At 34.7% G+C, this 57,671-nt stretch carries 45 protein-coding genes, 4 tRNA genes and 3 pseudogenes (2 of these 52 only partly in view); 25 read left to right on the plus strand and 27 right to left on the minus strand.

Translation table 11 applies throughout. The annotated features are described in order from the left end of the window. The 3 genes from mnmG to ACE38P_RS04260 all read right to left on the minus strand — a co-directional run. On the minus strand, nucleotides 1–977 hold the beginning of the coding sequence (mnmG, locus tag ACE38P_RS04250) for a tRNA uridine-5-carboxymethylaminomethyl(34) synthesis enzyme MnmG (protein ID WP_374699568.1). Its footprint begins 1,072 nt before the window's first position; only the first 977 of its 2,049 coding nucleotides appear in the window; it begins with the start codon at nucleotides 975–977; its stop codon lies beyond the left edge, outside the window. An 89-nt stretch (nucleotides 978–1,066) separates the two neighbouring features. Further along, complete coding sequence (locus ACE38P_RS04255; protein ID WP_264375806.1) at nucleotides 1,067–1,627, minus strand: hypothetical protein; 561 nt, start codon at nucleotides 1,625–1,627, stop codon at nucleotides 1,067–1,069. 147 nt (nucleotides 1,628–1,774) lie between these two features. Beyond that, a tRNA-His gene (locus tag ACE38P_RS04260) sits at nucleotides 1,775–1,850 on the minus strand. Nucleotides 1,851–1,994: 144 nt separating this feature from the next. Here ACE38P_RS04260 and murJ point away from each other — a divergent pair. After that, the gene (gene murJ, locus ACE38P_RS04265) at nucleotides 1,995–3,491 is read left to right on the plus strand and encodes a murein biosynthesis integral membrane protein MurJ (protein ID WP_374699569.1); all 1,497 of its coding nucleotides are present in this window, start codon (nucleotides 1,995–1,997) and stop codon (nucleotides 3,489–3,491) included. Between the two features lie 396 nt (nucleotides 3,492–3,887). Then, nucleotides 3,888–6,368 (plus strand): AsmA-like C-terminal region-containing protein, encoded by a 2,481-nt coding sequence (locus ACE38P_RS04270; protein WP_374699570.1) that lies wholly within the window; start codon nucleotides 3,888–3,890, stop codon nucleotides 6,366–6,368. 69 nt (nucleotides 6,369–6,437) lie between these two features. Here the strand turns inward: ACE38P_RS04270 and ACE38P_RS04275 are convergent, their stop codons facing one another. Both ACE38P_RS04275 and ACE38P_RS04280 read right to left on the minus strand, forming a co-directional pair. Next, a complete protein-coding gene (locus ACE38P_RS04275; RefSeq protein ID WP_064085664.1) occupies nucleotides 6,438–6,887 on the minus strand; it encodes an ankyrin repeat domain-containing protein in 450 nt (149 codons plus the stop codon). A gap of 53 nt (nucleotides 6,888–6,940) precedes the next feature. Continuing rightward, nucleotides 6,941–8,125 carry a phage portal protein gene (locus ACE38P_RS04280; protein WP_374699571.1) on the minus strand — a complete coding sequence of 395 codons (1,185 nt, stop codon included), beginning with the start codon at nucleotides 8,123–8,125 and terminating at the stop codon, nucleotides 6,941–6,943. A 273-nt stretch (nucleotides 8,126–8,398) separates the two neighbouring features. On the opposite strand from ACE38P_RS04280, the gene lipB reads away from it, so the two are divergent. Then, entirely contained in the window at nucleotides 8,399–9,046 is a 648-nt protein-coding gene (gene lipB / locus ACE38P_RS04285; protein WP_374699572.1) for a lipoyl(octanoyl) transferase LipB, read from the plus strand. Next, nucleotides 9,046–10,005, plus strand: coding sequence for an LD-carboxypeptidase (locus ACE38P_RS04290; RefSeq protein ID WP_374699573.1), 960 nt, complete (start codon nucleotides 9,046–9,048; stop codon nucleotides 10,003–10,005). Before lipB ends, ACE38P_RS04290 begins: the two co-directional genes overlap by 1 nt. Nucleotides 10,006–10,204: 199 nt before the next feature. On the opposite strand, the gene ACE38P_RS04295 is transcribed toward ACE38P_RS04290, so the two are convergent. Next, the gene (locus tag ACE38P_RS04295) at nucleotides 10,205–11,248 is read right to left on the minus strand and encodes an ankyrin repeat domain-containing protein (RefSeq protein ID WP_374699574.1); all 1,044 of its coding nucleotides are present in this window, start codon (nucleotides 11,246–11,248) and stop codon (nucleotides 10,205–10,207) included. A gap of 200 nt (nucleotides 11,249–11,448) precedes the next feature. On the opposite strand from ACE38P_RS04295, the gene dnaE reads away from it, so the two are divergent. The 6 genes from dnaE (at nucleotide 11,449) to ACE38P_RS04325 (ending at nucleotide 18,027) form a co-directional block, all read left to right on the plus strand. After that, nucleotides 11,449–14,769: a DNA polymerase III subunit alpha gene (gene dnaE, locus ACE38P_RS04300; protein ID WP_374699575.1), complete on the plus strand. Its 3,321-nt coding sequence runs from the start codon at nucleotides 11,449–11,451 to the stop codon at nucleotides 14,767–14,769. Nucleotides 14,770–14,817: 48 nt separating this feature from the next. Beyond that, a complete protein-coding gene (gene rpsF, locus ACE38P_RS04305) occupies nucleotides 14,818–15,591 on the plus strand; it encodes a 30S ribosomal protein S6 (RefSeq protein WP_264376165.1) in 774 nt (257 codons plus the stop codon). Further along, nucleotides 15,591–15,869: a 30S ribosomal protein S18 gene (gene rpsR, locus ACE38P_RS04310; RefSeq protein ID WP_010402759.1), complete on the plus strand. Its 279-nt coding sequence runs from the start codon at nucleotides 15,591–15,593 to the stop codon at nucleotides 15,867–15,869. The genes rpsF and rpsR overlap by 1 nt, the downstream gene beginning before the upstream one ends. Nucleotides 15,870–15,872: 3 nt before the next feature. Then, nucleotides 15,873–16,427 (plus strand): 50S ribosomal protein L9, encoded by a 555-nt coding sequence (gene rplI / locus ACE38P_RS04315; RefSeq protein WP_010402757.1) that lies wholly within the window; start codon nucleotides 15,873–15,875, stop codon nucleotides 16,425–16,427. 236 nt (nucleotides 16,428–16,663) lie between these two features. Then, nucleotides 16,664–17,956: an adenylosuccinate lyase gene (gene purB / locus ACE38P_RS04320; RefSeq protein ID WP_010402755.1), complete on the plus strand. Its 1,293-nt coding sequence runs from the start codon at nucleotides 16,664–16,666 to the stop codon at nucleotides 17,954–17,956. Further along, nucleotides 17,956–18,027: transfer RNA gene (locus ACE38P_RS04325), tRNA-Met, on the plus strand. Before purB ends, ACE38P_RS04325 begins: the two co-directional genes overlap by 1 nt. A gap of 554 nt (nucleotides 18,028–18,581) precedes the next feature. On the opposite strand, the gene ACE38P_RS04335 is transcribed toward ACE38P_RS04325, so the two are convergent. Further along, on the minus strand, nucleotides 18,582–19,847 hold the full coding sequence (locus tag ACE38P_RS04335) for an iron-containing alcohol dehydrogenase (RefSeq protein ID WP_374699576.1): 1,266 nt from the start codon (nucleotides 19,845–19,847) through the stop codon (nucleotides 18,582–18,584). A 42-nt stretch (nucleotides 19,848–19,889) separates the two neighbouring features. Here ACE38P_RS04335 and dapE point away from each other — a divergent pair, with 42 nt between their 5' ends. Then, nucleotides 19,890–21,086, plus strand: coding sequence for a succinyl-diaminopimelate desuccinylase (gene dapE, locus ACE38P_RS04340; protein WP_264376163.1), 1,197 nt, complete (start codon nucleotides 19,890–19,892; stop codon nucleotides 21,084–21,086). A 440-nt stretch (nucleotides 21,087–21,526) separates the two neighbouring features. After that, entirely contained in the window at nucleotides 21,527–21,817 is a 291-nt protein-coding gene (locus tag ACE38P_RS04345; protein WP_007301973.1) for a hypothetical protein, read from the plus strand. On the opposite strand, the gene ACE38P_RS04350 is transcribed toward ACE38P_RS04345, so the two are convergent. The 3 genes from ACE38P_RS04350 to cutA form a co-directional block, all read right to left on the minus strand. Then, the gene (locus ACE38P_RS04350) at nucleotides 21,814–22,359 is read right to left on the minus strand and encodes a hypothetical protein (RefSeq protein WP_064085672.1); all 546 of its coding nucleotides are present in this window, start codon (nucleotides 22,357–22,359) and stop codon (nucleotides 21,814–21,816) included. The genes ACE38P_RS04345 and ACE38P_RS04350 overlap by 4 nt on opposite strands. A 21-nt stretch (nucleotides 22,360–22,380) precedes the next feature. Then, nucleotides 22,381–22,452 (minus strand) — tRNA-Gln (locus tag ACE38P_RS04355). Continuing rightward, nucleotides 22,443–22,778: a divalent-cation tolerance protein CutA gene (cutA, locus tag ACE38P_RS04360; protein WP_374699577.1), complete on the minus strand. Its 336-nt coding sequence runs from the start codon at nucleotides 22,776–22,778 to the stop codon at nucleotides 22,443–22,445. Before cutA ends, ACE38P_RS04355 begins: the two co-directional genes overlap by 10 nt. A gap of 261 nt (nucleotides 22,779–23,039) precedes the next feature. Here cutA and ACE38P_RS04365 point away from each other — a divergent pair, with 261 nt between their 5' ends. Both ACE38P_RS04365 and ACE38P_RS04370 read left to right on the plus strand, forming a co-directional pair. Continuing rightward, a complete protein-coding gene (locus ACE38P_RS04365; RefSeq protein WP_264376162.1) occupies nucleotides 23,040–23,285 on the plus strand; it encodes a transposase in 246 nt (81 codons plus the stop codon). A gap of 74 nt (nucleotides 23,286–23,359) precedes the next feature. After that, nucleotides 23,360–24,081 (plus strand): annotated as a pseudogene (locus tag ACE38P_RS04370) (IS630 family transposase); the annotation flags it as partial. A gap of 8 nt (nucleotides 24,082–24,089) precedes the next feature. Here ACE38P_RS04370 and ACE38P_RS04375 read toward each other — a convergent pair. Then, entirely contained in the window at nucleotides 24,090–25,547 is a 1,458-nt protein-coding gene (locus ACE38P_RS04375; RefSeq protein WP_374699293.1) for an IS4 family transposase, read from the minus strand. Between the two features lie 61 nt (nucleotides 25,548–25,608). Between ACE38P_RS04375 and ACE38P_RS04380 the strand changes: the two are divergent. Continuing rightward, a pseudogene (locus ACE38P_RS04380) lies at nucleotides 25,609–25,716 on the plus strand (IS630 family transposase); the annotation flags it as partial. Between the two features lie 327 nt (nucleotides 25,717–26,043). Here ACE38P_RS04380 and petA read toward each other — a convergent pair. The 6 genes from petA to ACE38P_RS04410 form a co-directional block, all read right to left on the minus strand. Then, complete coding sequence (gene petA / locus ACE38P_RS04385) at nucleotides 26,044–26,643, minus strand: ubiquinol-cytochrome c reductase iron-sulfur subunit (RefSeq protein ID WP_006014178.1); 600 nt, start codon at nucleotides 26,641–26,643, stop codon at nucleotides 26,044–26,046. A 94-nt stretch (nucleotides 26,644–26,737) separates the two neighbouring features. Beyond that, nucleotides 26,738–29,440, minus strand: a complete 2,703-nt coding sequence (gyrA, locus tag ACE38P_RS04390; protein ID WP_010403949.1) for a DNA topoisomerase (ATP-hydrolyzing) subunit A — start codon at nucleotides 29,438–29,440, stop codon at nucleotides 26,738–26,740. Between the two features lie 51 nt (nucleotides 29,441–29,491). Beyond that, nucleotides 29,492–29,564 (minus strand) — tRNA-Val (locus ACE38P_RS04395). Nucleotides 29,565–29,628: 64 nt separating this feature from the next. Beyond that, nucleotides 29,629–30,495 (minus strand): tetratricopeptide repeat protein, encoded by an 867-nt coding sequence (locus ACE38P_RS04400; protein WP_064085957.1) that lies wholly within the window; start codon nucleotides 30,493–30,495, stop codon nucleotides 29,629–29,631. A gap of 68 nt (nucleotides 30,496–30,563) precedes the next feature. After that, complete coding sequence (locus tag ACE38P_RS04405) at nucleotides 30,564–30,962, minus strand: DUF1284 domain-containing protein (protein ID WP_374699578.1); 399 nt, start codon at nucleotides 30,960–30,962, stop codon at nucleotides 30,564–30,566. Then, on the minus strand, nucleotides 30,959–31,486 hold the full coding sequence (locus ACE38P_RS04410; protein WP_353281399.1) for a biotin transporter BioY: 528 nt from the start codon (nucleotides 31,484–31,486) through the stop codon (nucleotides 30,959–30,961). Before ACE38P_RS04410 ends, ACE38P_RS04405 begins: the two co-directional genes overlap by 4 nt. Nucleotides 31,487–31,571: 85 nt before the next feature. On the opposite strand from ACE38P_RS04410, the gene ACE38P_RS04415 reads away from it, so the two are divergent. Together ACE38P_RS04415 and ACE38P_RS04420 are read left to right on the plus strand one after the other, a co-directional pair. After that, nucleotides 31,572–32,162, plus strand: a complete 591-nt coding sequence (locus ACE38P_RS04415; RefSeq protein ID WP_010403959.1) for a nitroreductase family protein — start codon at nucleotides 31,572–31,574, stop codon at nucleotides 32,160–32,162. A gap of 116 nt (nucleotides 32,163–32,278) precedes the next feature. Further along, a pseudogene (locus ACE38P_RS04420) lies at nucleotides 32,279–32,999 on the plus strand (IS630 family transposase); the annotation flags it as partial. An 8-nt stretch (nucleotides 33,000–33,007) separates the two neighbouring features. Here the strand turns inward: ACE38P_RS04420 and ACE38P_RS04425 are convergent. After that, the gene (locus tag ACE38P_RS04425) at nucleotides 33,008–33,868 is read right to left on the minus strand and encodes an IS4 family transposase (RefSeq protein WP_374699579.1); all 861 of its coding nucleotides are present in this window, start codon (nucleotides 33,866–33,868) and stop codon (nucleotides 33,008–33,010) included. 47 nt (nucleotides 33,869–33,915) lie between these two features. Here ACE38P_RS04425 and ACE38P_RS04430 point away from each other — a divergent pair, with 47 nt between their 5' ends. The 6 genes from ACE38P_RS04430 to ACE38P_RS04455 all read left to right on the plus strand — a co-directional run bounded on the left by ACE38P_RS04430 (nucleotide 33,916) and on the right by ACE38P_RS04455 (nucleotide 40,337). Beyond that, complete coding sequence (locus ACE38P_RS04430; RefSeq protein WP_374699293.1) at nucleotides 33,916–35,373, plus strand: IS4 family transposase; 1,458 nt, start codon at nucleotides 33,916–33,918, stop codon at nucleotides 35,371–35,373. A 668-nt stretch (nucleotides 35,374–36,041) separates the two neighbouring features. Further along, a complete protein-coding gene (locus ACE38P_RS04435) occupies nucleotides 36,042–36,665 on the plus strand; it encodes an ankyrin repeat domain-containing protein (RefSeq protein WP_374699580.1) in 624 nt (207 codons plus the stop codon). A gap of 114 nt (nucleotides 36,666–36,779) precedes the next feature. After that, entirely contained in the window at nucleotides 36,780–38,105 is a 1,326-nt protein-coding gene (locus tag ACE38P_RS04440) for a hypothetical protein (RefSeq protein WP_374699581.1), read from the plus strand. A 97-nt stretch (nucleotides 38,106–38,202) separates the two neighbouring features. Then, nucleotides 38,203–38,703, plus strand: a complete 501-nt coding sequence (nuoE, locus tag ACE38P_RS04445; RefSeq protein ID WP_064085503.1) for an NADH-quinone oxidoreductase subunit NuoE — start codon at nucleotides 38,203–38,205, stop codon at nucleotides 38,701–38,703. Further along, entirely contained in the window at nucleotides 38,704–39,915 is a 1,212-nt protein-coding gene (tgt, locus tag ACE38P_RS04450; RefSeq protein WP_254229541.1) for a tRNA guanosine(34) transglycosylase Tgt, read from the plus strand. It begins immediately after the preceding gene. A gap of 104 nt (nucleotides 39,916–40,019) precedes the next feature. Next, nucleotides 40,020–40,337: a hypothetical protein gene (locus ACE38P_RS04455; RefSeq protein WP_010402415.1), complete on the plus strand. Its 318-nt coding sequence runs from the start codon at nucleotides 40,020–40,022 to the stop codon at nucleotides 40,335–40,337. Here the strand turns inward: ACE38P_RS04455 and ACE38P_RS04460 are convergent. After that, on the minus strand, nucleotides 40,334–41,608 hold the full coding sequence (locus ACE38P_RS04460) for a M16 family metallopeptidase (RefSeq protein WP_010402417.1): 1,275 nt from the start codon (nucleotides 41,606–41,608) through the stop codon (nucleotides 40,334–40,336). The two genes, ACE38P_RS04455 and ACE38P_RS04460, sit on opposite strands and share 4 nt — an antisense overlap. Nucleotide 41,609: 1 nt before the next feature. Beyond that, nucleotides 41,610–42,218, minus strand: a complete 609-nt coding sequence (locus ACE38P_RS04465) for a superoxide dismutase (RefSeq protein WP_007302021.1) — start codon at nucleotides 42,216–42,218, stop codon at nucleotides 41,610–41,612. 135 nt (nucleotides 42,219–42,353) lie between these two features. On the opposite strand from ACE38P_RS04465, the gene ACE38P_RS04470 reads away from it, so the two are divergent. Then, complete coding sequence (locus ACE38P_RS04470) at nucleotides 42,354–42,884, plus strand: hypothetical protein (RefSeq protein WP_374699582.1); 531 nt, start codon at nucleotides 42,354–42,356, stop codon at nucleotides 42,882–42,884. Nucleotides 42,885–43,188: 304 nt separating this feature from the next. Then, nucleotides 43,189–44,571 (plus strand): IS66 family transposase, encoded by a 1,383-nt coding sequence (gene tnpC, locus ACE38P_RS04475; protein ID WP_374699286.1) that lies wholly within the window; start codon nucleotides 43,189–43,191, stop codon nucleotides 44,569–44,571. Nucleotides 44,572–44,859: 288 nt separating this feature from the next. Here the strand turns inward: tnpC and ACE38P_RS04480 are convergent, their stop codons facing one another. The 7 genes from ACE38P_RS04480 to ACE38P_RS04510 form a co-directional block, all read right to left on the minus strand. Continuing rightward, on the minus strand, nucleotides 44,860–45,006 hold the full coding sequence (locus tag ACE38P_RS04480) for a hypothetical protein (RefSeq protein WP_164819305.1): 147 nt from the start codon (nucleotides 45,004–45,006) through the stop codon (nucleotides 44,860–44,862). Between the two features lie 87 nt (nucleotides 45,007–45,093). Further along, nucleotides 45,094–45,642 (minus strand): 16S rRNA (guanine(966)-N(2))-methyltransferase RsmD, encoded by a 549-nt coding sequence (gene rsmD, locus ACE38P_RS04485; RefSeq protein WP_264375818.1) that lies wholly within the window; start codon nucleotides 45,640–45,642, stop codon nucleotides 45,094–45,096. 104 nt (nucleotides 45,643–45,746) lie between these two features. After that, complete coding sequence (locus ACE38P_RS04490; RefSeq protein ID WP_019236666.1) at nucleotides 45,747–46,376, minus strand: hypothetical protein; 630 nt, start codon at nucleotides 46,374–46,376, stop codon at nucleotides 45,747–45,749. After that, on the minus strand, nucleotides 46,360–50,043 hold the full coding sequence (locus ACE38P_RS04495) for a type IV secretion system protein (protein ID WP_374699583.1): 3,684 nt from the start codon (nucleotides 50,041–50,043) through the stop codon (nucleotides 46,360–46,362). The genes ACE38P_RS04490 and ACE38P_RS04495 overlap by 17 nt, the downstream gene beginning before the upstream one ends. Before the next feature lie 81 nt (nucleotides 50,044–50,124). Further along, complete coding sequence (locus ACE38P_RS04500) at nucleotides 50,125–53,031, minus strand: type IV secretion system protein (RefSeq protein WP_374699584.1); 2,907 nt, start codon at nucleotides 53,029–53,031, stop codon at nucleotides 50,125–50,127. After that, complete coding sequence (locus ACE38P_RS04505; protein ID WP_374699585.1) at nucleotides 53,028–55,532, minus strand: type IV secretion system protein; 2,505 nt, start codon at nucleotides 55,530–55,532, stop codon at nucleotides 53,028–53,030. Before ACE38P_RS04505 ends, ACE38P_RS04500 begins: the two co-directional genes overlap by 4 nt. 17 nt (nucleotides 55,533–55,549) lie before the next feature. Next, nucleotides 55,550–57,671, minus strand: partial view of a type IV secretion system protein gene (locus ACE38P_RS04510; RefSeq protein WP_374699586.1) — the 3' portion only. It continues 443 nt past the right edge of the window; the window shows 2,122 of its 2,565 coding nt (coding positions 444–2,565); its start codon lies off the right edge, out of view — the gene reads right to left on this strand; its stop codon occupies nucleotides 55,550–55,552.

The raw sequence follows: 57,671 nt of genomic DNA on the forward strand, positions 1-57,671 counted from the left end.
TTTATCATTTCATACTGCACTTCGATGGGCAATGAATTTGAAATTCCATTTGGATATATAGTGTTATCATCAATCCCTTCTGGTTCTAGAAATATTTGGTGATTATTTTTTTCTGCAAATTTTTTAACTTTAGTTTCAATTGATGGGCAGTATCTTGGTGCAATAACGTTATCTAAATATGAAGAAGCTGATCTGTGAAGATTCTCTCGAATTACTTTGTGTGTATGTTCATTAGTATGAGTAATAAAACATGAAACCTGAGGCTGGTTAATTTTCTCTGTAAGATAAGAAAATGGTGTAGGTGGATTGTCACCCACTTGTTCTTGTAATACCGACCAGTTTATAGTGCCACGATCAAGCCTCGGTGGAGTTCCGGTACGTAATCTGCCCAGTTTAAAATCATACTTCTTTAGCGTATTTGCAAGCTCTATTGCAGGTTTATCTCCCATTCTTCCAGAAGGAGTTGTTTGCTCTCCTATATGAATCACACCACGTAAAAAAGTCCCTGTAGTCAAAACAACTCTGCTTGTCAGTATACGTTCACCTGAGTCTGTTATTACAGCTTTTATATAAGATTCTCCATTGCTATCACTTTCGATAAGAAAATCGTCAACTGACTCTTCTTTTACTGTCAAGTTGTTATAATTTAGAATAATTTCCTGTATTGCTTTTTTGTATAATTTTCGGTCTGCCTGTGCACGTGGGCCCCATACCGCTGCGCCTCTGCTGCCATTTAAAACGACCGAGTGTATGCTTGCTCGGTCGATAGCTCTCCCCATTATTCCATCAAGGGCGTCTACTTCTCTAACTACAACACCCTTTGCAACTCCTCCAATTGCTGGATTACAAGACATCTCTCCTATAGTTGAAATTTTGTGAGTTATAAGTAGTGTGTTTGCACCAAGGCGAGCTGCAGCTGTAGCTGCTTCACACCCGGCATGACCGCCACCTACTACCACTACATCGTACTTATGCATTTTCTTGAGTAATTCCTACTCTATAATATTCCAACTATCAGTGATTGATGTCAAATTTTACAGATTACAACATTGCACACTAACTTAGCTCAAACTGCCGTCTCTCTCGCAGAAAAAACTTTTTCAACTTTGGGAAAGATGATACTTTTATTAACTTCTTCTTCCGGAAAGGTAATACATTCATCTACTTCTTCTTCCTGAGATATTTTGACATATGTAGAATCTGTAATCGAAATTGCACTTACTGCAGATTTAATTGCTGTTTCATCTACACAATGCACTATAGCTACAGTTGCAAAAAGCCCTAAAATCGGTGCTATCAGCCCTATCATTCCACTTATTAATGTAAATCCTATTTTTGGATTAGGAAAAATAGCAGCTATGCTTCCAGCAAGTGTAACTCCAATTGCAGCGCTTGTAGATATCATCAAACTCAAAAAATTTGCTACTTTTCCATGATCCTCCTCAATAGGATCTCTTTTGCAAAACTTATATAGCAAACATCCTACGTGAAAAATCGCAATCAATGCTGGAGCTATACAACCAGCAATTCCACCTATGGCTAAAGGTGATGAAGTGTCAAAACTTAACCACCAAGCTAATACTCCTAGTGCTGACACTATACTATAAGCTAACAAACAAATATACATACAATCCCTCTCACTAATTAATAGGCATCATTTTTACTCTAAATCGCAAACTTCCCCTCCGCCATCTAAATACTAAAGCAACAAGGAATGCTAACGGACGTGCAAAAATATCTAATGTTTATATTTATGTAAAGTGGAAATTTTTAGTGGGGCGAGCGACCAGGATTGAACTGGCGACATTCAGTACCACAAACTGACGCTCTACCAACTGAGCTACGCCCGCCAAGGTATAAAATTTCTAACACACAAGCATAAATAGTCAATTAATTATTTAAGCTACCTACTTTTGCATAGAGTTTTAAGTTTAGCGAATAAACATTTTCATTTATGCTTTTAGCATTATAGTTAATCGTATTGAAATCGTGATATGTTTAAAAGTATTTTCACATTTAGTTTTTTTACAGCTATTTCAAGAATTTTAGGGCTAATAAGAGATGTATTGATTGCTACAGTTATTGGTGCAACTTCTCTTGCAGATATATTCTTTTCCTCGTTTCGCTTTGCTAATTTATTTCGATCGTTTTTTGCAGAGGGAGCATTTACTACCTCATTCATACCATTATACTCTGCAGAGTCATATGATAATAAAAAGGCATTTAATTTCGCAAGTAGTGTAATATCCATTACGTTTATTATTCTAGTAATTTTTTGCCTTATCACACAAACCTTCTTCCCTTACATGATCAAAATCTTCACTCCTGGATTTGACCAAAATAAATTTACCTTTACTGTAACTTTGTCGAAAATTATGATGCCCTACATAATCTTCGTGTCAATCGCATCACTTATTGGTGGAATGTTGCAAGTAAAACAGCATTTTGCTTCAACAGCTATTTCACCAATCATTTTGAACCTCTGTTTAATCATCAGTTTGTTTTTACCTTACATTGAAACACCGGCTCATAACCTTTCTATAGCTGTCCTGATTGGAGGGATTTTGCAGCTACTTTTAATAATATTTAGTGCATACAAATTAAAGGCTTTCTTTTCTTTTAGTTTAGAATTAAGTAACGAAGTAAAATTATTTTTTAAACGTGTGATACCTGCAATTATCAACAATTGTGTAATACAAATAAGTGTATGGATTGACACAATCATGGCGAGTTTTATACCAAATGCAGTTTCTTATATATATTATGCCGATAGACTAAATCAACTACCGCAAGGAGTAATTGGCACTGCAATTGGTACAGTACTTCTTCCTCTGATTTCAAAACGAATAAATGATACTGAGAATATAGTCAAAATACAGAACAAGGCCCTTAATATAGGGTTAATATTAATTATGCCAATAACTGCTGCTTTTATCATTATTCCTGACATAATTTTACTTACGCTTTTTTCTTACGGCCGATTTGATTATTATGCAGTGCAGCAAACTGTTCCTACATTAGTAGCATTTTCTCTTTCTTTACCCGCATTTATTATAAATAAAGTATTGCTACCCACATTCTTTGCTAGGGGAAAGCTAAAAATACCAACTATGTTCTCATTAACGTGCCTTGGAATTAATGTAATACTAAATCTCATATTAATGAACAAATACCAACATATAGGAATTGCTATTGCTACTTCCATTTCCACTTGGATAAATTCTATTTTATTGATTAATTATTTAACAATAAATAAGATGTATAAGATTAGCCAAGCATTATTACTAAATATTGTAAAAATTCTCACTGCAACATTGGTTATGTCAATAGTTCTTTATCTCTCTAATTACTTATCAGCAGGGTTGTTTTTCGATAGAGGGCTAGCTCATATTGTTTATTTAGTAACTTTAATAGCTTTGAGTGTTATTATTTATTCTAGCACTCTTTACCTAATTTTTAGAGGAAATTTGAATAATTTGAAATATGTATAAATTACACCCTTTGTATTGCTATATGTCATTTCAGCTACTATTCCAATATCCACTCCTTTCATCCCATAACCTATTCCTGTCATCCCAGCACCTATTCCTGTCATCCCAGTGCTTGACACTGGGATCCAGAAATTTTGTTGATTATATAATCTGGAAAACCTTATTTAAGTCACGCTGGATCACAGTGTCACACACACAACTGTATGAGTGTTGTGGTTTGAGAGCAATTTCCACTGGGAACCCAGTGCTCATCAGACCAGCTTCTCATGTAAAAATGCTGTGTTTTAACATAAGAATAGCTACTTTTTTGCTAATTAACTTAATGTCTAATCAAATTTCCTGGATCCCAGACTGGGATGACAAGAAGAGAAGGGATGCTGGAATGAGAGGTCTATTATGAAACTTTCTTTATACGCCATATCATCAATCTTGTTTCTATTAATTCTCATGCACGTTGCTGCAACTTTTAAGGATTGGAGTGGCTACAGAGAATATATCGTAAAAGAGTTAGAGAAGACGTATGATGCTAAAGTACATGTTGGAGGAAAAATTGAAGTTTCGCTCATTACTCCAAAACTTACTATTTACAATGTATATGTACAATATAACAAAAACAAGGAACAAAAATTATCAGATTTAATTAGTGCAAAAGAAATTGAAATAAGGCCATCGTTGTTTTCATTTTCATTGCAACCAAAGTCAATCTCATTTTTGGGCATGAAAAGCAACAAAGAAAATTTACTTAATATTATAAATACGAAAGCCAATGATAATATAGTTGATATATTAATAAAGGACAGCCAAATAAGTTTTAACGCCGATACTATTAACATCAAGGAAGTTGCTATAAAAAAAAATAAGCAGTTTTTTGGTGAAGTACAGATTGGTGACAACAATTACGATTTTTCTGGAAAGGTTAATGTCACAAAAAATAATGTACACATTAGTGTTGATTCAAATTTTGCAAATTTGCTATTTAAAGGTAATAGAAATCAACAGGGTAATTTAATACTGACAATCAATAACAGTTCCGGTTCTGTGAGCAATTTAGCAAAAATCATTAATCTTAGCTTCCTTTCTTATGTGATTCCCAGCGAAAATATTGAGATATCATCCAATATCAATCTCAATGAAAGCGAGTTTACGGCAACTGATTTAAAAATTGAGTCCAAAAGCATGCAAGGCACTGGTATAATACAAAATGATAGAAAAAGTGATCATACTAATATCAATATTAGTTTTAGTAAAGTCGACCTAAAAAACGGCTCACACAAAACAACAGATATGAAGGGTCTTTTAGAATCTTTTAGAGAGGTTGTGCCAAAGAACCTGAGCTTGGATTTTAATATGGAAGCTTCAAATATTCAATATCAAAACAGGATATTGGACAAATTTCATGCTACGCTAAAATTTGCTAATGGCGAAATAAACGTTGATACTCTTCTTCAATTTCCTGGAACCAATAATATATCTCGCTTATCAGGAAGAGTTTCAAACAATGGCAACTTGTCTGAATTTAATGGTGATATATTGATAAAGGGTGAGTCGTTCATCTCACATATTTTACCTTCTATCAAGATGCAAGAAAGAGAGAAAAGTCAATTTACAGCAAGTTCTAAACTATATTTAGCACCTAGAATATTATCTCTTTCAGATATCAGATTGCTAAATAACAAAGAATCTTGGCAAGGATCAATTAAGGTAAATCACACAAAAAAACACAATATGATCGATAGCAAATTTAGCATACATAACATTAATATAGATAAATATGATTATTCATTATTCAGCAAAGTGCAATGGCTGAAAAATCTTAAATATGATGTAAATATAAGAACTAGTGTTAAAGATTCTATATTCAATGGCACAAAAATTGAAGATTTGGATTTTTCATTAAAAATACAAGAGAACAAGCTAGTTGCAGATAAAATAAAGTTATTCGGAGAAGATTTCGACATTACCGGTAGTGTAAAAATATTAGTGGATCAAAAATACACTAAGCCTTTATTAGACGTAAACCTTACAGGTAATAAATTTAATGGAAATATCTTTAAATTACCAAAACTATTAGAGGTAAAAAGAAACTCAAGAAATGAAATAAATCAAATTCAATGGTCAACAAAGCAGCTTAATTTTTTAGATGAGAAAGGAGATTTTGATGCAAACGTGGAAATCAAAACTACAGAATTTAAAATTGGGCAAAACGTCTTAAAAGATTTTAACTTGGATACAGTGATAAGAAACAACACTATCACTATCAAACAGATAAGTTACATACTAGAACATGGACAAATGTTTTTTCAGGGTTATCTAAAAGCAGGCTCAATTCACACAAAATTTTCTATTGCAAATTTGGACACCAAGGAAGTTATAGGAGTTAATAACATAAATGGCAAGATAAGCTTAAGTGGTGAAATCAAAACTCAAGGGACAAGCTTTGATGATTGGGCTAGTAACTTATCAGGAAATGTAAACTTTCAAGCACAGAAAATAGAGTTTACAAATGTGGATTTTAATTCATTCATCACTAAGTTGTTAAGCAGTAAGAATAAACCTGAAATTTCCAAGCTTGCTTACGTTGATATATATAATGGCAGTACGCTTTTTGAAAATATTAATGGAAAAGTAAGTATTAACAGTGGTGTATGTTCAACTAGTTCACAGTTTAGTATCGATCAAGCATCAGGTTCTATCTCTTCTAATTTAATCTTATCTAATTTCTCCTTAATTTCTATATTCAGACTCTTTTTCATACTACCAAATCATAATAGTCCTCTTTATATCGAGGCACACTTAGATGGCCCTATTTGGTGCCCTAAGATGAGTTTTGATGTAGACCAAATTTACAACACCTTAGTTAGCAAGAAAAATAGTTAACTCATTTAGATGTAGGATTTAAGGGACCATCTATCTTTAAGTTAGACCTTAGTAAAAGATGTTCTACTCTCACCAATGATAAGACTGATTGATTGTTTGTACATTCTCAATGCTTGCGTCGCTGCAGCTTGTGCTTGGACTCTCTGTCTCTCCAAGCAATAACTGTGTTATCTCCGTGTAGCCTTCACAAACAGACAAATGCAAAGGAGTAAAACCAGAATTGTCCACTGCATTAACATTTGCTCCGTTTTTAAGCAATAATTTCATTTCCTCTAAGCGGTTTCCGCAAGCAGCATAATGTAAGGGAGTAGCGTCATTATGATCTACTGCATTAACACTCGCTCCGTTTTTAAGCAATAATTTCATTTCCTCTAAGCGGTTTCCGCAAGCAGCATAATGTAAGGGAGTAGCACCCTTATGATCTGCTGCATTAACATTCGCTTTGCATGTCGATAACAATTCTATATGAGGAAGAGTAAATCGAGAATTACTTACTGAATTTCCTTGTTCTTGATACATAAAATACCCCCAGTTTATTACAGCTTAGTATAAATATCTACACTATATAAATATCAATTCAACTTATCACCACCGGGTAACGGTGGCAAGCCAAAAGCTTCTCTTTTTTCATTGAGCGTCATGAAGCTTGCGTTTTGCACGTATTTCCACATCTTTTGTCTTTTCTCCATTAGAATTTCTATCGCGTCTTTATCATATGACAAACATAAATCTTTACCAAACTTGGGCACTAGCCAAGAATTCAGGTGACAGATAATATTTTCTAGCGTTGGTAAAATCGTCTGTTCCCAAAGGGAAAGACGTGCTTCGATCAAATTGCTATAAGTATTATCACCTGGTATGCCAAGCAACTGCGGCGGAACGCCAAAAGCCAGTGCAATATCACGAGCTGAGCTGTGTTTAGACTCAATAAAATCCATATCTCTCGGTGATAAGCTCATCTCCTTCCACTCTAGGCCCCCTTCAAGTAATATTGGTCTTCCAGCGTTAACAGGACCTGAATAATGATCGTTTATCTGTGCTTTTAAGCGTTGATATTGCTCTTGACTTAAGTTTCCACCACTTCCATCCTTTTCTGATTTTACAACTATTGCACCACTTGGTCTTGCTCCATTTTGCAGCATTGCCTGATTCCAAGCACCAGCCTGATTATGCTGATCTATACTATATGCAGCTGCCTCAATTGGTGAAAGTCCATACCAATCATTCAAAGGGTTAAAGGTTTTAAGATGCAGTACTGTTGAACGCCCAGTCAATTTATCAACTTTAAAGTCATAACTGTTGTTATTTACGGTATAACGATAGGCATAAGGAACGTTACTTCTCCCCGGAACAATTTCAACTCTATCAGGGCGCAGAAGATAAAGCTCCACTGGTGGTTTTTTACTGTTTTGCGGCTCAATCATCAATATATAAGAATTGCCATTAACTAATCGATAAGTTACAATCCCCTCAATAAATTCTGATTTTGATGTCATTGGATTAGGAGAATAAAGTAACTTCAGTAACGGATGTGCTTTTAGTTGCGATTTTCCCTGGTCAGTAAGCTGGCAGAGAGTAAAAGGTACCGAAGATGCAGCACTTGCGATCATATTAATTGCTCGAAAGGCAATAACATTTTTTATGTAACCTTCCTCAGCAAAACTTACATAATCACGCCTACTCCAACTTGGTTCCATCATTAGTTGCAAAGCAGAGTATTCACTGCTTTTCTTTCTTTGAAAAATGTTAAAATTCATATGTGCCTCCTGAAAAATTAAATTTGTTAAAAGATTAAAATTATAGTTGAATTATATCAATTGGTGTTACAAGAATGATATCATCTGAGTAGCTGACACTAGTTCGTTTGCGATAGTGCCATTCAAGTAGCCCATATTTGTCATCCAAGTAGCTTGACACTAGGATCCATCTTTTTATACAATTTAGTCAAATACGTTCCTTTTAGCGTAAAACAGCTATGCTTACCAGTTCAGTGTGCTATCTACAATCAAATTTCTGGATTCCAGACTGGAATGACATTGATAGACCTAAAGAAATTGAATATGACAGAATGGCTAATCTCTAACCAATTTACTGATTATAACCATGCTATAAAATTCATGGAAGCAAAAATTCAACAAATTTACAATAATTTATCTGACGAGCTAGTATGGCTGCTCCAGCACCCTCCACTTTATACTGCAGGAATCGGTGCAACAGATGATGACATTATTGAAAAATTGTTTCCTGTCTATAAAACAGGCAGGGGCGGTAAATATACATATCACGGTCCAGGGCAGCGTATTATATACTTAATGCTAAATCTTAAAAAAAGAAACAAATGTGACATAAAACTATATATCAGAGACCTAAGTAATTGGATCATAAATGTTTTAAAACACTTTAATATACTTGGGGAATTTAAGGAAGATAGAATAGGCATTTGGGTGAACAACAACGGAGTAGAAGAAAAAATAGCAGCTTTTGGCATTCGCTTGAGAAAATGGGTAACTTATCATGGCATAGCACTTAATGTCTCTCCAAACCTTTCCCACTATAAGAGTATTATTCCTTGTGGACTAAAAGATTACGGCGTTACATCAATGGAAAAACTAGGAGTAAAAGTTTCTCTTTGCGAATTAGATGATATATTAAAGCAAGAGTTTCATAAGATATTTTAATGTATTCCTTTATTCTTTATTTTCTATGCCTTTTACTCACTAATCCTGCAAATCAAGTTGATATTATTGCTCCTTCTTCGAAAGGAAAAGAATCAGATCTGCCTACTATAAGAGAATACGTAAAAACTTTGGGTTTTAATCCTCACATTTCGGAGAAAATATACAGTAATGACAACCCATTTTATTCTAACTCTGATGAGTTTAGAGCGAATGATTTGGTTAATGCGCTCACTGATGATAGCAAAATAATTTGGTGTATCAGAGGAGGAGAAGGGGCTTCTCGGCTAATTCCCTATCTAGAAAAGTTACCCAATGATAAAAAAGAAAGAATTGCTCAAAACAAAAAAATTCTTATAGGCTATAGTGATATCACTGCTTTACATATTTATCTGCAAGTTAAATATGATTGGCAAACTCTTCACGGCACCATGTTAGAAATGATAGTAAATAACTCCGTTGCTGAAAGTTCTGTTGAAAAATTAAAAGAATTAATTCTTAACCAACACAACTCTATCAGATTTGACAACTTAAAGATGATAAATAATGGAGTTAGACTAAAAAATGGCAGATTAGAGTCTAAAATCATCGGTGGTAATATGACTTTGGTTGAAAATAGCATAGGAACTGCCTGGCAAATAAACGCAAAAAACAAAATTCTATTTTTAGAAGACATAAAAGTTTATCCATATTCAATTGAGCGAAGTTTAGATCACCTAAAACAAGCTCATATTTTTGATGGAGTAGATGCAGTAATATTCGGTGACTTTGTTAACTGTTATAATGATAATCTTGTTGAAATTGTAAAAGAAAGGTTTGCAAAAAGTGTCAACTTTCCAGTATTTACAATGAAAGGAGTAGGCCATGGACATATAAATGACCCTTTACCTCTCAACACTCACACTATCATCAGCATTCAAAACGAGAAGGAGTTTATGGATGTGCAACAGTTATACAAGTAGCTTTATCTCACACTCCTTTCATTCCAGCACCTTCGTTGTCATCCTAGTATCCCCCCTTGTCATCCCAGTGCCTAGACACTGGAATCCAGATCAAGTACGGCTATTATCCAAATAACCCTTCGTTGTTATTCAAGCAGCCCCTTCATTGTCATCCCAGTGCCCAGACACTGGGATCCAGGAACCTGCGTCACGCGCTCTACTATGAAGGAATGCTAGTAACTCCCTGCTGTCCATTTATTAAGGCGGCAGATGATTTCTCTGCTCCATCAACTTTAGTACTAGGCTTTAACAATTCATATGTAGCACAACCAACTACCAGTGCTGCTGCTGTAACTGCAACCACTGCTATAACTATAGGTATCAACCGAGCTGTAATTGTTCCAGTTGTAAAAAGTGCCACTGCTATGGCAGTGCCTAATAATGTAGTTACTCCACTAGCAATCATTGCCTTATTACGTGCTTTCACAATCATTGCCTTATTATTATGTTCTTCCACAAAAGAACGTCCTCCTGCGTCTAATAGAGCTTTTACTAAGTCTTGATTCTTAGCATAATCTAAAGGAGTCTTTCCATATAAATCTACTGCATTAACATTTGTTCCTTCTTGTAATAAAATCCCTACTATACCTACGCGACCATTCTTAGCATCATTATGTAAAAAAAGAGGTTCGTCTACATCAAAATCTGCTCCTCTTCCGAATAAAGCCTCTTTTATCTTTGTGTGATCATTAAAAGCAGCATAGTGCAAAGCAGTGCGATTCAACCCATCTTTCGCATTAACATCTGCTCCTTTTGAGGTTAAAAACTCTACTATCTCTTTGCGACCATACAAAGCAGCATGGTGCAAAGCAGTGCGCTCAAAACGATCTTTCGCATTAACATCTGCTTCTTTTGAGATTAAAAACTCTACTATCTCTTTGCGACCACACAAAGCAGCATAGTGCAAAGCAGTGCGATTCAACCCATCTTTCGCATTAACATCTGCTCCTGCTCCGAGTAAAACCCCTACTGTATTTGTGTAACCATTCTGAGCAGCTATAATTAATAACTTCTGCTTTTCGCATAGGAGAATATCAAATTCATGATTTACATCAAATTCATCTTTCTTCCACTCTTGATATAGACCTTGATCCTGTTTCTTTAGTTCTTCTTGTATTTTCTTAATTATATTATTGAGATTTAAATCTTTCTCAGCCTCAATCGTCCTCAGTACTTTTTCCAGTGATTCATATTCTCCTGTCATGATTTTACCTTCAATATTAAAAGAGTTATTTAATTATTACATAATTATGATAAAAAGTCAATTAAAACAAGCTAATAACTGGGATTGTGAATAGTAAATTAGATTCAAGTAGCCTCTTTGGTGTTATTTCAGTGTTAGACCTTTTCATATCCCTACGAGCAAATTAATGTTATCCTTTTATTGCTAATCTAAAGTTTTTTATGTTCATACACTTGCGTGTTCATAGCGTTTATTCTCTGCTTGAGAGTTCGGTTAAAATTGAGGAGCTGATTGGTCTTTGTTTGCAGAACAAAATGCCGGCAGTTGCAGTTACTGATTCAGGCAACTTATTTGGCTCACTTGAGTTTGCAGAATATGCGGCAAATAAGGGAATACAGCTAATAATAGGATGCAATATTATCGTTCGACACTTAGAACAAAATTTATCAATACTCCTACTTGCAAAAAATGAACAAGGGTACACTAATTTAGTCACCTTGGTGAGTGAGTCTTTTAAAAAGTGCAAGAATAACAGCGATATTCCTTACGTTGATTTTGATGAGCTATTAAATTTAAGTTCAGGCCTAATCGCCTTAACTGGTGGATATGACGGCATATTGGCTCAACTGTTATTGAAGCAAGATAAAGAAACGATAAAAAGACTGCTCTCAGCATTCGATGGTCATTTATATGTTGAATTGCAGCGTCATGGGCTGAATAAAGAGCTAGAGCTTGAAGAAGCTTTAATAGATTTTGCTTATCAGCGCAATATACCACTAGTTGCAACGAATGATGTGTTTTTTCCAAATAAGTCTGACTATGAGGCTTATGACATATTAACGTGCATATCGGAGGGCAGTTATGCTCTCGAGAATAACAGAAAGAAGTTAACTACCGAGCATTACTTCAAATCTGTGGCAGAAATGGAGGAACTGTTCAGCGACATTCCCGAAGCAATTCATAACACTTTAGTGATAGCTAAGCGGTGCTCTTACATGCCAAGAAGCAGGCAGCCTATCTTGCCTAAATTTCCTTGTCGAGAAAATAAAACTGAGAATGAAGAACTGAGGGAGCAGGCAGTTGCAGGATTAGAATTCCGCATTGCAAATGAAACGGACATAGACCTTAAACAATACTACGATCGGCTGAATTACGAACTAAGCGTAATAACTTCGATGAACTACGCTGGCTACTTTTTGATAGTTTCTGATTTCATTCGTTGGAGCAAAGCAAATGGCATTCCAGTTGGACCGGGAAGAGGTTCTGGTGCTGGATCGATTGTTGCTTGGAGCTTACAAATTACAGATCTTGATCCAATAAAGTTTGGTCTGATCTTTGAAAGATTTTTAAATCCTGATCGTGTATCGATGCCTGACTTTGATATCGATTTCTGCCAAGAGAAAAGGGACCTGGTTATTGATTATGTTCAGAAAAAGTACGGTTATGTTGCTCAAATAATCACTTTTGGAAAATTGCAAGCAAGGGCAGTATTGCGTGATGTTGGTAGAGTATTGCAAATGCCTTACTCTCAAGTGGATAAAATATCTAAAATGGTTCCATTTAATCCAGTAAATCCTGTAACTTTATCGCAAGCGATAGAGCTTGATCAAAACCTACAGAAAGAACGAGATAGTGATGAGGTAATTGCAAAGCTTCTTGATATATCACTAAAGCTCGAAGGAATATATCGTCACGTTTCAACTCATGCTGCTGGAATTGTAATATGCGATCAAAAATTAGAAAATTTTGTTCCCGTCTATTATGATCCAAATTCGGCTCTGCCAATCACTCAATACAGCATGAAATATGTAGAGAAAGCTGGGTTAATAAAATTTGATTTTCTTGGACTTGGTACGCTAACACTAATAGATCATGTATGTCGTTTAATTAATCGTGATGAAAAAAAATTTGATATTTCCTCGGTTTCTTTGATTGATCAAAGAACCTATGAAATGCTCTCAAGAGGTGATTCAATCGGAGTGTTTCAGCTTGAAAGTTCGGGAATGAGAGAAGCTTTAATCAAACTAAAGCCAGACTGCATTGAAGATATCATCGCTTTAATTTCTCTTTATCGCCCAGGGCCTATGGATAACATTCCAACTTATGTTGCAAGAAAGCATGGACTTGAAAAGCCAGATTACATTCATCCATTGCTTGAGAAGGTGTTAAAAGAAACATTCGGAGTAATAATCTACCAAGAACAGGTAATGGAAATAGCGCGTATTCTCTCTGGATATAGCCTCGCAGAAGCAGATTTACTCAGACGTGCCATGGGTAAGAAAATTAAGGCAGAGATGGATAAACAACGTGAACTTTTTGTTCAAGGAGCAACAAAAAACGGTGTTGATTACGACAGGGCAAGTTATATTTTTGATCTTGTTGCAAAATTTGCTGGTTATGGATTTAATAAATCCCACGCTGCAGCATATGCGATTATATCTTACCAAACAGCTTACCTTAAGGCTAACTACCCGCTAGAATTTTTTACGGCCTTGATGAATCTCAATATTGATGATAGAGACAAACTGAATTTGTTTTATCATGCTGCAAAATTCAGTGGAGTTGCTGTTCTTTCGCCTGATATCAGCAAATCTAAGGCTGAATTTTCAATAGAGGGTGAGCACATACGCTACGGAATTGCTGCTTTGCGTAATGTTGGTTTTGCTATAGCAGAAGGAATAGTAAATGCACCTTATAAGGACATATGGGAATTTATTCAAAATTCTGGTCATATGATAAATAAGAGGGCGCTAGAAAGCTTAATTAAATCTGGAGCTTTCGATAGTGTGCACCAAAATAGAAAGCAGTTATACGAGTCAATAGACACATTGATTTACTTTGCAAATAAAAATAGGCAGTCAAATCAAGCTGTTTTATTTGGCAATCTTGATGTCCTCAAGCCAAAACTCGAGGATGTGGAAGATTTTAATGAAGAGGAAAAATTAGAGCATGAGTTGTTTTCACTAGGGTTTTATTTAACTAATCACCCGCTTAAAAAATTTAAAACTCTTTTGAAAAAATTAAATATTGGGTTTATCGGAGAGAGTAAGACGATAAAAACTGCTGGTGTAATATTAAATGTGCGTATGAGAACCTCAGAACGTGGAAGATTTGTTATCCTAACACTTTCTGATCCCCACAATGTTTCTGAAATAGCATTCTACAATAATGAAATAATAGAAGAAAAAAGGAATCTATTTTCACCTGGAGCATTTGTGATAATTGATCTTGAAATTTCAGAAAACACAACGAGACTATCAGGAAAGGACATATCTGAATTTACAGAAAAGGTTACTTCTCTAATGAAAGGATTAGTTTTAACTGCTGTATGTGCAGACTCGCAAAAAGTTGCTGAGGAGTTGAATTCAGTGTTAAAAAATGGAGGCAAAACCAAAATAATGCTAAAGTTTCTTCTCAAAAAACATAAAGTCAGCATCTTGTTGCCAGGTACATATTCAATCACCCCCCAAGCTATTTATGAAATATCTCACTTAAGTTGGATTGAAGGCGTAGAAATTAATACAAATAACTTGCTTATATAAAAAAGTTTTATATAATAAAGTGTTTAATTGATATTAAAGGAAGATATAGTGAATCTCTATGAATTTACTTTTATAGCACAACCGAACTTATTGCAGCAAGAAGTAGAAGAAATGGTCCAAGAATTGGCTATTTTGTTGAAAAATATTAAAGCAGATGTTATTTCTCAGGAGGTTAAAGGTCTCATAGAAAGAGAACATAGCACAGTTACAAAACAAGAGCTAGAGGCAAGTACTGAAAGCATTAAAAAAAGTCTGATTGTTTACTCTGATTTTTTTGAAACTCTGACAAAAATTTTATGGGTTGAATTGGAAGAAGATTTTTCAAATTTAAAAGAAATAAAGTCAAGAATCGATAAAGAATTGAAAAATGAACTAAGTGATACGGGAATAAAACAAAATTTTATGGACCTTCCAGGAGCTAACACTAAAAGTGCATTTATCTATAATGTAGTAAATGCTTTTAAGGAAAATATTTCACAACATCTAATAAAGCCCCTTCAAGAGGTTTTAAAAAGTTTTAAAATAGTAGACTCAAATCAATTGAGTAAAACGCTGGAAGTGCTTTTGAAAAATATTGAAGCTTCAGGATTGATAAAATATGAATATTGGGGTCTATTGGATTTTGCATACCCAATAAATAAGATGAAAAGTGGTCATTACTGTATGATGTGTATAAGTTTTACTTCAAGCATTATGGATGAATTTGAGCGTAGAGTAAAACTGAATGAGAATATTATTCGCCACTTGTCTGTACGGGTTAATGAGTTTTTTAAAGGTAAATCTTACATGCTGGATAAACAAATTGAGGAGAAAAGTGCATAATGATGAAAAGACGAAATAGTTTTAATAATTCTTACGTGTCTGTAAATAACAGAACTGGCTTTAGGCGTCCTAAGGTCTGTCCTCTTACTGCATCTAAAGATGAGGACATAGACTATAAGAATATAGATTTATTGTCCAAATTCACCTCTGACTATGGTAGAATATTACCTAGAAGGTTAACAGGTGTGTGCGCAAGAAAACAAAGAAAGTTGCGCTTAGCAATTATAAGAGCACGCTTTTTAGCTCTTGCTCCTTACTGTACTAAAAAAGTTAGGTAATTTATGTTAATAATTTTAAAGGAAAATATAACAACTTTAGGTAAGCTTGGTGAAGTTGTCAAAGTTAAGCCAGGTTATGCACGTAATTTTCTTTTTCCACAAAAAAAGGCGATGAAAGCCACTAAGGAAAATTTAATAAAGTTAGAGGAACAGCGTTTATTATTGGAAGAAGAAAATATCAAAAAATTAAATGCAGCAAAAGTGCTTGCATCATCACTGCATGATAAATTTATTATATTAATAAAGCAAGCTTCAGAGGATGGAAAGATTTTTGGCTCTGTAACCACACGTGAAATTGCAAAAACTTTATTACAAGAAGGATATGATATAAGTCATCATAGTTTATCTTTTGGTGGAATAAGTATCAAAAATTTGGGCGAGTATCAAGTAAATATAGAATTACATAGTAAAGTGATAGTTCCAATTACTATATACGTTGTAAGATCTGAAAAAGATGCACATGAATTGAGGCAAGTAAAGTTGCAAAATCAGAAATCTGAGCAACAAGAGGCAGAGCAAGATGCGAGTAAAGAAGCTACTGATGGTGATGATAGCTGATCAAAGATGATCCCTTGTTATAGTCGTAAAGAAATGTCTTCCATTGCTAAGCTGGTATCATCCCAGCGCTCCCCTCATGTCATCCCAGTGCGTGACACTGGGATCCAGTTTATTTCATCATGGACATTATTTTATGCTTCTAGAATCCGTTGTCCATTGAATAATTTGCAAATACTTTTATATCTGGATTCCAGTGTCATGCACTGGAATGACACCATTATTGGAATAAATCAAAAATGATCCCACGCTATAGCCGCAAAGAAATGTCTTCCATTTGGGAAGAAAAAAATAAGTTTAATATATGGCTCAAAATAGAAAAATTAGCGTGTGAAGCTCAAGCAGAGTTAAGAGTGATTCCAAATAGTGTTGCTCAGAAGCTCTCTGATGTTATTGAATTTGATATTGAACGTATTAACGAAATTGAATCCATTGTAAAACATGATGTTATAGCTTTTTTAACATATGTTGCTGAAGAAGCGGGAGTTGATGTTCGTTATCTTCATTATGGAATGACAAGTTCTGACGTTTTAGATACATGCCTTGCGGTTCAGTTAAAGGAATCATGTGATATTTTGCTCGAAAATTTAAAAAATATACTTGCAGCACTGAAAAAAAAGGCTGAGGACTATAAAAATATTGTTTGTGTTGGGCGCAGTCATGGAATGCATGCAGAATCAACAACTCTTGGATTAAAATTTGCTAGATTTTATGCTGAATTTAAACGCAATTATCAGAGATTAATTAGCGCGAAAACAGAGATCTCGATTTGTAAAATATCAGGTGCAGTAGGTAATTTTTCAAATGTTGATCCGTTTGTTGAAGAGTATGTAGCGAAAGAAATGGGACTTATACCTGAAACCATATCGTCTCAAGTCATTCCTCGTGATAGACACGCAATATTCTTTTCAGTTTTAGGAGTGATTGCAAGTTCAATAGAGAATATTGCCGTTGAAATACGTCACTTGCAAAGAACTGAAGTTGGAGAAATTTCTGAGTATTTTTCCACTGGTCAGAAGGGAAGTTCTGCTATGCCGCATAAGTGTAATCCTATTTTAAGTGAGAATTTGACTGGGCTCTCACGCTTAATACGCAGCTATGTTTTTCCTGCATTAGAAAATGTTGCATTATGGCACGAACGAGATATATCGCACTCGTCTGTGGAAAGATGCATTGCTCCTGATGCTTGTATAGCAATGGATTTTGCTTTAGTACGATTAACAGATTTGATAGATAAATTGGTGATCAATAAGGAAAACATTGAAAAGAACTTAAATTCTTCAAAAGGCTTGGTTTTTTCACAACGAGTATTACTCGAGTTGGTAAATAGTGGTTTGGCGAGGGAAGAGGCATATAAAATTGTTCAGAATAATGCAATGAAAGTAAAGCAAGATAACAGTGATTTTCTGTTCGAATTGAAACAAGATAAATCCTTGCATGGAATTATTGACTCTGAAAAACTTGAGTCTTTGTTTGATTTGAAGTATTATATGAAACATATAGATTACATATATAGCAAGGTTTTTAATTAGGCTGAGTAGCTCAGTGGTAGAGCAGGAGGATCATAATCTCTTGGTCGGGGGTTCAAATCCCTCCTCAGCCACTCAAGCTAAGCTATGGTTTGGCGATAGCAGCGCACTTGACAAAATAACGTGATTCATTGTCAATTAACTGAAGTTTTTTTTCAGTTGTTCATATAGTACATGGAATAATGTATGTGAAGTGATAAAGATACAACATTTGTTGTATCTATTCAGGGGAATGGCTAATGGTATCCGTTCAAGAAAGTGGTAAGGTAGATGAGAAAAGACAACTAAATGAATTTCATCCGAGTAGCTGACACTGGCATCTATATAAAGACAATCTAATGCACTCATTTAAAGTGAAGTTTTCTGGATCCCAGTGTCTAGGCACTGGGATAACAAGAAAAGAGTTGACTTGAATGACACCGAATAGGTACTGGGACAGAGGCTACTTGAATAATATTTTACCATGTCATTCCAGCACTTGATGCTGGAATCCAGAAGTTTTTTGAGCACAAAAGTCATGCTAAGTTTTTGTTGTTAAGAAAGGCTGGATAGCTACTTGCATGACACCATTTGTTACTGTGTTTTTGTCTATCTTATTTTGCTACCCTACTGAACGAATACACAAAATCTAACTTTTTTCTATACAACCAGCCAGGTCAAGAAAGGTGAATCTATCTCTTGTTGCAAATGTAAGATTGACTACCTTGCAATATTGCTCTTTGTTCCAATTAAGATGCTCCGGTAAGTACGGAATTGATAGATCTTCAAATACTTTCTGCAGGTGTTTTGCAGATAGTAAATTTTGCTTAATTAAACTAGAAATATTACTCCATTCTTTGCAAATAATCTCTTGAATTTTTTGCTGCATCATTTGCTTCTGCTTTAGAATTTTTATAAATTCGGTATTACCAAAGCACTGAGTTATATGTTTTACATCTAAAGTGATCGGTTTGGTAATCGGGTTTCGTATTGACAATATCTCCTCTTGCAAGTTAGCCATGGTAATCGTTGTCACAGCAATTTTTTCCCCATGTAACGAGGAGGAATAATCCTGTGTTACCATCTCAATTGCATGAGCTATCATATGTTCTCCTTGACTTGCAGAGTAACTGCCTTTTGACATCACCATTCCGAGTCCTGAAATCAATAAGGCTTCCATAAGTAATAAAACTACTCTTTTATCTTTTTTAGCAAGTGCCAAGTGTTCTCTGAGCAAAATTTCCTCCAGATTGCGAACAAGTTTAAAGGGGAGTTCATTATATTCTGTGCCAAGTAATAGATGAGATAATAGCCAATCGGCTTGTACTGTTGAACGGCAGATGAAATCTGCAAATCCACTTAATGTGAGGCGTGGTGGTGCGTTGGCAATTATATCGGTATCAATGTATATTGCCTTTGGAAGATGTGCTCCGAACGATTTTTTATATCCATCAACTAATATTGAAGCGTTTGCAGAGCTATATCCATTCATGGAAGCAGCTGTTGGAAAGGATATGTAGTCTTTGCCTTCTAAATAGCTTGCGTACTTACAGATATCATTAACAGTGCCACTGCCAAATGCAACCATTAAGTCACTATCTTTTGCTTTATTTCTAACTAGGTTTACAGCTTGGAGAGAAGCAGCTCTGTTCAGTCTATTTGGTGTCATCCAAGTAGCGTGACACTGCGATCGATCATAGTCACGCGCTGGAATGACAGGTGTGGCTGGAATAATTAAATGAGAAACTTTATTAAGTATGTTTTTGTTTAAAAGTTTTGCTGTATTTTCATCTGCAATCAGAAAAATGTCATTTCCATATTGTCTACATATTTCATAGATATTATCAGCAAGTACTGTTACTTCCCTAATAAGAACTTGTTCTGTGTGCTGTAATATTTGTTTTAAATATCGCATAGAATGTTTACAATACGGTAATGTTAGTATTTCAAGATTGATATGAAGATTGACCCTGTAGAACTAACTAAGAAATTAATTTCTTTTAAAAGTATAACACCAAAAGACGATGGGGCAATAGAGCATATAGCAGCCATTCTCAAGAAAAGTGGTTTTGAATGTGAGATTTTAGAGTTTGGTGATAAAGTTAAAAATCTTTATGCGAAATATATAAATGGAGTACCAAACTTGTGTTTTGCTGGACATGTTGATGTTGTACCACCAGGTGAGTTAAAAGATTGGATATCTGATCCATTTAAGCCAGAAATTAGAGATGGAATGCTATATGGAAGAGGAGCAGCTGATATGAAAAGTGGAATAGCCGCATTTATTGCTGCTATGGTAGATTCAGTTGCAGGTAAGTTTCGATTCAGTGGTTCAATCAGTGCATTGATTACCAGTGCTGAAGAAAGCGCGGAAGAACATGGAACAAAGGAAGTTTTGGAATGGATGAAAAGTAAGCAAAAAAAGATAGATTTTTGTATAGTTGGAGAACCAACGAGTAGTGAGAAATTAGGTGATACCATAAAAATAGGTAGAAGAGGTTCTGCAACATTTAAATTGATTTGCCATGGTAAACAAGGGCACGTTGCCTACCCAGATCTAGCAGATAATCCAATATATAAAATGGTATCGATACTAAGTAAGATAAAAGATACCACTTTTGATACTGGTAATAAATACTTTCAGCCTTCACATTGCGAAATTACTACTATCGACGTTGGAAATAATACTAATAATCTAATACCTAGTTCAATAGCAGCAGGTTTTAATGTTCGATATAACAATACACAAACACCAGACGTTTTATATAAGATGATTGATGCAATATGCACCAATGTGACTAACGATTATAAACTTTCTATGCAGAACAGCAGGGACGTTTTTCTCTCTAATCCTGACAGAAATACTGATATTATGCTTGATGCGATAAATAAAATTACCGGTATTGATGCTGTGCTGAGCACAAGTGGTGGCACATCTGATGCTGCGTTTATTAAGGATATTTGTCCAGTAATTGAATTTGGTATGATCAACAAAACCGCACATCAGGTAAATGAATGCGTATCAATAGACGATATACATAAATTAACAGCTATATATAAGGAGTTTATAAAAAATTATTTTTACCCCACTAATAAAATATTAAACCAGATCAATGTAATTGGTAATACGCCTGATGGTCCATTATTAGCTTGAGGTGCAGTTGCATAGAGAAGAAAACTTACTAGACACATTTTACCAGCCCCTTATTATAATATTAAGGGTATTTTTGACTCAAAACTTGTCTTTGATCTGTGCAAGCTCAATAACAAAAACTCAGTAAAAAGCTTATTGGCGAAAATTATCTGTTCAGCAGAGTGACAAAATAAGATAGACAAAAAGGGTATAAGAACAAATAGTGTCATGCAACACTGGTGTTTTGTACACAAAACGTTGTAAAGCGCTTTTGTCAACCTGGATCCCAGCTCGGATAACAAGAAAAGAAGCACTGGTTTCACATAGATCTGAATAGATATAATTTCTTAAACATTTATAGCTCACATAAAACCCGGTCTGACTGTCATAAAGGCTACTCATTGCAGCAGACAACTTTCGCACTACTTCAAATTCTAATTTTCAACTTAAAGAGGTACATAATGTCAAATAACTTCAATTTCAAAGAATTTTTTCACCATCACGAAGCAAATAGCACTTTAGATGATATACAAAGGTACTGCATACTGTGGCAATCAGTGATATCACAGGCAATGATTGATGCAGCAAGTAACTGTAAAAAAACAGAAAGCTTGGTAGAGAAACGTAAAGCAATTTCCTGGCTATCAGACTTCAGTCAAGATTTTGTTGAAACATGTATACTGGCTGATTGCGATCCGTTATACGTAAAAAACAAAATACAGCCAATTCTAAAAAAGATAAAGCCCTTTTAATGAGGTTTACCCCTCTCACCAAGAAAAATATCATTTAATCTTTTTTCTATAGCTTCATCTATATCTTGGATTAATAGCTGCTTTATCATATTCACTTTCCGTTCTGCCTCTTGAAGATTATTGTTACCGTAACTGTTCTTATTACTATAACCATAACTACTGCCATTTGGTTTATTACTCATTTTTCTTCTTGTTCTGAGTATCTGAACTATCTTCTCCTTGAAAAAAGACTTCCAGCCTGTGCCAGAAAATAATTTGTAGAGAAAATGCGGAGTAAGAAACGCTACTAATATTCTAATAGAAACTCCATAACCCAAATCATCTCTATTTTCATAATACCATTTTAAATATTGATACAAATGGTAAAATGCATTTTTGAAAGAGCTAAACTCTACAGTATACCAAAAACCATTGGTGAGAAACATAAGCATAATGCTCGATGTATAAAGATACAGAGTGAAAAGAAATAGCTTGACAACTATATCTTTCAAGCTGCCCAGTATATAATTAAATAACCTTAATTTATAAAAAAGTGATATCATTTCACGCACACTTTAATAAAGCTGGGGTGGAAGGATTCGAACCTTCGCGTGACGGTATCAAAAACCGCTGCCTTACCACTTGGCTACACCCCAATATTGTTTATATCAATAACATTATTAACCCAATTAGTAAAAGATTTATTCGCTTTTCCTATGGGTATTATCACAACGGCTGGTTGATCATAAGAATGCATTGCCTCGATTTTTTCTACAATCTTATCAGCCTGATCATTCCTACTCTTCATAATTGTCACCACTTCACAATTACTATTAATTTTACCTTCCCATAAATACAGAGAATTTACTTCAGGAAATATATTTACACACACAATTAACTTCTTGTTTAACAATTCTTCAGAAATAGCCTTAGCCTCTTTCAAGTTTGAGAAAGTTATATAGACTAAAACTAAATTGCTCATTAACCGCTACATAAATGCATTTTTACTATACTCTACTTAGATTTATTCATCAAGAGAAAATAGGAGAGACCTCTTCAGTGCTTGACACACAGAAATTGAAGATGTCATTTAGTAGCTCTCCCCTTGTCATCCCAGTAGTTCTCCTCTTGTCATCCCAGTGCGTGACACTGGGATGGCTTTGTTGCATCGCTCAAGTGAAAAGAACTGGCAGTTACTGACAAAATTCATTATAAATAGCCATTTAACTGTTGAAGAAAAAATATGCCACAAAAAATGAGAGTCAGTAACTGCCATGAATATAACAAATTTCTCCAAGAAAGAGGAAGCATTTTTTGTTATATCAATGACGCCATAGAAAATTGGTACGAGAATTGTCCAAAAATGCAGGGCGGCAACTATATTTATAGTGATAAAGTTGTGATTTTAGTGCATATAATCGTCAGTTTCTTTAGAATTGGTTTAAGACAAACAGTCGGGTTTATAAAAGGGTATTTGCAACAAAAATGAATTTTGTCAGTATAGCCCTTCTCATAATAGTCCAAAAAGAGTAAGATATGGATTGATAGTAGTGGAAGGTAAGGATGCCAGTAGCATATAGTTATGACTTAAGAAAAAAGGTAATGGAAGCATTGGATGAAGGAGAGAGTGGAGAAACTGTTGCCAAGAGATTTAAGATCGGAAAAACAACTTTATATGAGTGGAAGAAAAGACGTGAGAAAACGGGAGATTTTCAATCAAAAAAGCTTGGAAGCGTGGCATAAAATTACCGACTGGAATGCATTTGCCGAATTTGCAAATGAGCAAGGTGGCAAAACTCAGTCAGAGATGCTGGGGCAATATTAGTAGACAAACAATTCATCGAGCACTTAAAAATATAGGATTCACAAGAAAAAAAAGACCTACGGATATAAAGAAAGAAATGAAGAAAAGCGAGCTCAATTTTCAAAGGTTATAGCAACAAAAGAACCTAAAGAATTAGTGTATATAGATGAGTCTGGACACTGAACCTATGGGTATTGCCAGAAAGGACAGCGGTTTTATGCCCTAAAATCTGGGAAGAAAACTCAACGAATTAGCATGGTTGCAGCCTTAAGTGGAAGAAAAATAATTGCTCCGTTAACCTTTGAAGGCCACTGCAATATGGATATCTTTAATAAATGGTTTGAGCAGTTTCTGACACCGATTTTGAAACCTGGACAAACTGTTATCCTTGATAATGCTACTTTTCATAAGTCTAATAAGATTTGCTAAAGGAGTTGGCGCAGAAATTTTATATCTACCGCCTTATTCTCCCGATTTTAACCCTCACTTTTACCCACAATTTTGAGAGGTCATGATGTGAAGCATAACTATGCTCTCCTTAAGATTTTCATAGCCCCGCCATAGAGTCATAGCCCCTGGTAAATTATCACTTTTTCTATTCATAAATCCACCTAATTTTCCTAACCAAATAATAGCTTGTTTTATGTTTGGAGGTTCTTCTGGCAATGTAGCTACTTTATGCTCACGTATGAAAAGGGCCTTCCACTCTTCGTTGCTTAAAATTTTAGTACAGGTTTCCATGGGATTTGATAAAGCGACTTTTGTTAAATATAAAATTTTAAATGCAATAATGCTCTTTATAGCAATTAATTTCTGTAGCCTTTCCTTTGTAGTTAAACGAGAGCTTTCTATTTTACATCCTGATTTTAAAACCCTGAAATACTCCTCAATTTTCCATCTTAGCTTATACCAATTTATCCTTTCTATAGCATCTAAAGTGCTATTAACTGGTACATTAGTCAGCAAAGTCCAATCAATAGCTTCCAATCCTTCAGGAGGATTTGTTTCTTTTGCACTTACCACATATACAGGGATTTTATCACTTATTTTATGCACTGTGTCTTTTGATCCATAAATTGAAGAAGATCTGATAGGTATATAGCCTTTCATATACTTAACTTCAATATTAGCTTTCCTTGATCTTTGGTTTCCACCTTTATTAACTTCTAGAGAAATTTTCTTCTTTACTGGCAGTTGAGTGATGCGTGTTTGCAAATCTGTTTTTCCAATTTCAGTACAGATAAATCTTCTATTAGTTCGATTACGGATTACATAAAAACTACCTAATGTCTCAGTGATCCATAAAAATTTGAAGATATCTGCCTCTCTATCACCAAGGGTAACAAGTTGTACATTTGCAGGAAGGTTGTTTATGCTTTCTTTGAGAGCTGTTATCCACTTATAACTTTCTTTTTCTTCTATGGAGGTACGGTATTTCCTGTTTGCTTTTTCTTGTGACGTTTCTTTTTCCCTAATAGAACGTGCCCAACATTGTTGAGAAGATAGACCTAAAGGCAATCCGTCTTTGCTGACTATTAAGGCACTGTGCAACAGTAAACCCATTTTATGCTTCGTATAAGCTTTAGAAATACTACCTAGCCTCTTAGTTTTTATATGAGAGTCAAAATCCAAATAACTTGTATCTTGAACTGAAAAAACAAACTGATTTCCTTTCATTCTCTCCATAGTTTCTTTGTAATGGGAAGAATAAATTTCCTTATCCTTAAGCTTTTCATTGCTAAATAATCTGTATGCACCCTTAGCTTCTTTCCATCCACTACAGCTTTGATTAATTGATCCAGACGCCTTACCCTCTATACAATAGCCTGTTTTAATAAGTCTCTTATTAAGTCTTGTATCTCCTAAATTAACGTGTTTTAACTCTCTTTCCAGCCATTTATCCCCTAAGCCATCAGTATATTGCACATTTGTACTTACTTCACTCATTTTAATCCCAAATTTATTTGGTATCCATTTTACTCACTTTTTTATTTGTGGGTAAAAGTGAGATTTTAACAAAATTGAGCATCATTGGTTTGCTATAAAAAACAGAGCTAGGAAAAACATCCCTCTATTCACATCTTTTCGTCATGCTGTTGATTCCGCTTTTCTATAAGCTTTTCGGACTATTATGAAAAGAGCTATATTAAGCTATATAACTCAAAATCTTGATAAAATGCAGAAAAGTTTTTTTAATTTCAGCTCCATCCTCGAAGAGTTAGAAAATAACTTTAAGCAAGTTAGTCAGAATTTTTCTGACGCAAAGGAACAAGTTTTAAATTTAGCTGTCAACTCTGAAAATTTGGCAGGCAAGTTTCTTAATTATCACCCGAATATGTGCATAGTATAAAATTAGCTTGATAGACTTCAAGAGCTTTGCCTATGAAGTCAGTGTGCTTCTTGAAATGCAATATACTTTTATTACTTTAATTATGAAAATCCGTTAAGCCTTCTTGCCAATTACTACAATATTTTCACTTGGAAAAAAGTAGTCAGGTATAGCCATGTTCTTTGGTGCAGGACCGCCAATTACTCGGCCTGATGTGTCATAATATGAACCGTGACAAGGGCAGAACCAACCGTTGCCGTCTTTTGTAGCGTGATCAACTGGTACACATCCAAGATGGGTGCATATTCCAATCATAATTAACCATTCATCTTTTCCTTTGTATACTCTTTTTTCATCTGATTCAGGATCTCTCAAATTTTCTGCATTTATGGCTCTTGCAGCCTCAATCTCTTGTTTTGTGCGCTTGCGGATAAATACTGGCTTACCTTGCCATTTTACCTTTTTTCCTTGTCCTTCTTGAATATCAGATAGATTAACCTCAACCGTAGACATCGCTAAAACCTCAGCAGAAGGATTCATAGACTTAACCAATGGCCAAAGACCGCTTGCAGCTCCTATACCTGCCATGGCACACGTAGTTAATGTGATAAAATCTCTTCTACTCTTATTTTTGGCAAAATCTTTAACAAGAGATGTTTTTTTATTCTTCTCATTCGTCAATGATTTTTTATTTTTAGTTAACTTCTTATCCATCAATCTCTACTTGAACATAGACATATATTTTAATTTAAATATTATAGATTAATCAATAGAAATTTGCACTATTTGTTTAACCTTTGCTATACAGTTAAGAAGAAACAGAGTTGTCAATTTCGGAAATACTATCTTCAGTGGAATCGGGATCCTCAATTTTCGCTACTGACACCACCTTTTCTCTACTCTCTGTTTTAAACAGAGTGACTCCTTGAGTGCTACGTCCTGCAATTCTGATATCATTTACTGAAATACGAATTAACTTTCCTTTATCTGTAATAAGCATGATATTATCACCCTGTTCAACTGGAAAGCTAGCAACAACATTACCGTTTCTGTCGGTAGTAAGGATATTTGTAATACCAACACCACCTCTATTTGTTACCCTATACTCGTACGCAGAAGTTCTTTTACCAAAGCCATTTTCAGTAATAGTTAATATGAACTCCTCATTCATTGCAAGTTTTAAGAACAGTTTGTTATCTATTCCTAAATCATTCAAAGTCTTTTCCAATTTAGAATCAATGGAGTTATTAATTGCAGTCCCCAGTCTTTTTGCAAGTGGAACTTTTAAGTAAAGTTCTTTTGTTTCTGTTGCTACACCTATCCCATTTAATATGGTCATAGATATCACGCTGTCATTCTTTGCAAGTTTGATACCTCTTACGCCATCTGAATTGCGACTTTTAAATTGACGCACATCACTTACAACAAATCTGATACTTTTGCCGAATCTTGTTGAAAGAAAAACATGATCAATTTCATTGCATACTTTAACTGATATTAACTTATCTCCTTCATCGAGCTTGATTGCTATTTTTCCATTGCTTGGAATATAGTGAAAATCTGCTAAAGAGTTGCGCCTTATGTTCCCATGAGCAGTAGCAAAAACTATGTTTTGATTTTCGTCATTTTCACTTGGTAATGGCATTATATTAGTTATAGTTTCACCATCGCTAAGCGGGAATATATTAACAAGTGCTCTTCCACGTGCAGTTGGCTCTGCAATAGGTAACTTATAAACTTTTAATCTATAGACTCGGCCAATATTAGAAAAGAATAAAAGGCTAGTGTGGGTATTCCCAACAAATAATTTTGTGGTTACATCCTCTTCTTTTAATCCTTGTCCTAGCTTTCCTTTTCCACCACGACGCTGAGTTCTATAATGAGAAAGCTTCACACGCTTGATATAACCATTCATAGTTACGGTTATCACCATATCCTCTTGTGGAATTAGATCTTCAGCTTCAATGTCCGTATCTGATTCCTCTATTGAAGTTTTTCGCGGCACAGTAAATCTGTTCTTTATTTCTTGTAGATTGTTTTTTATTTCTTTCATCAACTTCTCTCCTGAGCCAAGAAAAGCGATATATTCTTTTATCAGGTTGATCATTGAACTTAGCTCAGCTTCTAATTTGTCTTTTTCAAGGCCTGTTAAACGTTGCAATTTCATGTCAAGAATAGCTTTCGTTTGCAGCTCAGTTAATCTATACACTCCGTCTTTCAAAAAGCTTGTGCTGTCTGAGATTAATCCAATAATTGTGTTTATCTCAGCTGAAGTTTTCCATTCTTTATTTAAAAGTTCTCTACTTGCTTCCGCAGGATCTTTTGCACCACGGATGATTTTTATCACTTCATCTATGCTCAAGACCGCAATGTAGAGCCCTATGTATATATGAGCTTTTTCCCTCGTTTTTCTTAGACGAAACTCTGTTCTCCTGATTAATACTTCTTTTCTAAAATCAATAAAAGCAGCTATAATTTCTTTCAACGACATCAAAGCAGGCCTGTTGTTGTTGAGGACTAAAGTGTTAACACTAAAACTACTTCTTAGTGGAGTTAGTCCCAATATTTGATTAAGTATAAAACTTGCTTCAGCATTTCTTCTGAGGTCAATTACTACCCTAATACCAGACTTATCAGATTCATCCCTAATTTCTGTTATGCCATCAATTCTTTTTTCTTTTACAAGCTCACCTATCTTCTCAATTAATTTTACTTTATTTACCTGGTAAGGTATTTCATCAATCACTATTGCTTGCCTATCTTGTGACAGGTCTTCCATGTGAGTCTTGCCTTGCACAACAATTGATCCACGACCCGTTGCAAATGCTGATCTTATTCCAGACCTTCCAAGAATCGTTCCCCCAGTTGGGAAATCCGGTCCTGGCATCACTTCAAGTAACTCATCCAAAGTAACTTCAGGATTATCTATATATAACATACAAGCATCTATTATTTCTCCAAGGTTGTGAGAAGGAATATTGGTTGCCATACCAACTGCAACACCGCTTGCACCATTTACCAATAGATTCGGAAATTCTGCAGGCAGTACAACAGGCTCTGTTTCATTTCCATCATAGTTTGGCCTAAAATCAACTGTATCTTCGTCAATATCATTTAGTAAAAAATGCGACACTCTGTGGAGCCTTGCTTCTGTATATCGCATTGAAGCTGGCGGATCTCCATCTATCGAACCAAAGTTACCTTGCCCATCAATAAGTGGTAAAAGAAGAGAAAAATCTTGAGCCATCCTGACCAAGGAGTCATAGATAGCCATGTCACCATGTGGGTGATATTTTCCCATTACATCCCCGACTATACGAGCTGCTTTTTTATACGGTTTACCGGCATCGAACCCAGCCCTCGACATTGCGTATAATATGCGCCTATGAACAGGTTTAAATCCATCTCGCACATCAGGTATAGCTCGACTTATGATCACACTCATTGCGTAGGAGAGATAAGAATCCTCTAGCTCTTTCACTATTGAAACTGGTACTATGTTGTCTTGCATTTTCTATACTTTGATTGAAATAATTGTAATATTAATATTCAACTAGGCTAATGGGCAATGACAGACTTGAACTGCCGACCTCCTCGGTGTAAACGAGATGCTCTACCAGCTGAGCTAATTGCCCCTCTAGATATAATTCTATAGTTCAATGTTGTTGTTGTAAACAAAAATAGCGATACAAGCAACTCTTATGGAATCGCTGGGTGCGCACTATGGAGTTGTATAAATTTTAGCCTTGCTACTACCTTGTATAAAGGTATTCTTTCACTTGCATTTTTTGACATGTTCAACAACTTTGAATAACATGCTGTGGCATTTTTAAAATCTGAGAGCTTATCTAGAATAACAGCTAAATTATAGGTATAAAAAATATTGTTTTGATCTAAAGAAATTGCTGCTTTCATATATTCTTTAGCTTTTACGTAATCCCCTTTTTTCATATAGATCAAACCTAAATTTGCTGATAAAGGGGCGCTATTTCTGAGTGTATCATACAATTTCAACATTTCACTCAATGCTAAATTAGGATCATATTGTGAGATTATCGTCAGAAAATTCTTTAATACATAAGGGTTGCTAGGATATTCTTTTAACAGTCTTGTGTAAATCTCTACAGCTTTTTTAAATTCTTTGTTAGCGTAATAGATATTCCCTAGTCCAATTAAAGCACTTTCATGATAAGGAAATTTTGCGATAATCTGATTGAGGAGAGAAGTAGCTGTTTCACTATCTCCTAACTCAAAGGAATCTTTTGCTTTTTTTAAAATAGAGTATATGTCAAAATTCTTGCCAGAATTCTGCGAAATTTTGATATTAAATTTGTCACTTTTTCTCTCGATAACATCAAGATCTTTATATTTTTTATCAGCTTTTATATGCTTGACAACACTATCAAAGACCTTCTGTATCTCCAAATTTTCACTAGCATAGGTAACAGAAGACCTCCATAAAATCACAACGCAAATTAACATGCAGACAAACATAGATCCTAGTGTTGTGGCATTGGCTGCAGCGCGTAACCAGTAAATCTTATTTCTTTGAACTATACGCAACACATTACAAATTCATAAATGCTAAATTACTTATCTAATATAATAATAAAGATATTATTAATTGGCAGATACTATTTAGAATGAGTTAAAAGAGCACTTCTACAGATTCCATATGGTTGCCAATTACACTCCTTACATGCGTAGTCAAATTTCTCTAAAGACATTTTCTTTCTAATTCTTTTTACTGCTTTACTCCAGGTCAAAATCTCGCCAATTTTTATTCCTAAAATTTCCATATGCCTTCTATCTAGCTCTAAAACTTTAGCTTGTGTGGTACATTTACCTTGTTTAGTCTGGTTTGGGCAAACACTACAAATAGTGTCAAGATTATCAACTACTTCGATTTTAGTATTAGGATCACTAATTACTTTACTTCCTATCTTTTTGTAATTTTCTACAAAGCTCTGAGAATATCCATACCCTTGAAATGCAAGAGTGCACATAAAATGATGAGGACGAAACCTTATCACTTTTTCAAATACTGCAAAGCTGCTACAAGTAGAAAAATTTTTACCAAACCAGGAAGGATGAATGGTAAAACACCTACCATTATTGCTTGTTTCAGACCCACGTAAATAGTAAGCCAACTAATACCACAAATAAAGATTACGACTGTACCCGCCAGACAACTTAAAGAATTACACATAAATGATTTATATTTAGAGTTCAGTAATTCATTTACTCTGCTCATTACTACAACAGCAACTAAACAGCCAATCAAATATCCACCTGTTGGCCCGAGAAAAATGTGATGACCACCAGAAAAATTCGCAAAAACAGGAAATCCTGCTGCACCAAGTGATAGATATGTAAGCACAGAATAGAATGCTGTTCTGCGGTTAAATTTAAGCCCAATAAGCATTACTCCTAAAGTTTGCAATGTGATAGGCACAGGCTGCAATGGTATGCTTATTTGAGCCATCAAGAATAAAAGTAAAACGCAAGACAATATTTCAGCCAGTGTTGATCTGCTGCTAGATTGTGTTATAAACATACTTTCCCAATAAAAATAACTTATTAAATGTCATATATGTGTATGAGAGGTTTTGCAATTTAAATTTTGCTCATATTGTGCTACAATGAATTATTTATGCACTATTAAATTAAAAATGATGAGTAAACAAGATCTATTATCGTTGATGAAAGCAAGACACAGCGGACGTTCATACGATCCTACAAGAGCAATATCTCAGGAAGACATGGATATTTTAATGGAAGCTGTAAGGCTGACTCCCTCATGTTTTGGTGATGAACCCTGGAGATACGTAATATGCAACAAACAGAACAATCAAAGCGCATGGGAAAAGCTGCTAAATTGCCTTGATGAATCTAATCAAAAGTGGGCAAAAGATGCACAAATACTAATTATATCTCTAAGCGCTAAGAATTTCCGTAAATCTGACAAAGGTGAAAATTTTTGGGCTAATCACGATACTGGTGCAGCAAATTATGCACTTATGCTACAGGCTGCAGCTATGAACTTAATGGCTCATCAAATGGGTGGATTTGATAGAGATAAAATAGTAGAAAAATTCAACATATCCGATGATTTTAATGTAATGTCAGTGATAGCGGTTGGTTACGAAGAAGATGGCGCTGAAACAAGTAAGAAGAAAAGAAGACCAATAGAAGAAATATTTTTTTATGATGAGTGGCCAAAAACTAGTTAACTTACTTTGACCACCCCTCTCTCAATACCTTAAAAATAGGATTATCTGGTAAGTATAGCTCTTTTCATAATAGTCCAAACGAGGTAAAATAAGGTTTTATAGTAGTGAAGGTAAGGATGCCAGCAGCATATAGTTATAAAAAAAGCAATGGAAGCACTAGAAGAAGGAGAAAGCAGGGAAACGGTGGCAGCAAGATTTAAAATTGGAAGAACTACGTTATGGGAGTGGCAGCAAAGAAGAAAAGAAACAGGAGATTTTCAGTCAAAAAAACTTGGAAATGGAGGTTATAATCACAAAATTACTGACTGGAATAAATTTACTGAATTTGCTAAAAAATATGGTGGTATCGGAAATGGCTAAGCTTTGGAGCAATGTTAGTATCCCAACGATCCATCGAGCTCTTAAAAAAATTGGACTCACACGCAAAAAAAGACATATGGATACAAAGAAAGAAACGAAGAAAAACGCGCTGAATTTTTGAAAATTATAGCAACAAAAGAACCTCAAAACTTAGTTTATATAGATGAGTCTGGACACCGAGTTATGGATATTGCCAGAAGGGACAGAGGTTTTATGCTCTAAAATCTGGTAAAAAAATTCAACGAATCAGTATGATTGCAGCCTTAAACGGCAGAAAAATAGTTGTTCCGTTAACATTTGAAGGCCACTGTAATATGGATATCTTTAATAAATGGTTTGAGCAGTTTCTGACACCGATTTTGAAACCTGGACAAACTGTTATCCTTGATAATGCTACTTTTCATAAGTCTAATAAGATTTGCTAAAGGAGTTGGCGCAGAAATTTTATATCTACCGCCTTATTCTCCCGATTTTAACACTCACTTTTACCCACAATTTTGAGAGGTCATGATGTGAAGCATAACTATGCTCTCCTTAAGATTTTCATAGCCCCGCCATAGAGTCATAGCCCCTGGTAAATTATCACTTTTTCTATTCATAAATCCACCTAATTTTCCTAACCAAATAATAGCTTGTTTTATGTTTGGAGGTTCTTCTGGCAATGTAGCTACTTTATGCTCACGTATGAAAAGGGCCTTCCACTCTTCGTTGCTTAAAATTTTAGTACAGGTTTCCATGGGATTTGATAAAGCGACTTTTGTTAAATATAAAATTTTAAATGCAATAATGCTCTTTATAGCAATTAATTTCTGTAGCCTTTCCTTTGTAGTTAAACGAGAGCTTTCTATTTTACATCCTGATTTTAAAACCCTGAAATACTCCTCAATTTTCCATCTTAGCTTATACCAATTTATCCTTTCTATAGCATCTAAAGTGCTATTAACTGGTACATTAGTCAGCAAAGTCCAATCAATAGCTTCCAATCCTTCAGGAGGATTTGTTTCTTTTGCACTTACCACATATACAGGGATTTTATCACTTATTTTATGCACTGTGTCTTTTGATCCATAAATTGAAGAAGATCTGATAGGTATATAGCCTTTCATATACTTAACTTCAATATTAGCTTTCCTTGATCTTTGGTTTCCACCTTTATTAACTTCTAGAGAAATTTTCTTCTTTACTGGCAGTTGAGTGATGCGTGTTTGCAAATCTGTTTTTCCAATTTCAGTACAGATAAATCTTCTATTAGTTCGATTACGGATTACATAAAAACTACCTAATGTCTCAGTGATCCATAAAAATTTGAAGATATCTGCCTCTCTATCACCCTCACTTTTACCCACAAATAAAAAAGTGAGTAAAATGGATACCAAATAAATTTGGGATTAAAATGAGTGAAGTAAGTACAAATGTGCAATATACTGATGGCTTAGGGGATAAATGGCTGGAAAGAGAGTTAAAACACGTTAATTTAGGAGATACAAGACTTAATAAGAGACTTATTAAAACAGGCTATTGTATAGAGGGTAAGGCGTCTGGATCAATTAATCAAAGCTGTAGTGGATGGAAAGAAGCTAAGGGTGCATACAGATTATTTAGCAATGAAAAGCTTAAGGATAAGGAAATTTATTCTTCCCATTACAAAGAAACTATGGAGAGAATGAAAGGAAATCAGTTTGTTTTTTCAGTTCAAGATACAAGTTATTTGGATTTTGACTCTCATATAAAAACTAAGAGGCTAGGTAGTATTTCTAAAGCTTATACGAAGCATAAAATGGGTTTACTGTTGCACAGTGCCTTAATAGTCAGCAAAGACGGATTGCCTTTAGGTCTATCTTCTCAACAATGTTGGGCACGTTCTATTAGGGAAAAAGAAACGTCACAAGAAAAAGCAAACAGGAAATACCGTACCTCCATAGAAGAAAAAGAAAGTTATAAGTGGATAACAGCTCTCAAAGAAAGCATAAACAACCTTCCTGCAAATGTACAACTTGTTACCCTTGGTGATAGAGAGGCAGATATCTTCAAATTTTTATGGATCACTGAGACATTAGGTAGTTTTTATGTAATCCGTAATCGAACTAATAGAAGATTTATCTGTACTGAAATTGGAAAAACAGATTTGCAAACACGCATCACTCAACTGCCAGTAAAGAAGAAAATTTCTCTAGAAGTTAATAAAGGTGGAAACCAAAGATCAAGGAAAGCTAATATTGAAGTTAAGTATATGAAAGGCTATATACCTATCAGATCTTCTTCAATTTATGGATCAAAAGACACAGTGCATAAAATAAGTGATAAAATCCCTGTATATGTGGTAAGTGCAAAAGAAACAAATCCTCCTGAAGGATTGGAAGCTATTGATTGGACTTTGCTGACTAATGTACCAGTTAATAGCACTTTAGATGCTATAGAAAGGATAAATTGGTATAAGCTAAGATGGAAAATTGAGGAGTATTTCAGGGTTTTAAAATCAGGATGTAAAATAGAAAGCTCTCGTTTAACTACAAAGGAAAGGCTACAGAAATTAATTGCTATAAAGAGCATTATTGCATTTAAAATTTTATATTTAACAAAAGTCGCTTTATCAAATCCCATGGAAACCTGTACTAAAATTTTAAGCAACGAAGAGTGGAAGGCCCTTTTCATACGTGAGCATAAAGTAGCTACATTGCCAGAAGAACCTCCAAACATAAAACAAGCTATTATTTGGTTAGGAAAATTAGGTGGATTTATGAATAGAAAAAGTGATAATTTACCAGGGGCTATGACTCTATGGCGGGGCTATGAAAATCTTAAGGAGAGCATAGTTATGCTTCACATCATGACCTCTCAAAATTGTGGGTAAAAGTGAGGGTTAAAACCTATCGCTTCTTTAACTTTCAGTGTAGTTGTATTAACTCTAAATAATCTACTTAATATAGACATAATTATATTTAAAATTTTAATAAAACGCTATTATGATTATTTCTATATGTAACGTCAATAAAATTTTAACTAAAATTAAGAAATTAATTTTTAAGTACTCTAAGATAATACGCTAATAAACCCAGATTTCCCATAGACAATATGTTTCCTTTGAAACCATATAATAAATTTAGCAGCTTGTTGACAACAGAAATTCCTTTACAAATCCCCCAAATACCCTTACCATGACATCAAAGGTATTTATGACTCAAAACTTGTTTTGATCTGCAGGCTCAATGACAAAATTCAGTAAAAAACTCAGAGTATTTATTGGCGAATTACATAAAATTATAGCGGCTTTTTTTATTTTTTCTACATTCAGCCAAATCGCGCTTATTTTAAGCGTTAGCACATTATTACGGCGCCAATTTACATTATAAAACTCACTACTAGGGGATTCTTTTGCCTTTTTTCCATCTAGTTAATTTCTTAATGTTTATAATCCCGCTACGTGTTAGTGATATAACTATACAAGAAGTAGTAGAAAGCTAGCTTGCATTAGCTTTATTTGTTATAATTACATTCGGTTTTATAAAGTGAGGAGTAAATATGCCAGAAGTTACTGGGGAAGATTCTAATAAGGAAAGTAGAATAGAAAACGAGCTACAACAGGATTATGAATATGAATTGATTAAAAGTTTATTCATGTTTCCTGATAGGCGTCATTTGGTAGATATTGCTGAAGCTACAAAAGGCTCGTTTGATAATTTAATGTGTGCGTGGCTTGTTACAACTGAGTTGACAGACAGTCAAGAAGAGTTAGATGAGGAATTGCTATCTATTTTTAGTGCAATGAGATCTTTGAGTGCAGGAGATAGTTACCGACAACTTCAAAAGTTTTTATTAAATAATAAAGATAATCAAAATCTAAAAACCGTTCTTAATTGTGAAAGGGGAGAGTCTAGTTCGACGATATTGCACATAATATCAAGTATGGCTTGGGCAAGAAAACAATATGATTGTGCCGTAAGTTTGCTTTTAGAAGCAGGAGCTGACCCTAATACCAAGAATGATAAAGGAAGGACACCATTACACTATGCTACTGGACCTTATAGTATAGCTGCTCTCTTAGAAAAGGGAGCTGACCTTAATGCAGAAGATAATGAAAAAAAAACGCCTTTGCATCATGTTGCTAGTGTTGGTTGTTCTGAAGGCGTAGTTTTACTCTTATAGAAAGGAGCTATTTCTGATCAAGGTGATAAACAAGGAAAAACTCCTCTGCAAGTTGCACGTGATAATCATCATGAACATATTGAAAAGTACTTTGTGACTTATAAGCGAGAGAAGTTGAGTGATAAGTTACGCTCTATAATGGAAACAAAAGACTGGTTCGAAGATGGTTCAGGTTACGTTTTAACTAAGAGACAGGGGGGCTTGAGAAGAAAGTTGTTGGATATAGTAAATAACTCAGAAGGTGATTCAGTTGTTGAAGATCTACAAGAATTCTTAGATGATTTTGGGAATGATCAAGATCTAAGAATGGTTTTGAATCTTCGAAGTAATGAAGGAGAGTTGCAGGTGCATCAACATGCTAAAAATCTTGATTCTTTTGCTCGTTCAGGTACTGATGAAAGAGCAAATAAATTTGAAGTAAAAAGATTACTTTTGAAAGCAGATGCAATCAATTTACAATGGTCAAGTTATGATGAGAAGGAGTATTATTCTAGGGATTTATGGAGTAATTTACCGCCGAATCGACAGATAAAGCTAAAAGAATTTTTAGATAAAGTTTCTAAAGCTCAAAATATGGATGAACTAGAAGGAGTTGTAAATGAGGCTATTCTCTCAGGAGGAAGGATTAATAGACGATTTTCTCAAGATAAGAAGCGTAATTTTACAGATTGTGTTATGGAAAGGATTGGTGAGTTAGGAAAGAATCCTGAAGTTGCAAGCAAGATAGTATGCAAGTTGGTATCAATAGGGGCAGTGTTATATAATAAAGATAATATGAAAGTAATTGATACACTAGAATCTGAATTTAAAGAGCACAAAGAAAATATGATAGAAGCTTATCTAGATTATCTAGAGAGTACCCTAGATTTTATGGAAGTTATAAAAGGAGCAGTTATTAATGGTATGGTAAAGAATGCAAAAATAGATAACACTACTTTATACTCGGAATATTCCGAAGATAGTATAATAAATGTTGCAAGGCTCACAGAAAAAGCTAGTGAGTTAAGGCGAGCTCAGGGAAACATAGACTATGAAAGAGATATAATAAAGATTGGTAAAAGTGAGGTAGCAATTATAACAAAGAATGGTATAAGGAATTACACCAATCTTGCGGACGATAGTGATATAGTGTTGACTTTCCCTACCACTAAGGGAGAGTTAGACGTTAGGTTATATCCTGATAAGCAAAATAAAGACTGGATAAAGGTAGAAGTAAGAGATCAAGAGAGGTTGAAAGAATTAAAAGATTGTGGAGAAGAAATAGGAAAAAATTGCTTATTTGGTGGTTACTCAGTTTACAATGCTATTGAACGTGGGTACTTTGAAAGGCCTGCAGGAATTTTCCAGGGAGAAAGATTACAAAGTGGTGAAAAAGTTTCTCATGTAGATCAATTACAAAGTAAAAAAAATAATAAGGTACGTCAAATTGGATTATACTAAGCTTGGTTTACAGTAGGTCTTAGATTATGCAAGAAGTCTAATTGCAATTGTTAACTCTTCAAGTATAATTTGTTGAGATTTACATGAACCTTATTAGATGAAAGAGAAAGAAGAGCAGTTTAGTTTTACACCAGACAATCTTAGCAAAGCAAAAAAGTCTATAGAGATGTATCCTAAAGGTAGAGAAGGAAGCGCTGTTATGCCTTTACTGTATCTAGTACAAGAACAATGCGGATGGGTTTCTGAATCTGCCATGCGCTACGTTGCTGACATGCTTCATATTCCACATATTCGCGTATATGAAGTGGCAAATTTTTACACCATGTATAATTTAAAGCCAGTAGGTAAATATCTAATACAAGTTTGTAGAACAACTCCTTGCTGGTTATGTAATAGCGAAGAAGTGTTAAATACCTTTAAAAAGAAACTAGGAATCAATATCGGTGAAACCACTAAAGATAATCTATTTACTTTAAAGGAAGTTGAATGTCTTGGTGCATGTGTTAATGCCCCTGTTGTACAGATCAATAACGATTTTTATGAAAACCTCACTCCTGAAAAAGTGGAAAATATCATAGCAGAACTTTCAAGTAAATAGATGGAAAAGTTCTCGTTTAGGATAACCAAGCAATCAGGTTCTGCAAGAGTTGGAACGATCAAAACTCCAAATGGAAGTATAGAAACACCAGCATTTATATTTTGTGCAACCAAAGCTGCTATTAAAGCTGCAGATATCGAGAGAATCAGAGAAGCAGGTACTCAGATAATACTTTCCAACACCTATCACCTAATGCTCCAACCGGGAGAGGATACTGTGGCAAAGCTTGGTGGCTTGCACAAGATGATGGGATGGAGTGGGCCAATGCTCACTGATTCTGGTGGATACCAGATATTTAGTTTAGGACACGGATCAGTTTCAGAAGAGATAAAGGGAGTAAGACAGAAACAAAAAACTCTGATCAAAATTAACGAGGATGGGGCAATTTTTCGTTCTTACATAAATGGTAAAACTTATTGTCTAACTCCTGAAAAGTCGATACAAATTCAACAAAAATTAGGTGCAGATTTAATCTTAGTTTTAGATGAATGTACTCCATTTCACGTCAGCAAGGAGTACACAAGGAAATCGATGCTCATGAGCCATAGATGGGCTGAACGTTCTTTAAATGAATTTGAAAAAAATAATAATGGCAAACAGGTGCTTTATGGAATTAGTCAAGGCGGAGTGTATCAAGATTTGCGTAGAGAAAGTTGTGATTTTATCAACGATTTGCCATTTTTTGGTCAAGCAATAGGTGGATCACTTGGTCAAAGTAAAGAGCAGATGTATGATGTAGTTTCCTTTACTATGGAACATTTAAAAAAAGATAGGCCTACTCATTTGCTTGGTATTGGTGGAATTGTAGACATTTTTCGTGGAGTAGAGCTTGGAGTTGATACATTTGATTGCGTGCATCCAACTCGCCTCGCAAGACATGGTGGCGCGCTTGTTAAAGTAAAAAATAGAGATTCTATTTCTTCAAAGTGCAAAGAGCATATTAATTTGCGAAATCAACGATTCGAACTAGATGATAACCCAATTGAGAGTGATTGTTTGTGCTTTACCTGCAGAAAACATTCAAGAGCTTATATACACCATCTACTGAAAGCTAAAGAGTTGCTGGCTTATACACTCGTTACCATTCACAATGTTTTCTTCATGAATAAGTTGATGGAATCAATAAGACAAGCAATATTGAATGATAGGCTAGATCAGGAAAAAAATAATTGGATTAGTGAAATACCGCTGCATTGTGAATTATATACCTAGTTCATATTTTGCACATGTGCGTTGCATTTTTTAATCTTCTTTAAAAACTTGACAGTACATTATATATACGGATATACTAGAAATATAATTTTTGTGAGGCATTTATGGTTAAAAATAAAGAAAAACATCAAATAGCGTTTTGCGTTTCAGCCTTTACACTCTTAGCTGGTTTATCATTAATCGCAACTGGAATTGCAGTGGGTACCGTACCTGCTATAGCTTCTTGTTTAGTGATAGGAGGAATTTTAACTGCCTTGTCTATTGTGCAATCAGTAGAAAGCTATTTATTTTTACAAAACAGCGAAAAAACTTTCAATAAAATGATTAGTGGTATATGCGATGAACCAGAAAGCAAACTTTTTATAGAAAGGATTTTGCAACCATTCATTGAACTTTTTAGTGAGCATAAGCAACATAATTAAAGTACACTAAGCATAGAAACCACTTTATCGTAACTTGGCAATGAATTAATTTCTCCAATCGCAGCTAAAGTAATTCTTTCATGCTGAGATAGCAATTCTTCTGCTGCTTTTTTTATATCGTAAATAGTAACAGCACTAATTTTTTCTATTAATTCGTTTTTACTGATGTATTTATTATAGTTACCGTAGTAGTGTCCTAACGTTTCAGCACGCGAGCTAACACTTTCGCGTGACATTAAAATTTGAGATTTTACTCGTTCTTTTACTCTATTTACTTCTTCTTCCTTTAAATCATCTGTAGACAATTTCTTCAACTCTGTCGTTATAGCTTTCAAAAGCTTATCTAGATTACTGCTATCTGTACCAGCAAAAATCGAAAGCATTCCTGTATCAGCATAGCTAGAGTTGAATGAGTAAATGGAATAAGCAAGCCCCTGCTTTTCTCTTACTTCCTGAAACAGGCGTGATGACATGCCACTTCCCAGTATGGCATCAAGAACTTTGAATGTGTGATATCTATTATCATCACGAGAAACACTAGGTAGACCAATTAATAAATGTACTTGATCTAATTTACGATGTTCTAAATACTCACCACCGGTATAACTTGCATTCTCGCTTTTTTTCAGCTCTTTTGAATGAATCTTTGAGAGAAAGTCTTTGATTAATTGAACAACCTCCTCATGTTCAACATTTCCTGCAACAGCAAATATAATGTTCTCGCCAAAGTAATGCTCATTTATGTAGTTATCTAGATTAGCTCGAGTAAAAGATTTGACAGTATCTTGCGTACCCAAGATTGACCTACCAAATGGTTGATCTTTAAAAGCTGCTTCAAAATACTTATCAAAAATGATATCGCTCGGTGAATCATTAGTTTGAAAAATCTCTTGTATTACAACACCCTTTTCGCGTTCCAATTCATCCTCTGGAAATGTAGAATTCATTAATATATCTATTAATATATCAATGCCAGTCTTTATATCTTTTTTAAGAACCTTTGCGTAATAACTTGTACTTTCTCTACCGGTGCAAGCATTGAAAGCTCCACCTATGTCGTCAAAAGCTTTTGCAATTTCAAAAGCAGTTCTTGTCTTTGTTCCTTTGAAAGCCATGTGCTCTAGGAAATGAGATATTCCATTTTGACTTGCACTTTCAGCTCTACTGCCAACACCAACTCGTATATTTAAAGCTACGGAATCAACTTCATGCACTCGCTCAGTTATTATGCGCAGACCATTATCTAGTTTTGTTACTTGTGGTATATTCATCTTATATATTCTTCTTTAAATTCTCTTCTACAAAATCCCAATTGATCAAATGATCAAGAAAAACTTTTATGTAGTCAATTCTGCGATTTTGGCAATCCAAATAGTATGCATGCTCCCATACATCCATAGTAAGTAGTGGCACTTGGCCATAAATTAGCGGTAGATCCGCATTTGGAGTTTTAGTGATTTTGAGTTTTCCTTTTTCAAGCACTAACCACACCCATCCACTACCAAATTGGCTTACTCCATAATTTGAAAATTCTTCACAAAATTTGTCAAAGCCACCGATATCATCTTGAATTTTTTTTGCTAGAAGACCATCATCTTTAGGTTTACCACCACCATTTTTTTTCATTGAATTCCAATAAAAAGTGTGATTCCAAACTTGTGCTACATTGTTAAAAATAGGAACTGTATTATTATTTCCATGAACTTTCGTTACTAATTCCTCAATTTCCATATGTTGATAATCTGTGTTTTCAACCAGTTCGTTGAGTTTATTTAAATATCCCTTATGGTGCTTATCATAATGAAAATTCAATGTATTTGCAGATATGTAAGGTTCTAAAGCTGCCTTATCATATGGCAGCTCAGGTAAAGTAAAACTCATGCTGACCTCTTTATTTTCGATGGTATGGTAATATGTGCTTTTGCGCAACAGATAATTTAGTTAGGTAGTGATTGCATTTATTCTAAAACAAGCGATATTAGTAAGATAATTATGTTTTTATTTTAGAGGGGTAATATGTTAAATTTATATGATAATTTTAAGAAATATGCTAAGTTTGGAGATGTTCCTACCAAAAGTGTTGGATGTAACAAAATTCCACAAAATAGTTTCTATAAATCCGTTTACCTTATCAACAGTGTTGTTGGGCCAGTGAAAAATGTAGCTCTTGGTAGTTACCAAAATCCTTCTATGATTCAGACTACTACTTTTGCGTTAGCTAGTGTAATTCTGCAACCTTTATATCTAGCATTGGCGTATTTGTCATACTGGCCGGCAAAAGGATTAGCGAAAGTAGTAGATAGTTTTGATCTTAAGCGTAACACAAAATCGTTCATAGATTATTCATCCATGTTGTCACGTAAGACATGGGACCATAGTAGGGCATTATCTAAATTTGTTAACACAGTTTTGAGTTATGTTGTTAGTGCTGTTATTTGGGCTGCTGCGCTCGTTGTTACGCCACTCGTTTGGACTATTGATAAAGTGGCAAGTAAATTTAGTGATGCAAAAAGTGAAGGTGTTGGTAGTCCTTCTTTGTCAAAATAGATAGCCTACCAAGTGCATGTGAAACCATTGTATCTGTGTGGCAAAATAAAGTAGACGAGATAAAGACACCTATAGAAGCAAGAGGATGTCATGCAAGTAGCTGACACTGGAATCCCGATACAATGTTGAACACTTTTTTTTGCCTTTCGAGAGTAAGTTCTTTCAATCGAAACACTATATGTACGTTATCATCGTCAATTTCAATGCGTTGAACTAACTTTCTTAGTGTCCGTTCAGCAGAGCGGCAAAATAAGGTAGACAAAGCAAGATAATAAAGATAATCATAGGGTAAATATGAGGTAATATGGTAAACCTTTTAGAACTCTGCAAAAATTTACAGCAAAAAATAGAAAAGTTAGAAGCAAAAATAGAAAGATTGGAAAGAGAGAATGAAAGTTTAAAAGCAGAGCATGAGGCTTTAAAGATAGAGAACGCTGAATTAAAGGAAAGGCTAGGTTTAAATTCAAAAAACTCATCAATTCCCAATTCAAAAGAATTATACAAAATGAAAAAGGAAAAGCCAAAAAGCGAAAGAAAGATTGGTGGTCAAGTTGGGCATAAGGGTAATTATCGTGCTAAAATGGAAGCAGATGAGGTGATAAAGATAGAGTTGTCACCTACTTGCGAATGCGGAGGGAAGATTGCAATATGCGAAAAACCTTATATTCATCAGAAAGTAGATCTTCCGGAGATTAAGGCTTATGTAATGGAATATCAGTTGGAACATGGCCGTTGTCAGAGATGCGGAAAAAGAAGAAGTAGCAAGTTACCAGAGGGTGTTACGCCAGATACATTTGGCCCAAGGGTTAAGTCAGTAGTTGCAGCACTCAGTGGGTTTTATAAAAATTCAAAGCGCGAAGTAGCTAGCATCATAAATGATATCTTCAATTTGAACATAAGCGTCGGTAGCATATCAAATAGTGAACATAGAGTTGCTTCAAAATGCAAAAAAATGTATGAGCAGATCGAACAAGAGATAAGTAGGAGTAAAGTTCTACATATTGATGAAACGAGCCATTATAACAAAGGTAAACTCGCTTGGTGTTGGATGTTTGCAAGCAATACGGCAAGTTTTGTGAAGTTGACAGAGTCAAGGGGAATGAAAGTTTTAAAAAATAGTGTATGCTGCAATCGTAATAGCTTGGTAGTAACCGACAGATATGCAGCATACAACTACTTTGCTGATGAAAGAAGGCAAATCTGTTGGGCACACTTAGCAAGGGATTTTGAAAGATTAGCGCATAGTTGGAAATTTGAAGTTAAAGTTCTGGGCTGTTACTTGAGAAATGTAGCCACTGAGTTATTTGCACTGAAAAAAGCTTTACTAAAAAATGAGATAGATGTTTCAAGATTTATTAGACGTGCCAAGAAATTGCGAAAACGTACAAGGTATTATTTGAAGGAAATATCTCGCTTACCTGAAGCAATTGGAGCGTCTCGAGTTGCAAAGAATATTTTGAAATCTGAAAGAATGATGTGGAAATTTTTAGATGACCCAGAAAATACTCCGCTGACAAATAATCACGCTGAACGGCAAATACGGCATTATGTCGTTTATCGCAAAAATTCATATTTTACACAATCAGAACGAGGAAACTCATTCCTTGAGCAAATAATTTCGTTATACTTAACATGGAAACAGAGGAGGCTAAACCCTTTTCACAATCTTCTATCTATCGTTTCTTAAACCACTCTGCTGAACGGATACCTTTCTTATTATATCAAGTTTAGTTTCATAGTCTGCTTGATTAAGCTCTCTCAGAGGAAAAACTTTCTACACTGTTTGTGATAAAATCTAATTCTCTCTGTAGCCTCTTTTCATCGATAGCTTCTTCCCTTTGATCTCTGATTCCTTTAACTCCTTTTCCATGCTCTCAACTTCTAAGTCATACTTTTCCTTCGTTATATGACCCCTTGCATATACATAAGCTAATTTTTCTATACCTTGTTCTATTTTACTTGCACGCTTTTCAAGTTAATCCTTTGCTTGCGTACTTTCATGTTTTACGAGTCTGAGCTGATATTCCTTAGTCATTGCCTCTGGTTCTTTGAGTACCATCTTCATTTCTTTCCATACTGCTTCTTCTAGTATATCAACTCGTATTGATTTGCTGTTACACACCCTATTCCCACCAAAACGAATTGATTTTTTCTTTCAGTCCTCGGAAAAATCTTACTTAGCTTAGCTATAGATGTTTACAAAAGAAATTCAAGTGAGTGAAGAAAGAAAAATTATTTTTGCAATACCGTAGGTACGCTCCACAATTATATTGAAGTTTTTATTGCACTCAAAACCTTCATTTTTCCTCATTTCTAGAATTATTAACGCATTATCATTTAACCAGCCTGAGTGAGCTAACTCGTCTAAAGTTGAGTTAACCAGATTGATATTATAAGGTGGATCCATAAAAACTATATCGCACTTTGAAATAGGTCTTGGTAATCCGTTAGCATTGCAACAAATTAACGTGATATCGCTCGTAATTCCAAAATCTTCTGCTGTTTTTTTAGGCAGTTGCAAATTGTAATAATCTGAATCTACCATGAATGCATGTTTAGCACCTCGAGAAAGTGCTTCAAATGAAAAAGAGCCACTTCCGCAGAATAAATCAAGTACATTTAGGTTATAAATAGGTTTTCTTGAAGAAAGTATACTAAATATTGCTTCTCGGACACTACTCATAGTGGGCCGTGCAGCTAAATTCTTGCCTGTAGTTATTTTTCTTCCACGATATTTACCCGCAATAACACGTAACATATAAAACAAGTTCGAAGTTAACTAATTATTTATAATACACATTTAATGTCAACATAGCTTCAGCAGTCTAATAGAAAGAAGGTTGCTTGTGGAGGAACGCAAGATCAATCGCTTTTCTTTGATTTATTTTCTATACTGATTGCACGACCAATCTCGTCTTGTAAATCATCATGGTTGTTTTTTTCATCATGACCCATCCCTTCAATTCTACTTTCTAACTCTAACTTAATTAAAGTATTGATTTTCTCTATACTATCGAGGAAATTGTGACACTCTTCATCACTATATTCCTCACCAGATGCTTTTTTTTCTATAAATAGACTTTTGAACCCTATTAGATCAGAACTCTGATCGGCATTCAACACAATATTTCTCTCTATAAAACTAAGATCTGATAGTAACAAACTAACCTCTAATAGATCTTCACTTTCAATGTTTGCAAGATTATCAAGATCGTCTAAAATAGAGAACATCTTAAGCTCCTTCTGTGCAATTTCTTTGTCTTCTTTGTCAAATTCTGACGATAGCCCTTTATCATCTATAAGTCTCTCATTCAGAGCTTTATTTAGCTTTGAAAGACTAACATCACCTTGCTTAGTGCTATCTAGTAACAAATCTACCCTCGCTCTGCGCGCATTTAAAACATCATTGTAATCGTTTAACTTGATATTACCATCTTCGTCTTGCTGAAGACCATAATAACTTAGTCCTTTAAAATTAAGATTCCTCGTCATTATCACCTCTGCTATCAGCTCTTTCACTACCCTCACGTTCTCTGTCTTCTCCAAAAAGTGATGAGGTATCATAACTTTTGTCTTCCTGATCTCTTTCTTCTTTTTTTCTAGCTCTCTCAGCACGTTTTTCTATCGCTTCTGGAGTATTCATCTCAAAAAGTGATAAAGGACTGTAAACCTCATTTTGCTTTCTTCTTCCTTCTCTTTCAGTACGCTTTTCCATACCTTCAAAAACAGACCCAAAATCATCAACATCATTCTGATCTCTTTCTTCTTTTTTTCTAGCTCTTTCGGCACGTCTTTCTATAGCTTCTGTAGTGTTTTTTAAATTTTCTGGTTCCGTGCCTAAATTTCGTGTCACTTCATTTGATTGATCAGGCTTATCTTCTTCTGTTGGCTGATCATGCTGTAGTTGATTAGGCTTGTCTTCTTGTTCTGTGCTTAGTTCTCGTACTACCTTATCTGGCTGACCTCCCCCTCGTAGTCGAAGAGGGTCGCCTTCTTCTAGTGGCTGATCATGGTTATCTCTTACTAGTTCCGTGCCTAACTCTCGTTCTACCTTATTTGATTGATCAGGATTGTCTTTTTCTGGTTCTCTCTTACGGCCGATAGTGTAATCATGAAGCTTCTCAAGAAATTCCCGTCTATATGTTTTTGCTCTATAGAGTAGATTATGCTGGTAACCATCCTTTTCTCCTGTAGCAGGGTTAATTCCTATAGAGTCGAGACCATGTTCCCAAGTAAACTTCATAGCATCTTCTATTGTATAGCCCAAATGTGATCCTACATATCCTTTATAATATTCTAAATATTTATCAATTCTTCTATGTGCAATATCTTCTTTATCAATTCCAAACGCCCTGTAGATTTTTTCCTCAAGCTTATCAACATCATTTTTAGGTGATGTTGCAAATTTTGTTGCTTCAATAGTAGCACCTACAAGCTTACGTGGCACATTAATAGCATATTTCAGCACACCCCCAACTCCTGGTATTCTACCTAGCAAATTAGCTGTACCTCCAGCTAATCTGTCCGGTACATGAGTAGCCCAATTACCTAAAGACTCTAGCCCTCCACCAATTTTATCTTGCATCTGTTGTTTTAATCCCTGCATTAAACCAGTCACAGGTGATGCTTGATACATACTAGATATATTGTAAACACCAAACCCACCACCGGCAATGCTTGAGCCCATCTGTTGTACAAACTCCTTCAAAGAAAACATCAAAAACGAAAGCAAGAACAATACAAAGATCTCTCCTGCGTTGATTAAATAACCTCTCTGTATGTCTTGCACCCTTTGGTAATCACTATTTTCTTTATAATTTTTGCAATCCTCACAATCTTTACATTTCTGACAGTATTCACTGTTGGGATCCTTATATAAATCATGAAGTTTCAGTATTCTACAACCTTGTTTTTTTATCGCACTCCGCACTAAAGATCTTATTTCATTAATTATTTCCCTATAACTATTGCATTTATTTATATCTTGACAGTAGCGTTTTATTATTTCACTAACATCACCTATCCTTTTCTCTATATTGTTGATCAGTAATATAATGTCAGCCCTCTCTGATGCATGAGATAAACTATTTGTTAAGCGTACTAGATCTTTTGCACTACAGCCATTACTAACTATCATATCACTTTCCGCAATATAGTGGTCTGCTGGATTATCTTTAGTTCCAGGAATTGGATTAAAGAAAGGATAATCTATATAACGAAAACCTTTATTAATGTAATCTGGTGGAAGAGGGATATATCCAGCGCCACCAGTAAACTTTACTGTACCACCTATTCTGCTTAGTTTTTCTATACCTTCTATATTCTTATCTACGTTCAATGGAGAAGCCTCTCCAATAGCATAAGGTACAAAAATTTGCCCTGGAGTCCAGCTAAAGTATTCTTTATCAATTATACAAAAACCACCAAATACCCATTTTGGAGCACATAACTTTATTTCAAGCCATTTATTATAGCACACAGTAAAGCCTAACTGTTTATAAAAGGTATTCATTATCATCGCAGCAAGTAATGACAGCAGGGTAAATATCATAATTGATTGCAAACAGAAACTAATACAGAATTTTATCCAACCCTCAAATAGACTTTTCAGTGGTGAAAATAAAATAGAGATTAGGAATAGCGGCATTATAGCTACAAGAAAAGCTATACCCATAAAACCAGAAAGGAATATTATGTAAGCATACATACACAGCAGGAAATATAAGACAATCCCTACAAAAATTGCCGGTATCATAAGGAGACTTGCCCACATTTGATAATGTAAAAATGCTGCAAACTTTTTCCAAACAGAGTAAGCAAAAAACTTATTAAACATATCCTCCATGAAGCTAAACAATTTAGCTTCATTTCCTTGAGCAACGTTTGAATTACCTCCGGTGTTCATGTTGGGAGCAAAATTAGTAATTATGCTTATCAATTGTTCAAGACCTTTAACAAATAAAACAAGAAAATGATCATAGAAAAATCTAAAACTTCCAGGAGATATAAGCACTATTACTAGAGTGATTTTCATCATTCTGATGAGCATATCATGCTTAGTTTCTCTTATCATTCCAAAAAGATAAAGAAGCGATGAAATCACTATAAATAGAACAAGCAAGGAAAGAACAAAATTGTGAAAGCTCGTACTTTTTTCAGCTATATTTTGAAATATCGCTTGTGCAGCTGCAGGATCATTGCTATCAAAATGCTTTTTACAATTTTCGTTAATCAATAATACACATTTTAGATAGTTATAAACGTAATCAAAAAATCCAAAGTTACTTGGTTTCTGCACTCCGCTCAAAAATTCAAAAGAGTAGCCACCTGCATTATCTAGATAATATCTATCTAATATCTTTACATATATTTTCCATCCTTTTTCTAACCTCACCGTATTACAATTCCTGTCCTGTAATATGGTGTTATCTCTGTCTAAAGTAAAAAGACCGCTCCCATTTTCTGCCATGGAGTTGTAACCTAGATGTACAGTAGGATATTGAGGATCGCGCATTAACTTTAGATTTTCGTTAGGATCACCTTTCCCCGTTTTAAACAAAAGATAAGCACCATGACCGTTGGTAAACCAACATGGAGCACCACGTGATACTGTATTTGCGCTATCATCTTCATTAATGCACTTGCACTTTACAGTGCAACTTGCTTTAGGCTTACTTGAAAATTTTTGTATGCTAGGTTTATAATCATTACAAACTAAGTGAAAGTCAGGCAGACTGTTGTCACCTTCCCCTCTTTCAAATTTGGTTGCATATTTTAACTGCTCCAAACTTTCCAAACTATAACTACTTTGAGATTTCTTCTTATTACTATTGCTCCAAGATGTCCATGCACCATCTACTCGTACTACTAAACTATCTCCATTGGTTTCAAGGCCGGTATCCTTCCACTTCACTACTTGATTAGGGTGAAAACCATAATTAATTTCTCCAGTATTAGGATCAATAATTTCTCTATCTTCTGGAACAAAAGCATCATGATCTCTTGAAAAATGAGCACCAATTGCAATGGGTTCAGGACCAAAATAATCAGCAGATATACATCTTGGAAAAGGCATATCATTCTTACTACAACCTGTAACCAGAACACAGATTACCAAAATTAATAACCTAAACCAACATTTGCCTAAGCGTGATTGCATACCTAAACTTTTTCCAATACAGAATAAATTTCTAAAACCTTACTTCAAATATCTTTTTAATTAGTTACTCCATATATCTCATCAATCTTCCTTGACTTGTCCTTTTGTTTTATCAGAATCCTTTTGCTTATCTGGCTGGCTTAGTGTTTCAGATTTGCTCATTTCTCTGCCAGCACTCCCTTTCCCATCTGCTTGCTTTGGTGTATCAGGCAATTTAGCTTCAATTTTGCTACGATCTTTACTCATTCCCTGCTTGATGTTATGTATCATATTTTGGGTTCTATCATCAAGGCCAACAGTTGACAGCATAGCTTGTGATGCGCTCCTAGAAATATGACTAACACTTTGAGCAACTCCATAACCAGAGCTGAACAACGCCTGCGCCATAGTTTCTGATATAGAAACAAAAGCTTCCATTGCACTAGCAATGATGAGATATATAAATGCCTGGATTAGATCTATAGGTAATGCTGCAAAGTGCCCACCAGCCCTTTCTCCAGTACTGAACGCAACATCAACACTAGTACCAGGACTATACCCAAGAGGTAATATTGATTTCATAAGACACAGATCATACGATAAAAAATTTACACTAATTAAGCATTGATAGCATGCAGAAAAATTTGTGAGGTTGTATAGAACTGAATACATTAACTGGTTTAAAAGAGACAAGGATGAAAATAAAATGACTGGTTGCAATGAAACATGAGCCAGCGTTTTTATCCAATTATCAAATAATGTTTTAGTTTGTTGAAATAGAATAAATACGATAAATAAAGGTGCTAATGACAATAAAAATGCCACTAAAACAGTAGATATTACATACTTAAACGTAGCACTAATAATGCATCTTAAAAACATAAAAGTAGCATAAAGTATTGCCAAAAATGCAATAAAGCCAAAAGGTCCTGATAGCATTAAAGACAAAAATTTCAGCCATGTTTCTCCTGTAAATAATACTCCCGCTGTTAAATCTAAGAATGCAAATTTTTTACCTCCTTCTCCTATATAGCCAGAAAAACTATCAACTAAATAAATGCTACCATCAACAAAAAGCCCAGACAAAGTTGTACCAAAGAATTCCCAACTTCTATCACTAAAAGCAAAAGCTATAAATGCTATTTTGAATATTCTTATAATAAAATCGAATTTACTTAATTGTATTGTTCCAAGCATATAGCCAACAACAGTAAATATAACGTATAGAATAAGCAAAGCTCTTATTCCTTGTAGAAGCCCCTTTCTATATCCTTCATATGGAATTTTAATTCCGTCTTCACCCCCGTCTGTTATGAAATCAAAAATCTTGTTTACAGTTGATGAAATAAAATCGTTTATTTTTCTTTTTAAAAATAAATTTACTGTGTATTTGTTATCTTCATAATATTTGCCTTCTTTGTCCGTAATATCATCTTTCTTTACGTTTTCTACATTAATACCAAAGTATATCTTTTTAGACTCTTTATCCTTTAAATGACTTCCATCTATTATGTAATAGTCTACATTATCCTCTGTTATTTTATCTAATTTCTTTACTTTTTTGAAATTATTAGTCTTTCGAGCAGATGGATCTTCTGGCGGGCTATCACCCAAGTACATATACAGTTTTTCACCACTATCGAAGTTACATGATCTAGTCACTGCAACATGATATCCACCTCTATGAAGAAAGTAATTGCCATTGCTTGCTATAGCAAGCATCACACTACTACCAGGTATTATATCTTTTTCATCTATTTTATAATCATGATTTAATTTCAAAGAAAAATGTTCAAAATTATCACCAATTTGCGAACACACATTATCCCCTTTTGCACCCTTTCTCTCTGGAAAACATTGAATACCTTTAGCAGTATTCTGATTATTAAGATCGCCAACTTTTGCAACAAGAGCCTCAGCCCAAGAAATATCTTCTCTGTCCTCTTTGAAGTTTAATTTAGAATTTGATATTAAATTAATGTCAATCTGCTTAGAATCCCTCTTATTTTCTTCAATCTCTTTTAGTTCATCCTCAATACGTTTAAGGTGAGAATACATGTCACATGTATTTCTTTTATCATACTTCTCATACCTTATAGAAGAGACGCAATTCTCCCCTATACCTTTTGCGTTGTAACATATATTTTGATAGTAACAATTAAGCTCATAAGAGCTGTACTTGCTTATCTCATTAAAATCACATTTTTTCCCATTACATAATTTATCCAGTCCTATTTTAGTTCGTCGTAAATCTAACAATGCACCATTTATCCATGAATTTTGAATATAATCCTTATTAAAATGTACCTTATTATCATATGGAGTGTAGCCATTACCAACTAGCACTCTTCTTTCTTCTATGTTCTCTTTATTAATCTTAGGAAATTCTACTTTAGTCCTCTTACCACTTTCTCCACAAAAGAACGTTCCTCCATTGAGCATGTCTTTTATTGTAGCTTTGTCTTTTTTATCATTTTCTTCAGCTCTATAGCAATTGTCATCAAAGCTGATACCTTTCCCTTCCGGATTGTCATAATTAATCGTTATCTCTCTGGGAACTAAGCTAAAGCTTAACTTATCACCAGGATTTGCTTTAATTCCAGTATCTACATAACGTCTATTGCTATAGAATTCATTATTTCCAAAGCCTATATCCCCACATATTTCTCGTTCATCAAGACTAGCATTATCAATTAACTTATTACTGTAATTTGGTATTAAATCATTAGCACAAAATACAGCGGGCACAAGTACTCTCTTTGGATTTTTCCCTTCTTTAAGAGGACAAAAATTTACTGACCCACCAAGAGTAAATTTGATTTTCTCATCCTTGCTAATTACTTGACCAGAATCAACCCAATGAATTTTAACTCCTTCGCCAGCTTCACGAACTGGAACATCTATACTGACACTAGTATTTCTGCTCTGCAGCCCAGGTTCAACACAATCCATTGTGCAGCCAGTAATTACAAGACATAGTATCAATAATAATGATTTTCTGCTCATCATTGATTTCCTGTGTTTGTCGGTATTTTAGGTGCTGATCTTTGAGCTGATTGTGGTATTTGAGGTCTTCGACTTGGTGTACCAGATTGCTGACCTGCTCTTCTTTGGATACTTTGTTCATCTAAACCTACTGTTCCCATTAAGCTTTGCTGATATTGCCTTCCTGGTTCGCTTGCCACATAAACACCAAACAACGAATCAGATATTGTTGAAGATGCCTCAACTAAAGCTTTCATAGCATGTCCCAAAATCACAAAAGCCATCATAGCGGTGATATTAGGTGCATGTTTGGAAGCATAACCATAAATAATACAAGGATTAAAAATCTTTAAGTTAAGATTAAGTATACATGTAGGGCAGACCTCAAAATTAAAGACCGAATACACAATATAATCCATAACCTGGCTTATTAATGATATAAAAATTAAAAGCACTACCGGATGAATTGCAAATCTTGCTAAATTTTTGACCCAATTGTGAAACATCTGTCTAGTATATCCAAATAGAAGGCAAATAATAAAAAGAGGCGCCAAGGAAAGCAATAATGCAACTATTGCTATAGATGTGATAAAAGAAAATAAGGCGTTAAACATCGATAAGCTCACTGTTATCAAACCCCAAATCACCAAGCAAAACGATACAATACCCAAAGGACCAGAGAATATAAGAGATACTATTAGTAACACTGAGTGTGCTGATAAAAACCTATTGAGCGGTAAATCAAGAAATTCGAAAACATTTGATGTTGTACCTCTGAAATTTGCTATTTCTATTAACTGTTTTGGAGCATTAACAAAAATAGAAAATGCATTGTTATAAAAAAAACTCCAACTGTTATCGTTCAGCAATTGGGTAATAACTCCTATCTTTACACATATAATTAAAAATTCATATGTAGAAGCATGAGACAATCCAAAAAAGTAATAAAGGGTATATAAAGTTATATATAACACTAATAACGACACTATTGTGGATCTGATAGTCTTTGTTCTATTTGACGCTACAAAACTTTGATAAAGAGACTTCACGGGACTAGATTCAGAGTGATTCCATTCTGAATTTTTATAACTGGAACCAAAAAATGCAATTTTTACTTTTTCATCAAAAAAATTATATATCGCACTAAAAGTTTTCGTAGGTGGCTCTTTAGTTGTGAGGTTAATGCTAAACTGACCTTCATTTTTGTAATCGCAACCATGGTCTCTTATTCCGTAATATATGGTGCCTATTTTGTCTTTTAGCTTTTCTTTTAAGCCTTCCATATATTGAGTATTATAAACTTTGCTAATGTCTATAGGTATATCTCCCTGAGTTTCACCAGGGTTATACTCAGGAGATTTACCAGAAACGCTTATATATAAGTTGTTTTTTAGACTATGGTTCTTCGTTACTCTTATATTGAAACCACCCTTGCCTTTAGTATTAAAGGTGAAAGTTAATTTCTCACCTTGGGGGTGATTTTTCTTTATTTCATAATCATAATTAGTACGTATATTGCCTCGCTCATGTTCAAGTTCTTCTTTCTCCATTGACACTACTAACGATGGAATATAAGTCTTTATCCTCTTCATTTTCTTTTTTCTTATATCATCCACAGCTCCCTTGGTATTTTTTTCTGTATTTACTTTATCCTTTTCACCATCTGAACTATCGCTGTGTCCTTTAGCTATGTTGCTATCATCTAACACTCCCATTATACCATCTACAGCCTTCTTGATAGCTTCTTCCTTACTTACTTTTCCAACAGCTAGTTCGTTGGCAAGATTTTTAGCTACATTACGTTTATTGCCATCTATAGTATTAGATTCAATTTGCACACAATCTTGACTGGCATAATAACATGTATTCTCACACGCAAGATTTAAAAGGTACGTATCTATCTCAACTTTCTGACTGCTTGAAAGCCTCCTGCAGTCTATATTTTCTCCTTGTTTTATAGAATTAATGATATTTTCAATCTCCTTTTCATCTTGATCAGATTTTACAAAACTTGGATTCCAGTATTCTTTTCCATTCAACCATTTTGCGTTACCTATGATATATTTATTAGGGCATATTTCACCTTGACAATTCTCTTGATTTAAAACATGTGCAAAATACTCCGTCTCTCCTTCACCGCAACTCTCGTCAATTTTTTTATAGGTGACCGTGCCATTATCGTTTTTACACATTTTACTTCCAACAACACTAAAGCTTATCGCATCGCCAGCTTTAAGCGCAAACGGTAATGTAACGTTTCTTACTCCAGGTTCAATTGCAAAATCTTTATATTGCGAACAAAAATTAACCTTATCAGGTATTATATTAATCTCTGTTACTTTTATTTTATCCGAAATATAGACTCCAGAATCAACCCATTTCTGCTCTGTTGACACTATATCCAATTTCTCACGCAAGCCTGATGAATCTTCTGGCTTAATACACCCGCACCCAGATAATAAAAAGAGTATCACAAAACTTATGCATAGCTTAACCAAGTTTTGGTTGCTCAAATGTTCAAACATCTGTTACTCACCTGCGCTCACTCTCCACCTGGTTTTATAGATTCACTAGAGGAAGATCCCGATCCCTTATTATCATCTCCACCTCCTCCAATAGCCCCTCTTGCCTTATTTACAGCCGCAGCAGCAACTTGACCAGCACCTCCAGCAGCAGCTTTGGCAGCAGATAAAGCTTTATTCACCATTTGTGCAGGAGTGCTACCTGAACCAAGTGCTGCCCTGTGATTACCAGCAAGCTCAGCAGCCATGCCGGGAAGAACGTTTAAAAAGTGGTAAAAGAGGAATAATACTAAACACAATTTTAATAATTCTCCGATTAGAGAGCTGCCAAACTCCATGTATGTAAAGTCGAATAGACCAAGTATGCTGCTCTTTTTAAAGCTATAATTTTGCATCATACATGCGAGAGTAGTTTCATTTTTATCACATTCCCCATCTTTCAATTTAAACCACTGTTTTTTCTTACTATATGAGATTTCTGCTTGTTTCTTTTCATATGACTTGTCTGGTTGTTCATTTTTATATGACTCGTCCAGTTTAAAATTTAAATTTTTAAAATAGATTTTATCACATGCTATGAACATAAAGGATAAAAACGCAAAAAGGATAACCGGGTATAAGCTATAGGTAATCAACTCTTTCACCCAGCCGTCAAAATATCCTTTGGTGTGTTGGAATAAAACCATAGGAATAAACAAAGGTGATAGAATAACAATTACACTTAAAGCAACTAGAGATAAAATAAATACATAGCACATCCACAAAATAACCATCATCAGCAAAATGGCCATAAATATACAGACAAGAGCTACTAAAATTTGTCCACCAGCGAAAATAATACCAATCACCGAACCTGCAACTAACAAGACAGGAGCAGCGCCAAGCAAAACCGCTAACGTTGCAACACCTCCAGTACCAATTTTGCCACCAATTCCATCTAAAGGGGCACCTAAATAAAATAAAATTCTGCAATCAAGCCTATCCCAAGGTGCAAGATAACTGTAGGATACCTTCTGCCCTGCACGATCGTATTCATAATCTTTACCTGCCTCATAATTACATATATTTTTACTCTCAGATGAAGCTTTAAGCACTATTTCTGATAAGCCGTTCGAAAGTTTTGTTAATTCCCCGTAATAATGAGACATAGTGCTACCTGTCGTAAAGTAAATCACTAAAGCGAATTTAATGATCAACATGTACATTTCTTGCGGACTACGCACTCCACCAGACATAACTTTTATAGAGAACAATATCAAAGCTAAAATTAAGATAGCAGTAACAGTGTTCTTCAGTCTTTTTTGTGCTACAGACAAAAAACTACCCTTAGCATGTCCATTTTTGTCTGTAAGTAAGTTACCACTTGAATCAATACCTGCCACTAAATTATCTAACGATTCCTTAATGCATTGCACTATCATAGAAGTTATAGGAATAGGAGATAATGACTTACTTCCCGCTTGATTGTAGCAAGCTTCAGAGACATACGAGCTAAAACAGCTTTTATTGTCATAACCTACAAAAATTTTTCCTTCTTTTTCTTTTTTCCTGATAAGAGCTTTATAATCGTCATCCCTGTTCCTTTCTTCACCACCTGTACCATCTTTATTTTTGAATAATATCACAGATTGTTCACACATAGGAGCAATCGGATCAGGTGGTAATTCCGTGCATCCTATATCAATTCCTTGCGGCCAAGCAGTTCCAGCTGCCCTAACTTCAGCCAATTCCACACATAACCTACCCATTTTTCTCACTGCCCTGAACGTTGATCCATATATGTCTTCGCTCTGTCCTGCTTTGAGAACTTTACATTTCAGCTCACCATCGACCGTCGGGGACCATGACCCATCTACATATCCAGTATCTTTTTCCCTTACATCAAAGTCTATGTATCCAGGTTTTTCTCTGGAATCAAAGTCTTTCTTGTTAAAAAGATTACCAAAAGTTAAAGGATTTCGATGACATATTTCTATATATTCACTGTATTGCACACCGTTTTTTGGCCAGTAGTAGTGTTCCCTATCAACATTCACAACATCCCAATCAGTAAAGTTTAAAATATCTTTCTCTGTTTGTTTTCCATCTTTTCCTGATCTTTTCTGTAATGCAGAAAAATATTCATCTTCTGTTCGATAATTT

The sequence above is a fragment of the Wolbachia endosymbiont (group A) of Limnophora tigrina genome, from assembly GCF_964263225.1.
Lineage (GTDB): Bacteria > Pseudomonadota > Alphaproteobacteria > Rickettsiales > Anaplasmataceae > Wolbachia.

Bases quoted from the DNA above. Each gene is read 5' to 3' on its own strand.
- ACE38P_RS04255 (WP_264375806.1), bottom strand. From the start codon at position 1,627: ATGTATATTTGTTTGTTAGCTTATAGTATAGTGTCAGCACTAGGAGTA.
- murJ (WP_374699569.1), top strand. From the start codon at position 1,995: ATGTTTAAAAGTATTTTCACATTTAGTTTTTTTACAGCTATTTCAAGA.
- ACE38P_RS04270 (WP_374699570.1), top strand. From the start codon at position 3,888: ATGAAACTTTCTTTATACGCCATATCATCAATCTTGTTTCTATTAATT.
- ACE38P_RS04275 (WP_064085664.1), bottom strand. From the start codon at position 6,887: ATGTATCAAGAACAAGGAAATTCAGTAAGTAATTCTCGATTTACTCTT.
- ACE38P_RS04280 (WP_374699571.1), bottom strand. From the start codon at position 8,125: ATGAATTTTAACATTTTTCAAAGAAAGAAAAGCAGTGAATACTCTGCT.
- lipB (WP_374699572.1), top strand. From the start codon at position 8,399: ATGACATTGATAGACCTAAAGAAATTGAATATGACAGAATGGCTAATC.
- ACE38P_RS04290 (WP_374699573.1), top strand. From the start codon at position 9,046: ATGTATTCCTTTATTCTTTATTTTCTATGCCTTTTACTCACTAATCCT.
- ACE38P_RS04295 (WP_374699574.1), bottom strand. From the start codon at position 11,248: ATGACAGGAGAATATGAATCACTGGAAAAAGTACTGAGGACGATTGAG.
- dnaE (WP_374699575.1), top strand. From the start codon at position 11,449: ATGTTCATACACTTGCGTGTTCATAGCGTTTATTCTCTGCTTGAGAGT.
- rpsR (WP_010402759.1), top strand. From the start codon at position 15,591: ATGATGAAAAGACGAAATAGTTTTAATAATTCTTACGTGTCTGTAAAT.
- rplI (WP_010402757.1), top strand. From the start codon at position 15,873: ATGTTAATAATTTTAAAGGAAAATATAACAACTTTAGGTAAGCTTGGT.
- purB (WP_010402755.1), top strand. From the start codon at position 16,664: ATGATCCCACGCTATAGCCGCAAAGAAATGTCTTCCATTTGGGAAGAA.
- ACE38P_RS04335 (WP_374699576.1), bottom strand. From the start codon at position 19,847: ATGCGATATTTAAAACAAATATTACAGCACACAGAACAAGTTCTTATT.
- dapE (WP_264376163.1), top strand. From the start codon at position 19,890: ATGAAGATTGACCCTGTAGAACTAACTAAGAAATTAATTTCTTTTAAA.
- ACE38P_RS04345 (WP_007301973.1), top strand. From the start codon at position 21,527: ATGTCAAATAACTTCAATTTCAAAGAATTTTTTCACCATCACGAAGCA.
- ACE38P_RS04350 (WP_064085672.1), bottom strand. From the start codon at position 22,359: ATGATATCACTTTTTTATAAATTAAGGTTATTTAATTATATACTGGGC.
- cutA (WP_374699577.1), bottom strand. From the start codon at position 22,778: ATGAGCAATTTAGTTTTAGTCTATATAACTTTCTCAAACTTGAAAGAG.
- ACE38P_RS04365 (WP_264376162.1), top strand. From the start codon at position 23,040: ATGCCACAAAAAATGAGAGTCAGTAACTGCCATGAATATAACAAATTT.
- ACE38P_RS04375 (WP_374699293.1), bottom strand. From the start codon at position 25,547: ATGAGTGAAGTAAGTACAAATGTGCAATATACTGATGGCTTAGGGGAT.
- petA (WP_006014178.1), bottom strand. From the start codon at position 26,643: ATGGATAAGAAGTTAACTAAAAATAAAAAATCATTGACGAATGAGAAG.
- gyrA (WP_010403949.1), bottom strand. From the start codon at position 29,440: ATGCAAGACAACATAGTACCAGTTTCAATAGTGAAAGAGCTAGAGGAT.
- ACE38P_RS04410 (WP_353281399.1), bottom strand. From the start codon at position 31,486: ATGTTTATAACACAATCTAGCAGCAGATCAACACTGGCTGAAATATTG.
- ACE38P_RS04415 (WP_010403959.1), top strand. From the start codon at position 31,572: ATGAATTATTTATGCACTATTAAATTAAAAATGATGAGTAAACAAGAT.
- ACE38P_RS04430 (WP_374699293.1), top strand. From the start codon at position 33,916: ATGAGTGAAGTAAGTACAAATGTGCAATATACTGATGGCTTAGGGGAT.
- ACE38P_RS04435 (WP_374699580.1), top strand. From the start codon at position 36,042: ATGCCAGAAGTTACTGGGGAAGATTCTAATAAGGAAAGTAGAATAGAA.
- nuoE (WP_064085503.1), top strand. From the start codon at position 38,203: ATGAAAGAGAAAGAAGAGCAGTTTAGTTTTACACCAGACAATCTTAGC.
- tgt (WP_254229541.1), top strand. From the start codon at position 38,704: ATGGAAAAGTTCTCGTTTAGGATAACCAAGCAATCAGGTTCTGCAAGA.
- ACE38P_RS04455 (WP_010402415.1), top strand. From the start codon at position 40,020: ATGGTTAAAAATAAAGAAAAACATCAAATAGCGTTTTGCGTTTCAGCC.
- ACE38P_RS04460 (WP_010402417.1), bottom strand. From the start codon at position 41,608: ATGAATATACCACAAGTAACAAAACTAGATAATGGTCTGCGCATAATA.
- ACE38P_RS04465 (WP_007302021.1), bottom strand. From the start codon at position 42,218: ATGAGTTTTACTTTACCTGAGCTGCCATATGATAAGGCAGCTTTAGAA.
- ACE38P_RS04470 (WP_374699582.1), top strand. From the start codon at position 42,354: ATGTTAAATTTATATGATAATTTTAAGAAATATGCTAAGTTTGGAGAT.
- tnpC (WP_374699286.1), top strand. From the start codon at position 43,189: ATGGTAAACCTTTTAGAACTCTGCAAAAATTTACAGCAAAAAATAGAA.
- rsmD (WP_264375818.1), bottom strand. From the start codon at position 45,642: ATGTTACGTGTTATTGCGGGTAAATATCGTGGAAGAAAAATAACTACA.
- ACE38P_RS04490 (WP_019236666.1), bottom strand. From the start codon at position 46,376: ATGACGAGGAATCTTAATTTTAAAGGACTAAGTTATTATGGTCTTCAG.
- ACE38P_RS04495 (WP_374699583.1), bottom strand. From the start codon at position 50,043: ATGCAATCACGCTTAGGCAAATGTTGGTTTAGGTTATTAATTTTGGTA.
- ACE38P_RS04500 (WP_374699584.1), bottom strand. From the start codon at position 53,031: ATGATGAGCAGAAAATCATTATTATTGATACTATGTCTTGTAATTACT.
- ACE38P_RS04505 (WP_374699585.1), bottom strand. From the start codon at position 55,532: ATGTTTGAACATTTGAGCAACCAAAACTTGGTTAAGCTATGCATAAGT.